The following is a 46,121-nucleotide window of genomic DNA, read 5'->3' on the forward strand; positions in this document are numbered from 1 at the left end:
CGCCGAAGCCGAAGGCGTGCACGCCGATCGGCAGGCCGGCCTCCTGCGCCGCCTCATAGATCGGCCAGTAGCGGCGCTGGCCGAGCGGCTCGACGTTGCGGCTGAGCAGCAGCACCTGGACGAAATTCGTGTCGCCTGCGCGCTTGCGGATTTCCGCTGCCGCCGACACGCCCTCCTCATTGGCGACGACCACCGAGCCCTTCAGCCGCGAGTCCTTGCTGGTCCATTTCTCGATCTGCCAGTCGTTGATCGCCGAGCAGATCGCGCCGGCGAGGTCCTGGTTGCGGATGCCCTGCCCGGTGTTGAGCGGATTGAGCACGCCGAGCGCGACATTGTTGGGATCGAGATGCTGCTTCTGCATGAAGGACAGCGACGAGCCCTGCGGCCCGCCTTCCGGCGGATAGGCGTCGCGGCGCGAGGCGTTCGGCTGCGCCTTCGGATAGGGCGGGCCTTCCATCATGCCCTGATAAGCATGAACGCCGAAGGTCTCGAGATGGCTGTGCCAGCGCTTGGCCAGATAAGGATGCAGCTCGTCCTTGGTCGCGCGTGCCGGATGGATGTCGCAATCGGCGATCGCGGTCTTGATGCCCGTCGACGCGGCCGCCTCGGGGCGTTCCCGAACCTGGATGTTCATGGCGTCATCTCCTTCACCTTCAACCGTCCATAGGTCGCGTGCGGATTGTCGATCATGATCTTGCGGACCAGGTCCGGCGACAACCCCTTCGGCAAGACCTCGTCACCATCGAACTGCCAATGCGGATAGTCAGTCGAGAATAGGATCAATTCGTCCGACTGCATATGGTCGAACAGCCGGTTCAGGGTGTCGCCTTCCGGCGGCGCGTCGACCGGCTGCAGCGAGAAGCGGATGTTGCTTCGCACAATCTCCAGCGGCGCACGATCGACCCACGGCGTTTCCATGCGCACGCCGCGCCAGAACTTGTGCAGCCGCCACAGGAACGGCGGCAGCCAGGTGAAACCACTCTCCAGCATCACCATCGTTAAGGCTGGATGGCGCGCGAACACGCCCTGGACGATCAGGCTGGTGAGCTGGGTCTGGAACGCTTGCGCCTGCGCGACGTAATCCTCGATGTGATAGGAGCCCCAGCCGACCGAGGTCGGCGGGTTGTGGTAGGCGCTGCCGGCATGGATGCCGATCGGCAGGCCGTGCCGTTCGGCCGCGGCGTAAATCGGCCAGTAGTGACGCTTGCCGAGCGGCATGTCGCCCATCACAAGCATCAGCACCTGCACGAAGCGCTTGTCCTGCGCACAGCGCTCGATCTCGGCCACCGCCTTGTCGATGCTCTGCATCGGAATCACGATCGATCCGCGCAGCCGATCATCCTTGTCGAGCCACTCCTTGACCAGCCAGTCGTTCAGCGCGCGGCAGAAGGCATCGGCCATGTCTTCGGAGAACACCAACTGCACGCCGTAGAGCGGGTTGCAGATACCGTAGGCGGTGCCGAACTTGTCGAGCGCCTGACTTTGCATGTCCCCAAGGCTCGAGCCCGGCTTGCCTTGCGCGGGGCGCCAGTCCGGCCGCGACGAGATCGGCGAATTGGTGGGATAGGATTGCGAGATCAGATCCGTCATGCCGCGCGTCGTCACCTGGTCGCGCCAGTAGTCGTTCATGTACGGCAGCAGGCTGGTGAGGTGAGGCACGGCGGGATGCAGATCGCAATCCACGCCGCCCGCGATCGGCAACGTCATGGTGTTTCCTCCGCGCACGCTCTCACAACAACTGTCGGGGCGCCGCTTGGTTGTTGTCCGACATTCAATCAGTCCATGCTGCGATCCGCAACTCGGCAGAGGCCGGTGTGGTGTGCTAGGAAGGCAGAACGCCCTACAGGATTTTCATGGCAAGCAACGAGAAAGAGCGCCGATGAACGCACTCATATCCATCGCTGAGCAGGTCGCCGCGAAACTGATCGCCAACAAGCAGACGATTGCGGTCGCGGAGTCCTCCACCGGCGGACTGATCTCCGCGTCACTGCTCGCGGTGCCCGGCGCATCGGCCTATTTCCTCGGCGGCGGCGTGATCTACACCCGCGACGCGCGGCGTGCGCTGATGGACATTTCCGACGACGCGATGCGGGGTCTCCGCTCGTCGTCAGAACCCTATGCTCAGTTGCTGGCGCGCCAGATCCGCGAACGCCTCGCGACCGATTGGGGATTGTCGGAAACCGGCGCCGCCGGCCCGACCGGCAACCGCTACGGCGATGCCGCCGGCCACAGCTGCATGGCGGTCTCAGGCCCGCAGCAGCAGGTCATCACGCTGGAAACCGCCAGCGGCGACCGGCAGGCCAACATGCAGGCGTTCGCAAAGGCGGCGCTGGAGCTACTGCTGAGGAATCTGTCGCGCTAGTTCAACGGCGTCGTCTCGGCGAAGGCCGGGACCCATAACCACAAGTGTTGGCGGTGAGCTGCGCTATGGCCACACCCTGCATCATAACTCATTCCTGGGGTAATGGGTCCCGGCCTTCGCCGGGACGACGCGGGGGAGAGATTCGCGGACTATCAATCAGCGGAGCAACGCTGCGCGAAGAATCTCACTTCTCGCGGAACGAGCGCATGAACTGGTCGCTCATCGGCTTCATCAGATACGACAGCATGGTGCGGTCGCCGGTCTGGACGAAGGCTTCCACCGGCATGCCTGGGATGATCTTCACCTCGCTGCCGAGGCGCGCGACCTCTTCCGGGGGCATCGAGACGCGGATGGTGTAGTAGCTCTGCCCGGTGCGCTGATCGGTGTTGACGTCGGCGGAGACGCGCGTGACGACGCCGTTCAGCTCGGGCGTGGTACGCTGGTTGAAGGCGGAGAGCCGCAGCACGGTCTTCTGTCCGACCTGCAGCTTGTCGATGTCCTGCGGGTTGACCTTGGCCTCGACCGACAGATCGTCGGCCTTCGGCACGATCATCATGATGGCGTCGCCGGCGGTGATCACACCGCCGACCGTGTGCACGGTCGACTGCAGCACGACGCCGTCCTGCGGCGCGCGGATGTCGATGCGGCGAAGCTGGTCTTCGGCGGTCACCTTGCGTTCGACAAACTCGCCGATCTTGTCGTTGGTCTCACGCAGGTCCTTCGAGACCTCGGAGACCATGTCCTTGTCGACCTGGATGATCTGCAACTCGGTCTCGGTGATCTTGCCCTTGGCCTGGGCGCGCGAGGCGATGTATTGCGCGCGCTCGCCGGAGAGCCGCGCCGCGTCGCGCTCCAGCGTGGTCAGGCGGGTGAGCTGCACCAGATGCTGCTCATAGAGCTGGCGGACGCCGACCAGCTCCTGCTGCACCAGTGCGATCTCCTTGTCCTTGGCGGCTTCCTGCGCCTGCAGGCCGGAGATCTCCTCGTTGAGCTGGGTGACGCGTTCGCGCAGCTGCGCCTTCTGGCCGCTGCGGCCGTTGACGCGGACTTCGAACAGCTTGGATTCGCTCGCCATGATGTCGCGCACGTCGGGATCCTTGGCCTGCTCGGTGAGCTGCGGCGGGAAGGCGATCTTGTCGTTGCCCCGCTGCTCGGCTTCGAGCCGGGCTGCGCGCGCGTAGAGGCCATTCAGCGTCTTGACCACGATCGCAAGGCTCGCCTTCACGACCGTCTCGTCGAGGCGCACGACGACATCACCCGCCTTGACCACGTCGCCGTCACGCACCCGGACCTCGCCAACCACGCCGCCGGTCGGATGCTGCACCTTCTTGACGTTGGACTCGACCACCACCGAGCCCGGCGCGATCAGCGCGCCCGAGATCGGCACCGTGGTCGCCCAGCCACCGACGCCGCCGCCCAGAACCAGAACCACGACGAGGCCGACGATCAGATGCTTGCGGATCGAGAGACGTGCGTTGCGCGGCTGATCGGTCATGCGATCGCTCATGACTTGGCTCCCCCCGCATCGGCGACGATCTTGATCGGCGTCGGCACCGGCGGCGCGACGCGCTGCAGCACCTGGGCGAGCACGGTCTCCTTCGGCCCAAAGGTCTGCATGCGGCCGTCCTTCAGCACCAGCAGCTGGTCGACGCCCTCGATGCCGACCGGCCGGTGCGCGACCACGATGACGATGGCGCCGCGTTCGCGGGCACCACGCACCGCGCGGGTCAGAGCCTCGTCGCCTTCACTATCGAGGTTGGAGTTCGGCTCATCCAGCACGATCAGAAACGGATCGCCGTAGAGCGCGCGCGCCAGCGCGACGCGCTGCGCCTGGCCAGCGGAGAGCGCGGTGCCCTGCTCGCCGACCTGGGTGTCGTAGCCCTCGCGCATCTTGATGATCATCTCGTGCACGCCGGCTTCCTTGGCCGCGGCGATGATGCCGTCGGACTTGGCGTCGGGATCGAACCGGCAGATGTTCTGCGCCACCGTGCCGGCGAACAATTCGACGTCCTGCGGCAAATAGCCGACATGGCGCCCGAGCTCGTCCGACGACCACTGGTCGAGCGCTGCGCCGTCGAGCCGTACCTTGCCGCGCGCCGGCACCCAGACGCCGACCAGCGCCCGGATCAGCGACGACTTGCCGGAACCGCTCGGGCCGATCACGCCGACGCCGCTGCCGGCTTCGGCCGCGAAGGTGATGTCCTGCACGATGGCGCGCTGATCGCCGGGCGCAACCATGGTCACCGCCTCGACCGAAAGCCTCTTCTCCGGCGCCTGCAGCAGCGTCTGCTCGGGGCGCGCCGGAATCTGTTGCAGCAGGCGGTTGAGCCGCTGCCAGCTCTGCCGCGCGGCGACAAAGCCCTTCCAATGCGCGATCGCGAGATCGACCGGCGCCAGCGCCCGCGCGCTCAGGATCGAGCCGGCGATGATGATGCCGCCGGTGGCCTCCTGGTGGATCACGAGATAGGCACCGACCGCGAGCACCGCGGACTGCAGCATCATGCGCAGCACCTTGGCGACCGCACCGAGCCCACCGGTGACGTCGCTCGCGTGCTGGTTGCCGGAGAGATATTCCTCGTTGGCCTCGTTCCAGCGCTTGTTCATCCGCCCGGCCATGCCCATCGCCACGAGCACCTCGGCGTTGCGGCGGCTCGAGGCGGCGAGATCGTTGCGCCGCGCCGCGAGCGACATCGCTTCCTTGGCGGGCGAGCGCGACATGTATTCGGTAATCAGCGTCAACGTCACCAGAATGACGGCGCCGACCAGCGCGGTGACGCCGAGCAGCCAATGGAACGCGAAGCAGATCGCCATGTAGAACGGCAGCCAAGGCAAATCGAAGAACGCGCCGGGACCCATGCTGCCGAGGAAGGAGCGCACGTTGTCGAGATCGCGCAGCGGCTGCAGGCCCTCGCTGCGATTGCCGGCCATCAGCGGCAGCCGCACGATGGTGTCGAACACCCGCGCATTGAGCGCCTCGTCGAGCGAGGTGCCGACGCGACCGAGGATCCGTCCGCGCAAGAGATCGAGCACGCCCTGGGCGATGTAGAGCACCGCGGCGATGACCACGAGGCCGACCAGGGTCGGAACGCTACGGCTCGGCAGCACGCGGTCGTAGACCTGCAGCATGAACATCGAACCTGTCAGATATAACAGGTTGATCATGCAACTGATGAGACCGACGCCGATGAAGGCACTGCGACATGCGCGCAGCGCCTCAGCCAGTTCGGAACGCCGGACAGCGGGCGCGGCTGCCATGAAAACTGTTCTCTGCAAACAAAGCGTTACGTGATGACCACCTTGTATAGGCGTTTGCGGCCATCGTCCATTTCAAGTCGCGTCGACCAGAGCATGGTTCGCGGGCTATTTTTGTGATCCCACAGACAGTTGACGGAATAATTAGGGTTAACCGGCCGCGGAACCCGGCGCGGTAACAGGTGCGGTAACAGGTGCAGTTCTTGGAAAGGGCACGAGAATGACCGACATCGAGACCCTGCCGATCTCGCCGTTCACATCGAGCAATACCCCGCTGCCGACGCCAAGGCCGGCTTCCGGGCGCCAGCGCGCCTCGGGGCGAACACCGATCCACGCGCCCCGCGGTGGCCTGAACAGTTGCACCGCCAGATTCGGATTGGGGTCGGCCACCACGTTCTGGACCGGGCGCGCGATGCCGTGGGTCCAGTCGGCGGGACCGAGCACCCGCGCCAGCGGGCCGGCATCGGTCGTCACCTCATGATGCATGCGAAACCAGGCAACCTCGCCGCCGACACGGGCTTCCATCGCATCCATGAACCAGCTGCGGCCATGGCCATGGACGGCGTGCAGGTTGCGCAACGGAAAGGCCGTGGGATCGACCGGGTCGGCTGCACTTCCGTCAAGGCCCGGCACCTCGACGGCACGTTCGCGGGACAGCGTCACGCGCACCGTCGCGGTGGGCTGCGCTTCGCCGACCGGCCAGAGCGTGTTGTCGACGACGCTGACCCGGCCGCCCTCGGTCACGACGGTGACTTGCGTGCGCAATTCGGCCATCGGGGTCGGCCGCAGGAACCAGGCTGAAGCTGAGATCGCGGTGCCCCAGTTGCGCGCGCCGGCCATCGCCTCGACCTCGGCGGTCAACAGGCTTGCGACCGCCCCGCCCTGAAGGCCTGCGAACGGCCCCGCCGCAGCGCGGCGGGCTTCCAGTGGTGGGGCGTGGCGAGCGGTTCGAAGATGGCCAAGGTGCGTTCCCTGAGGTGAGCAGGATTGAGCGATCTGGCAATCTGAGCGAAGAATAGCAGCCATGACAAAAGGCCGTTCATCACTTCAGGTGAACAAAATTCACCCATTGGACGCTCCGGATCCGCGCCTGATCCCGCCGCTCGCGGCGCTGCTCGCCTTCGAGCGCGCGGCCACACAGTTGAGCTTCCGCGGCGCCGCGCGCGACCTGTCGCTGAGCCCGTCGGCGATCAGCCACCAGATCCGCGGGCTGGAGCAGCAGTTCGGCACCAAACTGTTCGTCCGCGGCGCGCGCTCGGTGCGGCTGACCCTGGACGGCGAGCGCTATCTCGCAAAGGTGTCGGCCGCGCTGGCGACGCTGCAGGAGGCTAGCCGCGACATGCTGCGGCAACGCCGCGAGAGCAGCGGCGAACTCTGGATCAGCTCATTGCCGTTCTTCACCAGCGCCGTGCTGCTGCCGGCGCTGCCGGAGTTCAAGCGGCGCCATCCGCAGCTGACGCTGCGGATCGAGGCCACCCATCGATATGCCGACTTCATCGGCTCGCGCGTCGACGTCGCGATCCGCTACGGGCGGGAGCATGCCGCCGGGCTGAAGGTCGAGCCGCTGGTCCGGGTCAGCGGGCAGCCGGTCTGCGCGCCGGCGCTGGTCAAGGCCGGACTGCGGCGGCCGGAGGACCTGTCGCGCGAGGTGCTGATCCATGTCACGACGCAGCCGCGGGCCTGGCCGGCCTGGTTGCAGGAGGCCGGGCTGCCGAATCTTGCGCCGCGCGGGCATCTGTGGCTCGACAGCGTGCCGGCGATGCTGGAGGCCGCCGAACACGGGCTCGGCGTCGCGATCGCGATCGCTCCCCTGATCAAGGCGCGGCCGGGCTTCGGCAAGAAACTGGTGGCGCCGTTCGCGTTCGAGGCCGCGCCCAGCGAGACGATCTACCTGATCTCCCGCACCGAACAGGCGCGCGACCGGCGCATTGCCGCAGTGCGGCGCTGGATTGCCGACGCGGTCGCCCGCGTCTCCTAAACCGTGGCGGCCGCGGGTTCTGCGAGCACGCAGCGCGCCAAATGGCCGGGCGCGACCTGCACGCCGGGCGGCAAGCCTTCGCTGCAGCGCGGCTCGGCGAACCTGCAGCGTGGCGCGAACGAGCAAGCGGCCGGTGCCTGATCGAGCGAGGGCGGCGTGCCCGGGATGGTTTCGAGCCGCTGGCCGCGCATCGCGCCGTGGATGGTCGAGGCCAGCAGACCCTTCGCATAGGGATGGACCGGCGTGCGCACGATGTCGCGCAGGGCGCCCTGCTCGACGATCTGGCCGGCATACATCACCGCGACGCGGTCGCAGATCTCGATCGCGACGCCAATGTCGTGGGTGACGAAGATGACCGACATGCCGAATTCGCGCTGCAGCTCGCGCAGCAGCAGCAGGATCTGGATCTGCACGGTGGCATCGAGCGCCGTGGTCGGTTCGTCCGCGAGCAGGATTTTGGGCTTGCAGGCCAGCGCCAGTGCGATCATCGCGCGTTGGCGCATGCCGCCCGACATCTCGTGCGGATAGGATTCCAGCCGCCGCCTGGCGGAAGGGATCCGCACGACTTCGAGCATTTCGAGCGCACGCGCGGTGGCATCGCGCTCGCTCTTGCCCTCGTGGCGCATCACCGTCTCCGCGATTTGGCGGCCGATGGTGTAGACCGGATCGAGCGCCAGCGCCGGCTCCTGGAAGATCATCGAGACGGTCTGGCCGCGGAATGCGGACAGCGCCTCGTCGTCCATCGCCAGCACATCCCGACCCAGCACTGTCACGCTGCCGGAGATCTGCGTGCGCTTCTTCGGCAACAGCCGCATCAACGCGCGCAAGGTCACGCTCTTGCCCGAGCCGGACTCGCCGAGCAACCCCAACACCTCGCCCTCGCCGAGCGACAGGCTGAGATCGTTCACGGCATGCACCGTGCGATCGCCGGTGAAGCGGATGTTGAGGTTGTTGATCTCGACAAGATTGGTCATGCGAGCTTGGGCACCCTGGCGTGGAAATCGGTCGCGCGCTGGAACGCTGCGCCGATCCGCAGCAATGCGGCTTCCTCGAACGAGCGGCCGATCAGCTGCATGCCGACCGGCAGGCCCGCTCTGGTGAAGCCCGACGGAATCGAGAGCGACGGCACGCCGAGATAATTGACCGGACGGGTGAACCGCGTCAGCCGCTGGATCACCGCCTCCGCGCCCGGACCGTTGCCGACGTCGCTTTCGGCGATCGTCGGCGCCGGCACCGGGGCCGACGGCGCAATAACCGCATCGACGCCGCTGATCGCCGAATTGTGTGCGGCGAGCGCAGGGCCGCGCCAGCGCATCGCCTCGAGATAGCTGACGGCAGGAATGGTGAGCCCGTTCTGCAGCCGCATCAGGACCTGCGCGCCGTAATCCTGCGGCCGCTCGATCATCCAGCGCTTGTGGAAGGCGGCGGCCTCGGCCGCGAGCACCAGCTGCGACGCCGCGCTGAGCTGGCGCTGATCGGGCAGCTCGACCTTGACGATCTCGGCGCCCTCCTTCTTCAGGGTGGCAACCGTCTCGTCGAGGATGCGCGCCACTTCAGGATCGAGGTCGTCGACATAGAACGCCGTCGGCACGCCGATCTTGACGCCCTTCAGCGACTGTCTGGTCGCGGCCAAATAGTCGGGCACCGGCTGCGTCGACGCGGTGAGATCCTCGGGATCGGCGCCGGCCATCAGGCCGAGCAGCAGCGCGCAGTCCTCCGCGGTCTGCGCCAGCGGACCGACGGTATCGAGCGACTGCGACAGCGGCATCGCGCCGGCGCGGCTGACGCGGCCGACCGTCGTCTTCAGCCCGGTGACGCCGCAGAAATGCGCGGGCATGCGCACCGAGCCGCCGGTGTCGGAACCGAGCGCGGCAAAGGTGAGCCGCGCGGCGACCGCCGAGCCCGAGCCCGACGACGAGCCGCCGGTGATGTGCTCGGTATTCCAGGGATTGCGCACCGCGCCGTAATGCACGTTGTGGCCGGTCGGCCCATAGGCGAACTCGACCATCTGCAGCGAGCCGAGCCGGACCTGTCCGGCATCCTTCAATCGCTGCAGCGCCGTCGCGGTCGTCTTCGGCACGAAGTCGCGGCGGATCAGCGCGCCGCAGGTCACGACCTTGCCGGCGTCATAATACATGTCCTTGTGCGCCAGCGGCACGCCGTGCAGCGGGCCACGCGCGTTGCCCTTGGCGAGCGCCGCATCGGCCTCGGTGGCCGCAGCAAGCGCCTGTTCGGATTCAACAGCCATATAGGCGTTGAGGCGCGGCTGCCACTCTGCAATGCGATGCAGCACGGCGCGCGTCACCTCATGCGAGGAGACCTTCTTGTCGGCAATCGCCTTGGCGACTGCGGTCAGGGTCATGAGGGCCGGCTCGGTGCTCATTTCGACACCTTTGTGATCTGCGCCAGCAGGAAGCTCGCGGGTTCGAGATCGAAGGGCAGCGTGCCGGAGATCGGTGCAAAACCGTCGAAGGCGGGCCCGATCGAATTGGCGATGCGGGTGGCGGTCTCGTCGTCAGCGGGCACGTCGGCGACGTGCGCGATCACCTTGACGTCTTTGGGAGTGGGTCTGGTCATGCCGCGTTTTCTCCTTTTGCTTTTGCCGGCGCGCGGCTGTGCCCTGAGCCAGGAATGGCCATGTAGCACGCCGCTTGATGGCCCATTGTATCGAGAACGCTGAGTTTTGGCGTGTCGTTTGCGCAGAGCGGCTCCGCAAACGGACAACGGGTGTGAAACCGGCAGCCCGATGGCGGATCGATCGGATTGGGCGGATCGCCCGAGATCGGCGGCACCTCGGTACGCATGTCGGGATCGGATGACGGCATCGCCGCCAGCAGCGCGCGGGTGTAGGGATGCGCCGGCGCGTCCCAGACCGCATCGACCGGGCCGAGCTCGACGACCTCGCCGAGATACATCACCAGCACGCGGTCGGAGATGTAGCGGACGACGTTGAGATCGTGACTGATGAACAGATAGGTCAGGCCGAATTCGCGCTTGAGGTCGGCGAGCAGGTTGAGCACCTGCGCCTCGACCGATTTGTCGAGCGCGGACACCGCCTCATCAAGGATCACGAGCCGCGGCGACAGCGCGAGCGCACGGGCGATATTGACGCGCTGGCGCTGGCCGCCGGACACCTCGTGCGGATAGCGGTTGGCGAAGATCTCCGGCCGCAAACCGACCTTGCCGAGCAGCTCGCGCGCCAGCGCCCGCGCCGCGCCGTCGGCCATGCCGTGCACCTTGGGCCCGAACGCGATCGATTCCTCAATGGTGAGGCGCGGATTGAGCGAGGCGTAGCTGTCCTGGAACACCATCTGCATGCCGCGGCGCAGATCGCGCAGCGACAGCGACGGGCCGACCTGCAAACCGTCATAGACGATGTCGCCGGCATCGCGGGTCATCAGGTGCATCAACAGCCGCGCGGTGGTCGACTTGCCGCAGCCGGACTCGCCGACAATGCCGACGGTCTCGCCCTTCATGACCGCGAAGGTGACATCGTCGACGGCGCGCACGGTCTTGCGCGGGCTGAACAGCCCGCCGCGCACCGGGAAGTGTTTTGTCAGCCCCTTGACCTGCAACAGCGGCTGCGCGGCGCCGCCGATGTCGGCGACCGGCTCCAGCATGTCGGCAGAGAGATTGTCGCTCATGCCTTAGTTCCTGATGTCCATGGCGCTGCGCATGCCGTCGCTCAGCAGATTGAAGCAGATCGAGACCGCGAAGATCATCGCGCCGGGCAGCGCCGCGACCCATGGATTGACATAGATCGCGGTGCGCAGCGTGTTCAGCATCAAGCCCCATTCCGGCTCCGGCGGCTTGGTGCCGAGCCCGAGGAAGGAGAGACCGGCGGCGAGGATCATCGACACCGAGATCAGGCCGGTGGCGTAGACGAAGATCGGGCCGAGCACGTTGCCGAGCATGTGCACTCGCATGATGGTGAACGGACCGGCGCCGGACGCGCGCGCCGCCTCGACGAAATCCATGTTGCGCACGCCGGTGGTGACGCTTTCGGCGACGCGGGTGATCTGCGGCACGAACACGATGGTCAGCGACACGATTGAATTGGTGATGCCGGCACCGAGCGCGCCGGAGATCGCGATCGCCAGCAGCACCGAGGGAAAGGCGTAGAACACGTCGACGGTACGCATGATCGCGGTGTTGAGCTTGCCGCCGACGTAACCGGCGACGAGGCCGAGCGAGGTGCCGATCACGAAGGCGAGGATCACCGGCAGGATGCCGATCACCAGCGAGAGCCGTCCGCCATAGATCAGCCGCGCCAGCATGTCGCGGCCGAGCTCGTCGGTGCCGAGCGGATAGCCCGGCGTACCGATATGGCGGAGGCGGCGGATCATCGAGCCCTGATAGGGATCGGCGAGATGCAGCCATGGCGCCAGCAGCGCGGAGGCAAAGATCAGCACCAGGATGATGGCGCAGGCCATGCTGACCTTGTCGCGCCTGATGCGGCGCCCAACGGTCGCCCAGTAGCCGCGCGCCTTGGTCGCGGGTGCCGCCTGCAATGCGGTATCGCTCATCGCACTCATGGTTAGCTCCGCTTGATGCGCGGATCGATCGCGGCCTGCGCGATGTCGACCAGGAGATTGAGCAGCACGAAGAACAGCGCCAGCACCAGGATCGTGCCCTGCAGCAGCGGCAGATCGCGCTGGAAGATCGCCGAATTCAAGAGCAGGCCCGAGCCGGGCCAGGAGAACACCGTCTCGATCAGGATCGAGCCGCCGAGCATGTAACCGAGCTGAAGTCCCATCACCGCGAGCGCGGTCGGCGCGGCGTTCTTGATGACATGGCGAAAGACCCCGGTCTCGCGCAGGCCCTTGGCGCGCAGTGCCTCGACGAAATCCTGGCTCAGGATATCGCCGGTCAATGCGCGCACGGTGCGGGTGACGATGCCCATCGGGATCACCGAGGTGGTGATGGCGGGCAGCACCAGATAGCGCAGATGCTCCCAGTCCCACGCCCAGGCGCCGGAGCCGCCGGGCCCGGCACCAACCGCGGGCAGCCAGTTGAGCTGCACCGAGAAGATGATGACCAGCACCATGCCGAGCCAGTAATGCGGCAGCGAGACGCCGGCGATGGCAAAGGAGGTCGCGACCTTGTCGACCCAGGTGTCGCGGAAATAGCCGGCGATCAGGCCGAACAGCAGGCCGAGCGTGAAGCCGATCATCGCCGCCGCGATCGCCAGCATCACGGTATTGCCGACCGCGCGCATCACCTCGGTCAGGACAGGACGCCCCGTCGCGATCGAATTGCCGAGATCGCCATGGATCGCGCGCCACAGCCACAGGCCGAATTGCACGGGCAGCGGCCGATCGAAGCCGTAGGCGGCGCGCAATTGTGCGGCGAGCTCCTGCGAGGCATCGGCCGGCAGCACCGCAACCAGGGGATCGCCGGGCGTGATGTGCACCAGCAGGAAGCACACCAGCGCAACGCTGAGCACGATCGGAATGACGTAGACGATCCGTCTGGACGTATAGGCGAACACGTTGCGCTCTTTCTTCCTTCTCCCCTTGTGGGAGAAGGTGGCGCGCGGAGCGCGCCGGATGAGGGGTTCTATCCGCGGACAACGTCATTGCAGATCGGGGAGGAGCGTCCGCGGAGACAGCCCCTCACCCGGCTTCGCTTCGCGAAGCCACCCTCTCCCACAAGGGGAGAGGGTGCACCGATTGCGCGTCTAGTGCCTCACGGCACAATCGAGACCGGCGAGAAGTCGACGAACCAGCTCTTCGGCTGCACAAAGCCCTTGATCTTCGGGCTCATCGCGCGCGGTGCGACGTCGTGCGCGACGTAGAGGAACGCCGCATCATCGACCGAAGCGGCATGCAGCTCGGCGAGCGCCGCGTCGCGGGCGGCCGGGTCGAAGGTCTGGCGGGCCTTCTTCACCAGTTCGTCGAACTTCGGGTTGTTGTTGAAGCCCCAATTGTTCGAGACCGGCGGCGCCATGCCCGATTGCAGGAAGCGCACCAGCGCGAAGAACGGATCCATCGCCGCATAGGTGACGTTGGTCGCATTCGATCCGTTGGCGGACGGATCCTTGGCGCCGCGCCGCCAGTTGGTGAACAGCGTATTCCATTCGATGACGTCGAGCTGCACATCGAAGTAGCACTCGGCCAAGGCCTGCTGCAGATATTCGTTCATCGGCAGCGGCAGCATCTGGCCCGAGCCCGATGCCGAGGTCTGGATCTTGACCGTCAGCTTCTTGTTCGGCCCAAAACCCGCCTCCTGCATCAGCTTCTGCGCAGCCGGCTTGTCGTATTTGATCTGGAAGGTCGGATTGCCGCGCCACGGATGGCCGGGCTCGAACGTGCCGGTCGCGGGCACCATCAGGCCCGCGAGCAGGCCGTCACGCAGCCCTTCGCGATCGATGCAGAGATTGGCGGCCTTGCGGACCCGGATGTCGTTCCACGGCGAGCCCTCGACGCGGGAGAACTGCCAGGGCCAGACATGCGGCTCCTCGTTGGAATAGAGGGAGAAGCCACGCTGCTTGATCTCGGGCAATGCGTCCGGCGCCGGCGCCTCGATCCAGTTGACCTGCCCCGACAGCAGCGCCGCGGTGCGGGCATTGGCCTCCGGCATCGGCAGCAGCACCATCTTGTCCGTCTTCGGCACGCGGGCCTTGTCCCAGTAGTTGTCGTTCTTCACCAGTTCGAGCCGCTCACGCGGAGTGAAGCTCGACATCTTCCAGGGGCCGGTGCCCGAAGCGTCCTTGGCGAACGCGGCCCATGCGACCTGCGACTTCGCCTTGGCGTCGGCGCCTTCGGCCTTGTCGTAGAATTGCTGCCACTTGGTCGGGCTCGCCATGAACAGATTGGTGAGATTGATCGGCAGGAAGCTGTCCGGCTCCTTGGTGGTCAACTCCACCGTCATGTCGTCGATCTTGCGCGCGGAAACCAGCGTCGGCATCCGCGAGGCGGTGACGCCGACCTGGCTCGCATCATATTGCGGCGCGTCCTGCTTCAGGACCTTGTCGACATTCCAGACCACCGCATCGGCATTGAACGGCGAACCATCGTGAAAGGCGACGCCGGGACGCAGCTTGAACACCCACTTGGTCTTGTCGGAATCGTCGACCTTCCATTCGGTGGCGAGGCCCGGAATCATGGCGCTCGCCTTGTCCGACGACGACAGGTCCCACATCGTCAGCGCGTCATACATCGTGAGCCCGGTGAAGCGATTGCCCTCAAACCCCTGGTCCGGCTGCCCGAGGGTGCGCGGAATATCGGCAGCCGTCATGCCAATACGCAGCACGGTCTCGGCACGGGCGATCGCCGGCACACCGGCAGCAATCGCGAGCGCCAGCATGATCGCTGTCGCATTGGTCTTCCCGTTACGCATCTGAGCAGCCCCTTCGAGTCTGGTGACGTTTTGGTGATTATTTCTTAGGCAAGCGTATGCAATGCCCGTGCCAAGGGGAATAGTTCTTCAGCAAATAACCGCTGGGCGCTGATTTCTTCCCACCTTAGACTAAGACGGGGCAATAGTGCCTATTCTGGCATCACGCTTGCAGGATTTGGTTCCGACTTCCCACCAATGGAGCCTTTAATATGCGTGCGCGCAATTCGATCCTGATGGCAGCAATGGCGCTTGCCCTGACCGCGGGCTGGCCTGCCCTGTCTGCGCGGGCGGAGTCCATTGTGCGCTACGGCATTTCGATGGCCGACATTCCGCTGACGACCGGCCAGCCCGATCGCGGCGCCGGCGCCTATCAGTTCACGGCCTACACGATCTACGATCCGCTGGTTGCCTGGGAGATGGATGTTGCCGACCGACCGGGCAAGCTGGTGCCGGGACTCGCGACCGAATGGAAGGTCGACGACACCGACAAGACCAAGTGGCGCTTTACGCTGCGCAAGGGCGTCAAATTCCACGACGGCAGCGACTTCAACGCCGACGCCGTGATCTGGAATCTCGACAAGGTGCTGAACGACAAGGCACCGCAATTCGACAAGCGGCAGAGCGCGCAGGTCAAGACCCGCCTGCCCTCGGTCGCGAGCTACGCCAAGATCGACGACTCGACCATCGAGATCACGACCAAGACGGTCGACTCCTTCTTCCCCTACCAGATGCTCTGGTTCCTGGTCTCGAGCCCCGCGCAATATGAGAAGCTCGGCAGAGACTGGGACAAGTTCGCCAGCCAGCCCTCCGGAACCGGCCCGTTCAAGCTGACGAAACTCGTGCCGCGCGAACTCGCCGAGCTGACCAAGAACCCGGACTATTGGGACAAGAAGCGGCTTGCGAAGGTCGACAAGATGATCCTGATCCCGATGCCGGAGGCATTGACGCGCACCAACGCGTTGCTGGCCGGCCAGGTCGACCTGATCGAAACGCCGGCGCCCGACGCCGTGCCGCAGCTCAAGGCCGCCGGCATGAAGATCGTCGACAACGTGACGCCGCATGTCTGGAATTATCATCTGAGCGTGCTGCCCGGCTCGCCCTGGACCGACATCCGCCTGCGCAAGGCGCTCAACCTCGCGATCGACCGCGACGCGGTCGTTGCCCTGATGAACGGGCTGGCAAAGCCCGCCAAGGGCCAGGTCGACCCGTCGAGCCCGTGGTTCGGCAAGCCGACCTTCGAACTGAAATACGACCTCGCGGCCGCGAAGAAGCTGGTGGAGGAAGCCGGCTATTCCAAGGACAAGCCGCTGAAGACGACCTTCATCATCGCCCAGGGCGGCACCGGGCAGATGCTGTCGCTGCCGATGAACGAGTTCCTGCAGCAGAGCTTCAAGGAGATCGGCATCGATGTCGACTTCAAGGTGGTCGAGCTCGAGACGCTCTATACCCACTGGCGCAAAGGCGCGGCCGACGAGATGAACGCCGGCATCACGGCCAACAACATCGCCTATGTGACGTCGGACCCGCTGTACGCCATCGTGCGGTTCTTCCATTCCGGCCAGGTCGCTCCGGTCGGCGTCAACTGGGGCGGCTACAAGAACCCGAAGGTCGACGCGCTGATCGACGAGGCCAAGCAGACCTTCGATCCTGCCAAGCAGGACGCGCTGCTGGCGCAGGCGCACGCGCTGATCGTCGACGATGCCGCGCTGGTGTGGGTGGTGCACGACACCAATCCGCACGCGCTGTCGCCGAAGGTGAAGACATTCGTGCAGGCGCAGCACTGGTTTCAGGATCTGACGCAGATCGGACTTGAATGATTCTCTTTACCGTCGTCCCGGCGAAGGCCGGGACCCATAACCACGAATGGGTGTTGTTGGAAAGCCGTTTGGCCGCGTGCCCGTTACGCCGGCCGCGGCGTATGGGCCCCGGGTCGCGCTTCGCTTGCCCGGGACGACAGTGAATCTGGCGCCTATTTCGTCGTCAACGCAAATGCGCCGTCCCAATCCTGCGGCGGCGGCTCCTTCTGGAAGGCGCGGATGCGCGCCTCATAGAGGCGATACAAGTATTGCAGCGTCTGCGCCTCGTCGGTCTTGCGGCCGCGCTCGATCGCGGCCAGCGCGCCGTCCCAATCGCGGCCGCGGTAGCAGGCGAGCATCTCGATGGTCAGGTTGCGCAGCCGCTGGAAGCGGCCCGATTGCGCAACGTCCTCGCGGCCGGCGATCGCATAGATCACCTCGGGCTCCTTCTTGCCCTTGACCATGATGAAGTCGAGCTCGAGGATCGCGAACTTCTCCTTCACCTCGAGCGCGGTCTTCGATCCCACGATGATCGGGAAGCCGTACTCCTTGGACTGCCCCTCCAGGCGCGCGGCCAGATTGACGCTGTCGCCCAACACCGAATAATTGAACTTGAGATCGGAACCCATGTTACCGACCACGCAGCTGCCGGTGTTGAGGCCGACGCCGATGTTGAGCGGCACATAGACGTGGCCGCCCTCCTGCGCCTCCTGCTCGCGTTCCTGGTTAAGTTCGTCGACACGCTCCAGCATGTCGAGCGCGGCGTCGCAGGCATTGAGGTGGTGCTGCTTGTCGTCGAGCGGCGCGTTCCAGAACGCCATGATGGCGTCGCCCATGTATTTGTCGATATAGCCCTTGCGGGCGAGAATCGCGTTGGTGAGCGGCGTGAGAAAGCGATTCATCAGCTGCGTGAGGCCCTGCGGATCGCGCTTGTAGGTCTCCGAGATCGCGGTGAAGCCGCGCATGTCCGAGAACATGATGGTCATCTCGCGCTCCTCGCCGCCGAGCACGAGCCGTTCCGGCGCATTAGCGAGCTGCTCGACCAGCGCGGGCGACATGTACTGCACGAACTGCGACCTGATCTGCCGGCGCTGGTGCAGCTCGCGCACGAAGGCGGAGAAGACCAGCGTGAGGTAGATCGCCGTGGTCGACATCAGCGGATAGGTGAAATCGATCAGGAGCCGGTGCTGGGAGTAGAAATACCAGGACGTGCCGATCAGCACCGAGGCGAACATCCCGCCGACAACGACCAGCGTCACCGGGCCGAATTTCGGCGCAAAGGCGATCACCAGGAGGCCCATGATCAGCGCGGCGAAGAATTCAATGCCGATGCCGTAGTTGGGCTGCGAAACGACGTCGCCGGTCAGCGCGCTCTCCAGCACCTGGGCGTGAATCTCGACACCGGGCATCGCGGGCGTGACCGGCGTCGTCTTGATGTCGTTCAGCCCGATCGAGGAGGTGCCGATCAGGATGAGCTTGCCGGCGATCTTTTCCGGCGCGACACGCCCCTCCAGCACGTCGATGGCCGGGACATAAATCGAGGGATCACGGCGCGCGTAGCGGATCCAGAGCTGGCCGTTGAGATCGGTCGGGATCGTGAAGCCCTTGACGCCGAGGCTCTTGATGCCGGCCTGGTCGGTCTTGATAAGGATGGTGCCCGCGCCGCTCGCCACCCGCAGCATCTCGAAGGTGAGCGACGGCATGGTGACGCCCTGGGCGACCATCATCATCGGCACGCGGCGCACGATGCCGTCGCGTTCCGGCCTGATCGTGAACAGGCCGCGGCCGGCGGCGGCCTCCTCGAGCACCGGCACGTTGCGCAGCAGGCCGACGAACTCGAACATGAAGCGCTGCGGCGCCTCGCCGAGCATCGCCAGTCCGGTGACCGGGAGCTTCTCGTTGAGGTCGGCGCGCACATTGGGACCGCCGGACTCACCGAGCACGACGCGCGAGTTCCTGATGGCCTCGGCGAGGATGCTGTCATTGCTCGGAAGCTGCCTGAGCCTGGCGCGCATCTCCTCGTCGAGATTGCCGAACGTATCGGCTGCGATGTCAGGGTTGAGACGGTCCGGCTCGGCGAACACCGCGTCGAATGCGATCACGACGGCGCCGAGCCTGGTGAGATTGGTGACGATCTCGGCGATCCGCGTCCGCGGCCAAGGCCACTGCCCGAGCCGGGGATCGGCGAGGCTCTTCTCGTCGATGTCGACGATGGTGACGGGACGCGCGGTCTTCTTGCGGGGCTCGATCAACTGGAAGGTATCGAAGGTCCTGACCCGCAGCTCCTGCACCGGAGCCGGGTCCATCACCCGCAGCGCCGCGATACCGATCAAAAGCACCACGCAGACCAGCCGCGCATAACCGAAGCGCCGTCCGAACCACCGTCGTATCGCCTTCAGCCGTCTCATGCCCTCTGGATATCACGCGCGGAGCATTGTTCCAATCGAACAAGCACCCGCGGTGCACAAACGGCCAGGCCAGGCGCGCCGCCAATGGCGGCACAGCCGCGCCTCCGTCAGGTCACGTGAAGCAGGAAGTCGTTGTGGCTGAGCTGCGCGGGCGTGACGTTGCGAAGCGTGATGGTGTCGGCGCTGTCGACCGTGATCAGGGTATCCGCGGCGTTGGTCGGCGATTGCGTGACGTGCTCGCTGATCCAGGTATCGGGATCGATACCGCCGGTCGACAGGATCGCCGAAAGGTCGATCTGGTCGAGGCCGGGCGTGAAGTTCACGATCGTGTCGTGGTTGAAATTGTGGTCAAACACGAACTTGTCCTGAAAGCCAGATCCGAAAAACACGTCCTTGTCGCTGGTGCCGGTCAGCGTCACCGGCTGGGGCGGGTCCTGCTGGACGTTGAAGATCAGATTGACCGTGTCGGTCGCGCCATGGCCGTCGGTCACGGCGAGCGCGATCTTGTCGGTCGCCGGCGGCGTCTGGCCGGGGTTGTAGATGAGGCCCGGCGTCCCGAGCGCGGTGTTGATACCGGAGAGGAGCCCCTCCTGCGATGGAGGCGTGACGCTGCTGCCCGAACCGGCCGTCGACGTAGCCGCCACGGTGAAGATCTCGTCCGATGTCGCATCGGCGTCGGTCACCGTCAGGCCGGTGATCGTCTCGGTCCCGTCGCGATTTTCGGTGATGCTGACGTTGTCGGCGTGGATCACAGGCGCGTCGTTGGCGCCGACGACGTCGATCGTCAGCGTCGCCGTCCCGACAGCGTTATGCGCATCGATCGTCTCGACGGTGAACGTGTCGGTATAGTTGCCCTTGGCCAGCGCGTTGATCGCGGCGGCGTCCGGAACATAGCTGTAGGTGCCGTCCGCATTGACCGTGAGCGAGCCGTAGAGGCCTGCGATCGGCGAGTTGACCGCAACGTGGTCCGAGTTGAGCGCGGCATAGGTCAGCGTCGCGGTCTCGCCGTGATCGACATCGTGGCCGTGGAGTGCGCCGGTGAGCGCGCTGAAAGTGTCATCGGCGGCGGTATCGGTCAGCGTGCCGGCGTTGACGTCGGCGAGCGTCGGCGCGTCGTTGGCGCCGTTGATCGTGATCGTCACCGGTTCGGTGATGACGCCGCCATGATGGTCGTCGACCTGGATCGTGTAGGTCAGCGTCAGCGTCTCGCCGGCGGCGAGATAGTCGAAATTCTGGTCCGCGGCCGAGAAGGTCCAGGTGGACGACCCCGTTGTGCCGCCGGTCGTATCGGTCAGCGTGCCCAGCGACAGCCAGTTCAGGATGGTGGACTCGTCCTCGGGGAGGCCCGTGGTCGACCCGGCTTCGGCCACGCCAATGATCGTCACGCCGTGGGTGTCGCTGAGGTCCGCGTCGGTGAACGTCACGGTGCCCGTCGCGCCGTCCGGCTTCAATGAATCCGTGGTGTCGGGCAGTTCGGAGATGGTCGCCGCCTGCGCCCCCGAGGTGACGGCTGGCGTATCGTTGCTGCCGGTGACCGTGATCGTCACCGGCTGGCTGATGACCCCGCCATGATGGTCGTTGATCTCGACCGTATAGGTCAGCGTCAGTGTCTCACCATCAGCGAGATAGTCGAAATTCCGATCGGCGGCCGAGAAGGTCCAGGACTGGGATCCGGTGACCCCGCCGGTCGAGTCGGTCAGCGTCCCCAGCGAGAGCCAGTTCAGGACGGTGGAATCGTCATCGGGGAGACCCGTGGTGGTCCCGGATTCCGCGACGCCGGTGATGAATACGGTGTGGATGTCGCTGAGATCGACATCCACGAACGTCACCGCGCCCGTTGCGCCGTCCGGCTTGGATGAACCCGTCTCGTCGGGCTGCTCGGGAATCGCGGCGGTCCCTGGCGCCGACGCAAACGTCGGCGTGTCGTTGGTGCCGGTGACCGTGATCGTCACGGGCTGGGTGACGACGCCGCCATGGTGATCGTCGACCTGGATCAGGTAGGTCAGCGTCAACTTCTCGCCGGCGGCGAGATAGTCGAAACTCCTGTCGGCCGCCGAGAAGCTCCAATGGCTCGATCCGGTCACGCCGCCGGTCGAATCCGCCAGTGTACCGAGCGACAGCCAGCTCAGCATCGTCGCCTGACTGGGAAGGCCCGCGGTGACGCCCGTTCCGGTGACGCCGGCCACGGTGACAGTGTGGGTGTCGCTGAGATCGACGTCGGTAAAGGTCACCGTCCCGGACGCGGTATCGGATATCACCGAGCCGGTCGTCCCGACATGTTCGGTGATCGCTGCCGCCTGGGTCGGCGACGTGATCACCGGCGTGTCGTCGGTGCCGACGATCGTGATCGTGACCGGGAGCGTGACGACGCCGCCCTGATGGTCGTCGATCTGGACCGTGTAGGTCAGCGTTAGCGTCTCGCCTGCGGCGAGATAGTCGAAACTCCTGTCAGCGGCCGAGAACGTCCAGGCGCGCGATCCCGTCACGCCATCGGTCGAATCGGTCAGCGCGCCCAGCGACAGCCAGCTCAGCACGGTGGCATGGTTGGCAAGTCCGGTGGTGACGCCGGCCTCGGTGACGCCGGTGATGGTGACCGAATGCGTATCGGTCAGATCCGTATCGGTGAACGTCAACGTGCCGTGCACCGTATCCGGCACGGCGGAGTTCGTCGTCGCGGCAAGCTCGGTGATCGAGCCGAGCTGCGCCGAGGACGTCACCACCGGCGTGTCGTTGGTGCCGGTGATCGTGACGGTGAATGTCCTGAACGCGGTCTCGTTGCTCGGAGCGTAATTGTTATCCACGCGCGCGGTATAGGTCAGCGTCAGCGTTTCGCCGGCGGCCAGGAAGTCGAAGGCGCCATCGTCAATGTTGTAGGTCCAGGTCGCCGAACCGATATTGTTGTTCAGCGGATCGTGCACGAGCTGCAGCGGGATCTCGACAGCATGGATGGCCGCAAGCTGCGCCGCCGTCAGCGACGAGGTGACGTCGTTGCCCTCTGCGTCCCGATAGCTGGACGAGGTAAAGCTGACGATCGCGCTCGGCTTGTCGCCGAGATTGACGTCCACCCATGCGATCCGGCCCGTCGCCGTGTCGAGCAGTCCGCTATGGGTCTGCCCGGCCTGCTCGGTGAATTCCGCATTCTGTGTCACGACCGCCGGCGCCCCGGGGGCGTGGTCGGTCTTGCTGGAGGGGGCCTCTAGTCCGGCATGGCCGGTCAAGGCCAGCAGAAAGCTTATCGGCAAGGTCACGTCGCCGCCGGCAAGCTTGAGGGTGGTCGTGACCGGAACGACGCTGTCGGTGAAGTTCGTCGTGAGCTTGGTATTGGGATTGTTGTTGTCGGTGAACTTCAGCGCGAACACGTCCGAGATCAGCCGCTGCGCGTCGGCGGACAGCTGCGCCGACGAGACGAAGCTGACGCTGCCCTGGCCGTTGACGATGGTCTGGGTGCCGGCCTGATCGACGGTTGCGATCGGATTGAGCGTCGTCTTGTCGAACAGGATGTAGGAGCCGGTGGTCCCGTCAGGCTCGACCAGCACCTGGAATTTGGCCGGCGGCACGCCACCCGAGCCCTGCACGTCGAAATCGATCTCGACCAGCACCGCGGTGCCGCGGATGCCCATGGTCGCGACCGGCGTATCGACCTTCATGTCGCCGTGCTTGGCGGTCGCGCCGGCAACGAACGAGATCGTGCCCGAGACGAGGCTCATCAGCGACGAATTGCTCGACCCGTTCGGGTCGTAGATCATCTCGTTCAGCACCATCTTGGCATTCGGTCCGAGACCGAACACTGTGCCGTCGATGAAGGTGATGCCCAGCGTCGAGTCGCTGCCGGACTGCACCACGTCACCCTTGTTGACGTTGTCGCCCTGGTTCAGGACGACCGCGACGCCGTTACGGACGGCGGTGGCGCTGCCCGTCAGCTTGGTGACATGGCCGATGACCTTGGCCGGTTCGGCCGCGCCGCCGGCCTGGGCATACTGGGTGTAGCCGGTGAGCGCGTTGACGAGGTCGCCGGTGAGATGTGCGCCATCGGGTGACGCCAGCGCCGCGCGCTTCTCGCCCTTGAAGTAGTCGTGGAGGACGAGTTCCCGATCATCCTTCGCGATGACGAGGTCGAGCCCCGTCCGCTTGAAGTCGCCGGTGAACAGCAATTGCCCGTCGTCGACGGTGATCGCGCCGCGCGGCGCGTGCGTGGAAACGCTGTCGACGTGGACCGACCCACGGGCATAAGCATCCGCGTTCGGCAAAAGGCCGTCGAATTTCTCGACAAAGTTCACTGCGGATCACCGCACCACGAAGGTTAATGACTCAAGAATATCCGAATGATTTTGCCTGCATATCATCGGATAAAGCTCGACGAAACTGTCCTGTGCTTGCGCAAGGTGCTTCGATCGCGCCGTTTGAGCGGGTGTGACTTGGCTCACTCTTGTATGAGTCGTGTAGTTCTGATTTGTGCGACGGTACCGTAAGGTGGGATTGCAGCCAAGATACGTATTTGACCACGTATTCGTGGTATTGACCGGCATTTCTGTACTTGCCTCTATTTCCCCGCAGCCCCGAGAGGGCATTTGACTCCAAATTCCCGGCCAAAGCTGTGAGTTAGCTTACAAATCACAGCAGTCCCGCGCGCGGACCGGCCGGTTAACCAGGAGGCAAGCATGAGACGGAAGACGGTGGATAAAGGTTCGCCGGTTCGTTTCACAAACCGGTAAAGTTTTCGGGACCCGGCCCACGCGCCCTTCAGCCTCTCGTCCGGTTTCCCCACATCTTAAATCGATTCGAACGGATCGCTTGCCATGCTGGACGGCATGAAACGATCCGGTCGCGTGCGCGGTGCAGCATCCACCCGCCGAAGAGCGGACAGGGGGTGTCACATGGGATTCTCGGTTCGCTCATTTGCGCTGCGCGCCGTCATGCTCGGCGTCGGCCTCGCGCTGGCCGCGCCGGCCGCCGAGCTCAACGCCGCCTCGCTGCTTTCGCCCGGCCCGGCAACGCTGTTCAGACAATCGACCGAGCCGTTTGGCCTCGCGACCAGCCTGCTGGCCGACGGCGGCCTGCATGACAAATGGCGCGGCGTGCAGCGCCAGCTCGCCGACGAGCTGGTGCAGCTCGCCATCTGTGAAGGCGACCGCACCGGTTGTGCATCGCCGGAGGCGCTGCGTTTCCTCGCGATCGTCGATGCCGGACGGGCGCGCGACGGCCGCGCCCGGCTCGGTGCGATCAACCGCGCGATCAACCTCGCGATCCGCCCGGGCAACGATCTTGCGACCTATGGCGAGCCCGACGTCTGGGCGACGCCGCTCGCCACCTTTGCCCGCGGCAGCGGCGATTGCGAGGACTATGCGATCGCGAAATTCGTGGCGCTACGCATCGCCGGCGTCGCGCCGGAAGATCTGCGGATCGTCGTCATGCATGACCTCATCGGCGGCGAGGACCATGCCGTGGTCGCGGCGCGGCTCGACGGCCGCTGGCTGACGCTCGACAACCGCCGCATGGCGATGATCGAGGACGCCGACATCAGGAGTTTTCGGCCGACCTTCGTGATCGACCAGCATGGCGTCAGCCGATATGTCGATGCGCCGCTCGTCGCCGAAGCCGCATGGCGGCCGGCTGCGCGGGGGAATTGACGCATCCGGTTCAGGAGCGCTGACCGGCCGCGACGGATCGCGTTGCGGTCTCGACGTCATTCCGGGGCACGCGTGAGCGTGAACCCGGAATCTCGAGGTTCCGGGTCTGGTGCTGGCGCACCATCCCGGAACGACGGTGAGTTTCGCCCGCTCAGAACATCAAATTGTCCTTCACCAGCACCCAGCGGCCGCCCTTGACCTGCTGGACTTGCGTGATGGTGTTGGCGAGATGATCGGTCTTGGTGAACTTGGTCGGCGGCGAGCTGAAGATGTCGAGGAACTTGTCGCCTGACTCCAGCGCGTCCAGCATCTTCTGGCCGGTGAGATCCTTGCCGGCCTTCTGCGCGTAGAAGGCGAAGGTCATCACCGCGTTATAGCCGATGATCGCCTGGGTGTTGGCGTCGGAGTTGAACATCTTCTTGTAGTTGAGCAGCCAGTCCTTCACCTTGCCCTTGGCCGTGTCCTCATAGGGAATCTCGAAGCCTGACGCCGCGTAGAGTCCCTCGACGGCCTCCTTGCCGAGCGCCGGCACTTCGAGCACGTTGGTCGGGGTGGCACCGAGGAAGGTCACGTCCCAGCCGAGCTTCTTCGCCTCGTTCATCGCGCCGATGGTCTCGCGGATCACGGTGCCGAGCACGACGAGGTCGCAGCCGTCGGACTTCATCTTGGCGACCTGCGCCGAGAAGTCGGAAGCGCCGCGCTTGTAGCTCGTCACCGAGGCCGGCTGCACCTTCATCGCACCGAGCTGCTGCGTGAAGCCGTCGAGCACGTTTTTGCCGTACTCGTCATCCTGATGCATGATGCAGGGCTTCTTGAAGTTCTTCCAGTCCATCATGTATTTGAGCGCGGCGCGCGTGCTCTCGACATAGGGCAAGAGGTTGTTGAACTTCAGCCGCTCCTGCGGCTTGGCGGGATCGAACTTGAAGGTGAATTCGGCAGCGGTCAGCGGGAACAGCTGCAGCACGCCGGCATCGAACAGGATGTCTTGCGCGGCGAGCACGGTCGGCGAGCCCATCGGGCCGATCATCGCGAACACCTTGTCGCGCTCGACCATCTTCTGCGAGGCCAACACGGCCTTCTTCGGGTCGTAGCCGTTGTCCTCGAGGATCATCTTGATCTTGCGGCCGTTGATGCCGCCGCTGGCATTGATCTCCTCCACCGCCATCTTCATGCCGTTGGACACCGGAACGCCCCAGACCTTGATCGGGCCGGACAGGTCCTGATGCGTTCCGATCACGATCTCGGTCGGCGAGATGCCTTCATTGGTGACCTTGGTCTGGGCTGCGGCCGGCAGACAGGTCAGCGCCAGCGCGCTCACCGCAAGGCCCAGCGCCTTCAGCGATTTCGACATTGCAGTCTCCTCCTTCAGTGGCCCATGTTGAGCGAAGGGTCGGGCCTGCTCGCTCCTTCGCCAAGTCCGTCGTCGCATCTATTCTTGAGCATGATCTATTCGGAAAACCGCTTCACACTTTTCCGGACCATGCTCTATGCCACCGCCCGCGCGCCATACATGGCGTCGATCTCGGCCGCGTAGCGCTTGTTCACAAAACTGCGCTTCAGCTTCATGGTCGGCGTCAGCTCCTCATCCTCGGGCGTCAGCTGGCGTTCGATCAGGTAGAATTTCTTGACGGTCTCGACGCGGGCGAATTTCACGTTGACCGCCTCGATCTCGCGCTGGATCAGATCCTGGATCTCGCGGGCGCGGCACAGGCTCGCGTAATTGGTGAAGGGGATGTCCTGGTCCTGGGCGTATTTCTCGACATTCTCCTGATCGATCATAATCAGGCAGGTAAGATACGGCCGCTTGTCGCCGATCACGACGGCGTCCGAGACGTAGGGCGAGAATTTGAGCTGGTTCTCGATCTCGGACGGCGTGATGTTCTTGCCGCCGGAGGTGATGATGATGTCCTTCATCCGGTCGGTGATCTTCACATAGCCTTCGTTGTCGATGGCGCCGACATCGCCGGTGTGCAGCCAGCCTTTTGCGTCGATCGTCTCGGCGGTCTTCTCCGGCTGGTTGAGATAGCCCATGAACAGGAAGTCGCCCTTGATCAGGATCTCGCCCTTCGGGCAGATCATCACCTCGCCCCAGGGCGCGGCCTTACCGACCGAGCCGAGCTTGATCCGCTCCGCCGGCATCATGGTCGCGACGCCGCAATTCTCGGTCTGACCGTAGACCTCGCGCATGTCGATGCCGAGTGCGAGATACCAGCGGATCAGGTCCGGCGAGATCGGCGCCGCGCCGGTCAGCGCGATCCGGCAGCGGTCGAGCCCGAGCATGCGGCGGATGTTGCGGAACACCAGCCAATAGGCCGCGCGGTTGGCGAGCCGCAGCGACAGCGGCGGCGTCTCACCCTCAAGCCGGCACTCGGTCATCCGGTTGCCGATCGCAAGCGCGCGGGCGTACATCCAGTTCTGGAACGGGGTCGCATCCTTCAGCGCGATGGTGATGCCGGAATAGAACTTCTCCCAGATCCGGGGCACCGCGAGGAACGCAGTCGGCTGCACCTCGCGCAGATTGTCCGGCACCGTCTCCGGGCTCTCGGCAAAATTCATCACCGAGCCGAGCGCGAGCGAGAGGTAATAGCCGCCGACCCGCTCGGCGACGTGGCAGAGCGGCAGGAACACCAGCCGCTCCTCGTTGTCGGTCGAGGGGTAGAGATCGTTGGCATGGCGCATCTGGTGCGTCACGCTGCGGTTGGAATGCATCGCGCCCTTGGGCGGACCTGTGGTGCCCGAGGTGTAGACCAGGATCGCGAGATCGGAGGCGGTGCGGCTGCCGGTCATCTCGTCCCACAAGGCGTCATTGCCCTGCGCATGATTGCGGCCGAGCGCCGTGAACTCGGCAAGCGACAGCACCATCGGATCTGAGAAGCCGCTCAGGCCCTCCATGTCGAAGACCACGACCTTTTCCAGCGTCGGACAGCTCGACCGGCAGGTCAGCACCTTGTCGAGCTGTTCCTCGTCCTCGACGAACATGACCCGCGTGCGGGAATCGTTGAGGAGATATTCGACCTGCGCCGCCGAATCGGTCGGGTAGACGCCGGACGAGACGCCGCCGGCGCACAGGATGCCCATGTCGGCATAGACCCATTCCGGCACCGCGTTGGCGATGATCGAGGCGACGTCGCCGGGGCGGAAGCCGGTCGCATGCAGGCCAAAGGCGATATCCCTGGAGATCTGCAGCCACTCGCGCCAGCTGGTCGGCTGCCAGATGCCGAACTTCTTCTCGCGGATCGCGGGCTTGTCACCACGCGTCTGTACCGCGAGCAGAAAGCTCCTCGCGATCGTGTCGGCAACCGTCAGCACCGCTGGTCCTGCCATGCGCGCTCCCTCCTCTGCCGCCTGCCTCACGTGCCGGGCCTTCGTGCCGGTCTTGTTCGCGAAACAGGCCTGAAATCTAGCTCCAACTCGTTCCCAACGCCAAACCTTCCTCAGCGCCAGCTTTCTTCAACGCCGACCTTCAACGCCACGTCTTCTTTTTCTTCCAGCGCCGCTCACCCCGCGCGCCGGCTTCCTTGGCGCCGAGATAGAACTCCTGGATATCCGGCGAATTCATCAGCCGCTCGCAGGTGTCGTTCATGACGACACGCCCGATCTCCAGCACGTAGCCGTAATGCGCGGTCTCCAGCGCGATCTTGGCATTCTGCTCGACCAGCAGGATCGACATGCCCTGCTCCTCATTGACGCGGCGGATGATGGTGAAGATCTCCTTTACCAGGATCGGCGACAGCCCAAGCGACGGCTCATCGAGCAGCAGCAGCGTCGGCCGGTTCATCAGCGCCCGCCCGATCGCGAGCATCTGCTGCTCGCCGCCCGAAAGCTGCCCGGCCGGCTGGCCGAGTCGCTCCCTCAGCCGTGGAAAATAGCCGTAGACGCGCTCGAGGTCCTGCGCCACACCGTCGCGGTCCTTGCGCAGATAGGCGCCCATCATCAGGTTTTCGCGCACCGACAGGAACGGAAACACCTCCCGCCCCTCCGGCACATGGCTGAGGCCGAGCCGCACGATCCGATCGGCCTCCATGCGCTGGATCGGCTTGCCCAGGAATTCGATCGAGCCCTTCTGCGGATCGAGGATGCCGGAGATCGTCTTCAAAACGGTGGTCTTGCCGGCGCCGTTGGCGCCGAGCAGCGTCACGATCTGACCGCGCGGCACCTCGAGGCTGATGCCGCGGATCGCCATGATCGGCCCGTAATAGCTCTCGATATTGGAGAGTTTGAGGATGATGTCTGATGTGCTCATGGCATCATCCTCATGCGCCGAGATAGGCTGCGACGACGTCGGGATGATGCTGCACCTCCGACGGCGAGCCCATCGCCAGCACGCGGCCGTAGTTCAGCGCAATCACGCGGTCGGAGACCCGGTTGACCAGCGTCATGTCGTGCTCGACCATCAAGACCGTGATGCCGAGCTCGCTCTTCATGTCGCGAATCCAGAACGACATGTCGTCGGTTTCCTCGACATTGAGGCCCGACGACGGCTCGTCGAGCAGGATCAGCTTCGGCTCCGAGCACAGCGCTCGCGCCAGTTCGATCACCTTGCGTACGCCGTAAGGCAGGCCCGATATCAGCTTGTCGCGATAGGGCTCGAGATCGAGGAATTCGATCACCTGCTCGACCCGCCGGCGATGTGCCTTCTCGCCGGCGCGGACGCTCGGCAGGAACAGCAGCTCCTGCCAGAGCTGGGTGGTGGAGTGGCGATGGCGTCCGACCAGGAGATTGCTCAGCACGGTGGCATTCTCGAACAGCTCGATGTTCTGGAAGGTACGGGCGATGCCGAGCCTCGCGATATCGTAGGCCGGCTCCTGGGTGATGTCCTGATCCTCGAAGAAGATCCTGCCCGAGGTCGGCGGATAGATCCGCGAGATCAGGTTGAAGATCGAGCTTTTGCCGGCGCCATTGGGCCCGATGATCGACAGGATCTCGCCCTTCTCGACCGCGAAGCTGACGGCATCGACCGCCTTGAGGCCGCCGAAATGCAGCGACAGGTTCTCGGCGCGGAAATAGCTCATCTGTTCCGCTCCGATTTCACGTAGATCTTCTGCCGCTTGAAGGTCGCGCGCTTGTAGAGCGGGAACAGCTGGAAGAAGAGCTTGATCTTGAGCCAGCGGCCATAGAGCCCGAGCGGCTCGAACAGCACGAACACCACGATGATGACGCCGTAGATCGCGCCCTTCAGCCCGTTGGCGGAGGCAAAGGCTGCGACCGCGTCCTGGATATGTCCGGCGCGCTCCGTGCCGGCGCCGAGGGTTGCGGCAATGCCTGCGATCACGCCGGGCATATCGTCCTTCAGATAGGTCAGGAACGGATCGATCATGACCAGGAAGATCGCGCCCAGCACCGCGCCATGCAGGCTGAAGGTGCCGCCGATCAGGATCACGATGATGAACTCGATCGAGAGCTGCAGCGTGAACATCTCGGGCGAGATGAAGGAGAGCTTGTGGGCGAACAGCACGCCGGCGAAGCCGGTGATCGCCGCCGAGATCGCGAACGACTTCACTTTGTAGAGCGCGACATTGATTCCCATGCTGCGCGCCGCGGTCTCGCTGTCGCGGATCGCGACAAAGGCGCGGCCGGTCGGCGAGCGCAGCAGATTGAGCGTGCCGACGATGGTCAGCACCAGCACCGCGAGGCAGAGATAATAGAAAGTCGGGCCGTCGCGCAACATCGTGGTGCCGAACAACTGTATGGCCTTGACCCGCATGCCCTCATTGCCATGGGTCACGCTTTCCCAGCGCGCCAGGATTTCCTCGACGATGAAGGCAAACGAGATCGTCGCGATCACCAGATAGATGCCCTGCAGCCGCAGCGCCGGAAATCCGACCAGCGCGCCGACCACGCCGGTCAACAGCCCCGCCGCGAGGAAGTAGACCGGAAACGGCACGTTGAATTGCTGCAGATAGGCCGCGGTGTAGGCGCCGATCGCCAGAAACGCGGCGTGGCCGAGCGAGGCCTGTCCGGTGAAGCCGGTCAGGATCAAGAGCCCGACGCCGACGGTTGCATAGATGCAGACGAAGACGAGCTGGCTCATCAGGTAGCTTGAGAGCACGTAAGGCGCGATCAGCAGCACCGCCAGCAACAGGCCGTAGGAATAGACATAGCCCGAATGTGGGAACAGCCTGATGTCGTCTTCATAATTGGTCTTGAAGAGAAACCGCATCCTCGCTCCTCAAACCTTCTTGCGGACGTGAAGGCCGAACAGGCCTTCGGGCTTGAGCAGCAGCACCGCGAGCAGCACGATGTAGGGCGCGACGTCCTTCCATCCCTGCGGCAGATAGAAGCCGGCCATGCTCTCGATCACGCCGATCAGGACGCCGCCGACCACAGCACCGGGGATCGAGCCGAAGCCACCGAGCACGGCGGCCGGAAACGCCTTCAACCCCAGCACCAGGCCGACATTGGAATGGATGAAGGTGATCGGCGCCAGCAGCACCCCGGCGCAGGTCGCCACCGCCGCCGAGATCGCCCAGACGATCGACACCACGCGCTTGACCGGAATGCCCATGTAATAGGCAGCCAGCATGTTCTCGGAGCTGGCGCGCATCGCGGTGCCGAGCGTGGTGCGGTTGAAGAACAGAGAGAGCAACGCGCACAGGATGATGGTCGCCGCGATCACCGACAGCTTGTCATAGGCGAGCACCAGGCTGCCGATCCTCAAGACGCCCTGGCTGAACGGGGTTTCGATCTTGAAGTCGTCGGTGCCCCAGATCATGCCGGTGATCGAGCGCAGGAAATAACCGAGCCCGATCGTCGCCATGATGATGGAGAATTGCGGATAGCCGAGGATCGGTCGCACCACGACCCGCTCGGCCAGCATGCCGAACAGCGCCATGCAGATCACCGCACCGGCGAATCCGACCCAGTAATTCAGCCCGAGCATGCCGATGAAGGTGAAGGCGAAAAAGCCGCCCAGCATCATCAAATCGCCTTGCGCGAAATTGACGACCTCGGTTGCCTTGTAGACCAGCACGAAGCCGAGCGCGATCAGGCCGTAAACGCAGCCGAGCGCGATGCCGCTGACGAGCTGCTGAACAAAGTCCAGCATCCTTCCCTCCCCGATGCCCGGCGATTCTTTCCGATCGCTCGTTGCATCCCGCCTTCGCGCCCTTGTGTCGGAAGCGCTGAAAGCTGCCTATGTCCGCCCCGATTGAGCCAAAAGGCCCGATCCCTGTCAACAAACCCTTGATCCGTAAGCATCATCACATTTGCGGATAAATGCCGCAGCACGGACTAATACGGATATCAGCTTCGATTTGTCCTGCGCGATTCACCGCACCGAAACGGTTTTTGTCCAAGCTCACGCAACCGAAGAGCGCAATCCCGGATCGCCACCACGCCATGACATCCGAACTGTCGGCACTCGCCGTGCGAGGGTTAACCAAGCGTTTTGACCGCCCGGCGGTCGACGCGCTCGATCTCACCATCCGTGTCGGCGAATTCTACGCGCTGCTCGGGCCGAACGGCGCCGGCAAGACCACGACCTTGCGCATGGTGGCGGGCCTGCTGCGGCCCGATGCCGGCTCGGTGTCGATCCTGGGCATCGATGCGCTGGCCGATCCGGTCGCCGCCAAGCAGATCATGGCCTGGGTGTCCGACGAGCCGATGATCTATGACAAGCTGACGCCGCTGGAATATCTCGAATTCGTCGCCGGCCTCTGGGGCATCGACCCCCGCACGTCGGAGCGGTCGGCGCACGATCTCCTGATATCGCTTGGGCTCGAGCCGCATCTCAACCAACGCTGCGAAGGCTTCTCCAAGGGCATGCGCCAGAAGGTGGCGCTCGCCGGCGCGCTGGTGCACGATCCCCGCCTGATCATTCTCGATGAACCGCTGACCGGCCTCGACGCGCTGTCGGCGCGTCACGTCAAGGGCCTGCTGCAGGAGCGCGTCCGCGCCGGCTGCACCGTGATCATGACGACCCATATTCTCGAAGTCGCCGAACGGATGGCCGACCGCATCGGCGTGATCGCGGCCGGCCGGCTGATCGCCGAGGGCACGCTGGCCGAGCTGCGGGAGCAGAACGGCCGCAACGACACGACCCTCGAGGACATGTTCATCGCGCTGGTCGACACCGAGGCGGCAGCCGCGTGAGCTCGACCGCCCATCTCACCTGGTTCGTCCGCCACGAATTCCGCCTAGCCTGGCGCGAATGGCTGGCGATGATGACCGGCGGCCGGCGCCGGCGCAACCGTGCCGTGATCGGGTTGTTGTTGTTCGCGGCGATCCTGCATCTGCCGGCCTATGCCGTGGTCGCCCGCTATGTCGACCTGCGGTTTCCGCTCGACCCGTCGTCGCTGATCGTGCTGACCGCGACGATCTTCCTGTCCTGGGCATTGATGCTGTCGCAGGCGATCGAGTCGGTGACGCGGGTGTTCTATGCCCGCGCCGATCTCGATTTGATCATGTCGTCGCCGGCAAAGCTGACCAACATCTTCTCGATCCGGATCGCCGCGATCGCGCTGACGGTGAGCAGCATGGCGCTCTTGCTGTCGACGCCATTCGTCGACGTGCTGGTCTATCTCGGCGGCCCGCGCTGGCTCGCCGGCTTCGGCGTCGTCCTTGCGATCGGGCTGTCGGCGGCGGCTGCCGCGATCGCCGTCACCGCTTTCCTGTTTCGCCTGATCGGGCCGAGCCGGACCCGGCTGGTGGCGCAGATCGTCTCCGCCGTCATCGGCGCCGGTTTCGTCATCGCCCTGCAGGTGGTCGCGGTGCTGTCCTACGGCACGCTGTCGCGCTTTGCGTTCCTGACCTCGGATACCGCGGCTCGAATTGCCCCCGCCCCCGACAGCCTGCTGTGGTGGCCGGCGCGGGCATCGCTCGGCGATCTCGACATCATGCTGCTGCTGCTCGCCGCTGCGCTGGTGATGCTCGGCGTCGTGATGGCGGTGTTCGCACCACGGTTTGCCGACACCGTCGCGAGCGTCGCCGCCAATCCAGCTGCGGTGACGCGGGGGCGCGCCCGCGCATTCCGCCCCGGCTCGCGGCAGCAGGCGCTGCGGCGCAAGGAGTTTCTGCTGCTGCGCCGCGATCCGTGGCTGCTGTCGCAGACCCTGATGCAAATGCTCTATCTGGTGCCGCCGGCGTTGATGCTGTGGCGCAGCTTCTCCGGCACCTCGACCGCGATCGTGCTGATCACGCCCGTCATCGTGATGGCCGCAGGCCAGCTCGCCGGTGGGCTCGCCTGGCTGACCATCTCGGGCGAGGACGCGCCCGATCTGGTGGCGACCGCGCCGCTGCCGCCGTCACGCGTGACCCGCGCCAAGGTCGAGGTCGTGCTGATCGCGATCGCCGTCATCTTCGCGCCGCTGGTGGCCGCACTGGCATTTGCCTCGCCGCAGCAGGCCGCGGTCACGGCGATCGCGATCGTCATCGCGACCGCATCCGCCGCCGCGGTGCAACTCTGGTTCCGCGTCCAGGCCAACCGCAGCCAGTTCCGCCGGCGCCAGACCTCCTCCCGCATCGCCACCTTCGCGGAAGCCTTCTCCTCGATCGGCTGGGCGGCAACCGCGGCGCTGGTCCTGACGATCCCGTCGGCCGCGCTCGTCAGCGGCATTCTGACGCTGTTGACGCTCGTCATCGCCTGGAAGATCAGCCCGCGGCGCGCGTGAGAACCACGCTAGATTCTTGTTTGACGCGTTTCTTCACGCGAACCGGTATCCACTTCGCTCGAAAACGCTCTAGCCTTTCACCAGCTCCATCACCGCCGCGGCGAACGCCTCCGGGGCTTCCTGCGGCAGATTGTGTCCGGCGCCCGGGATCACGCGATGGGCCCGGCGGGCGGTGTATTTTGCCGCGCTGGCGCTGCCGTCGCGCGCAGGCGTCACGCCGTCGTCGGCACCGTCGAGCGAGATCGTGGGGGCGGTGATCACCGGCAAGGCGGCCAGCCGCCGCTGCACCTCCGCATATTGCGGATCCCCGTCGGCAAGGCCGAAGCGATGCCGATAGCTGTGGATCACAACGTCGACATAATCGGGATTGTCAAATGCGAGCGCGCTACGCTCGAAGCAGGCCTCATCGAACGCCCAGCTCGGCGACCATTGCGACCACAATAGCTTCGCGATGCCGCGCCGGTTGGCGGCAAGCCCGGCGCGCCCGCGCTCGAGTTGGAAGTAATACTGATACCAGAGCGCCGCCTCGTGATCCGGCCGCGCCGGCACCATCGCATGTGCGATGTCCTGGGTCATGTAGCCATTGGTGCAGACGAGCCCGATGCAGCGCTCCGGCCAGAGCGCCGCACCGACCGAGGCGGCACGGCCGCCCCAATCGTAGCCGGCGAACACCGCGCGCTTGATGCCGAGCGCATCCATCAGCGCCATCATGTCGGCCCCGACCGCCGCCTGCTCGCCCGAGCGCGGCGTCGCCTTGTCGCGGAAGACCGTGGGTCCGTAGCCGCGCAGATAGGGCACGATGACGCGGCAGCCCTGCGCCGCCAGGTCAGGCGCGACGTCGACATAGGAGTGAATGTCGTAGGGAAAGCCGTGCATCAGCATCACCGCCGGGCCGTCGGCGGGGCCGGCCTCGTAATAGGCGATGTTGAGCGCGCCTGCATCGACATGGCGCAAGGGCTCGAGCCGCTTGGTCGATGATGCGCGCGGCGAAGGGGCAGTGTCAGTCACGCATAACTCCCTGATCGCTGTGATCTGCTCGGCATGGTAGCGCGTCCTGCCGGATTAATCCCCCGGATCGTGTTGCACTCAGCGCCATGGAGCGATGCGCCGGTCTCATCATGACGGCACGCCAATTGCGCGATAGTCTCGCGGCCGCGGATGCCGCCGCAGACGGAACAGGTCATGCTGAGATTGCTCGCCGCACTCGTCGTGCTCGGAACGTTGACCAGCCACGCCTTCGCGCAGGACGCCCAGCGCAGCGAATGCCTGGCGATGGCGAGTGCGCCGCCGCGCGCCATTCCGGTGAACTACCGGCGCGTCGCGGCCAAGGCCGATGAGGTCGCGATTACCTATGCAGGCCATTCGACGTATTACATCGACACGCCGGGCGGTATCCGGATCGCGACCGACTACAACGGCGTCTATCAGACCGGGCGGCTGCCCGATGTCGTGACGATGAACCGGGCCCACGCGACGCATTACACGCTGTTCCCCGACCCCAGGATTCCCCACGTGCTGCACGGCTGGGGCGAGAAAGGCGGGGCCGCGCATTATGCGATGCGGATCGGCGACGTCTATATCCGCAACGTCACCACCGACATCCGCCGCTACTGGGGCGAGGGCTCCGGCGGCGAGATGATCAAGGACGGCAATTCGATCTTCATCTTCGAGGTTGCCGGCCTCTGCATCGGCCATCTCGGCCATTTGCATCACAAGCTCGACGACAGCCATTTTGCCGCGATCGGCCGACTCGACATTGTGATGGTGCCGATCGACGGCACCTATACGATGTCGCTCGACGGCGTCTCCGAGATCACCAAGCGGCTGCGTGCCGCCGTCGTGCTGCCGATGCACCGCTTCGCGACCCCGCTCGACGAGTTCATGCGCCTGATCGGCCAGCAATTCGAGATCGACCGCCGCGGCGGCGAGCGCACGTTGCGGATTTCGCGCGACACCCTGCCGGCGACGCCGACGGTGATCATCCTCGACGGGGTGTGAAGTCTCTTACAAGAAGAAGCAAAACCAAACGGGAGTGAAGAATCGATGGCCACCAGCACCAGCACTCTGCCCGCCTCCGCCAGCGGGCTCTATGCCAACCCGCGCCAAGACTGGCTCGCCCAATATACCGAGGAGATCATCGATCCTGGCAGGCCGATCGTCGATCCGCATCACCATCTCTGGGATCGTGGGGGCTTGCGCTATCTGGTCGAGGAGATGCGCGACGACATCGCCTCCGGCCACAACATCGTTGCCACCGTCTATGTCGATTGCCGGTCGATGTATCGCGCCGACGGCCCGGAGGCGTTCCGCCCGGTCGGCGAGGTCGAGTTCGCCAACGGCGTCGCGGCGATGGCGGCGAGCGGCGGCTACGGCAAGGCCGCGATCTGCGCCGGCATCGTCAGCCACGTTAATCTTCTGATCGGCGACCAGGCCAAGGCGGTGCTGGAGGCGGAGATCGCCGCCGGCAACGGCCGGTTCCGCGGCATCCGCCACTCCTCGGCCTGGGACGAGGACCCCAACGTCGCCCACATGTATGCGAACCGGCCGAAGGGAATTCTGCTCGATTCCACCTTCCGCAAGGGCTTTGCCTGCCTGGCACCGCTCGGCCTCAGCTTCGACGCCTGGCTGTTCCACCCGCAGATCGACGAGCTCACCGACCTCGCCAGCGCCTTTCCCGACACAAGGATCGTGCTCGACCATTGCGGCGGCCCGGTCGGCACCGGCCGGTTCGCCGGCAAGCGCGCCGAGACCTTTCCGGTCTGGAAGGCGTCGATCCAGGAGATCGCCAAATGCCCGAATGTCGTGGTCAAGCTCGGGGGGCTTGCAATGCGCCTGCTCGGCTACGACTTCCACCTCCGCCCCCGGCCGCCGTCGTCGGAGGAACTCGCCGCCGCCTGGCGGCCCTATGTGGAAACCTGCATCGAGGCCTTCGGCCCAAGCCGTTGCATGTTCGAGAGCAACTTCCCACCTGATAAGGGGCAGTGCAGTTACCAGGTGATCTTTAACACCTTTAAACGGCTTGCTTCACAATATAGCGAAGCCGAGAAGACCGCGTTGTTCTCGAAGACGGCAAAGGATGTCTATCGGCTCGATATCGGGTAAGCTCTCGACTCATGGATGACGGCATCACCATCCGACCGCTTCGCGAGGCTGATGCGGAAGCGGTGGTCGCACTTTACGCAAAGGCAGCTGCGGTGGAACCGCGGCTGGGACCTGTCACGCTGCCGCAATGGGACCAGTTCCTGAAGCTGCCGCAGAATCGTGGCGGGCGCGACTTTCGTATTGCCGAGCGGAATGGCCGGCTCGTCGGCCTCGCCGAATCCTCGTTGCGCGACCAGGGCGCGCATCATTCCCGGTTCCTCAAGATCGTCGTGGCGCCCGAGATGCGCCGCCGCCGGATCGGCCTCGCGCTGATCGACGACATCCTTGCGATCGACGCCGATCCCGATCTCACCGTGCAGACGCTGGTGAGCAGCGATTGGCCGGCAGGAATGGCCTTCGTGACCGCCTTCGGCTTTGTTCATGTCGAGTCCGAGATCGGGATGAAGTGCGTCGAGCCGTTGCAACCGGCCCGTACGCTTGCGGCCGCCCGCGCCACCATCGAGCAGGTGACCGACGTCACCGCTTGCGCGGCCGAGGTCGCACGCATCCACAATGCCGCCTATGCCTCGGACGCCGCATTCCGCCTGTATTCACCGGAGGAGATGGCGCAGGTGCTGACCGAGAGCGGGGTCTGGATCGCGTCGGAGGATGGGCAGGTGTCGGGATTCTGCCTGACCGAGCCGGAGCGGAACTCGATGTGGATCGAATCGGTCGCCGTCGACCCGGCGCGGCAGGGACGCGGGCTCGGCCAGCTCTTGGTCTATCGCGTGCTGAGCGCACACGACGTCTCGGTTGAGCATCCCTGCTGGCTCAACGTCTCGAGCCGCAACGCGCCCGCGCTGAAGATCTACCGCCGGCTCGGCTTCCGGCCGCAGCACGAGACCTGCCGCTTCAGCGCCCCGCGCCGCGAACTGATCGCCGCGCGCGAGCGCAAGCCTCGCTAGCCGCGCCCTACGCCCACTCGCCCTTCCGGAACACCGGCACACTGCGGCCGTCGGCATGGATGCCGTCGATGTCGGTGTCGGCCGAGCCGATCATCCAGTCGATGTGGATCAGGCTCTTGTTGCCGCCCTGCTCGGCGATTTGCTGCGGCGTCAGCCTGTCGCCACAAACGAAGCATTTCGAGTAGCACTGGCCGAGCGCGATGTGCGAGGCGGCATTCTCGTCGAACAGCGTGTTGAAGAACAGCAGCCCGCTCTTCGAGATCGGCGAGGAATGCGGCACCAGCGCGACCTCGCCGAGGCGGCGTGCGCCCTCGTCGGTGTCGAGCACCTTGTTCAAGACTTCTGCGCCGGGCGAGGCCTTGGCCTCGACGATGCGGCCCTCCTCGAACTTGACCGAAATATTGTCGATCAGCGTGCCTTGATAGGACAACGGCTTGGAGCTGACGACGTGGCCGCTGACGCGGCGGCAGTGCGGCGTGGTGAAGACCTCCTCGGTCGGGATGTTGGCATTGCAGACAATGCCGTTCTTGGCGGTCGAGGCGCCGCCTTCCCATTCATGGCCGTCGGCGAGCCCGATCGTGAGATCCATTCCCGGACCGGAATATTTCAGCGCGTGGAAGCGCTGGCCGTTGAGCCAGTCGGTGCGTTCGCGCAGTCTGGCATTGTGCTTGTCCCAGGCGGCGACGGCGCCATCCTGATCGACCCGGGACGCGGCGAAGATCGCATCCGCCAGCTTGGCGACCGCGACGTCCTCGGCATCATCGGGGAACATCTGCTTCGCCCAGGACGCACTCGGATAGGCGATGATGTTCCAGTTGGTGTCGAAATTGACGATCTTCTCCAGCGCCGGCTGGTAGGCGATCGAATTGGCCTTGCTGGCGCGCGCGACTTTCGCCGGGTCTTCGCCCGACAGCAGCATCGGATTGTCGCCGACGATCGCAAGCCGCGCGGTGTTGGCGCCGAACGCCTTCGCCATGCCCTCGTAAAGCCAGCCCGCGGCGCGATCGAAGCTCGCATCGTTGGCGTAGCGGTAGCGCGCCAGCGTGAGCTCTTCGTCGGAGAAGAACGGGGTCACGATACCGGCGCCGGCCTTGTAGGCATGCTCCACGACCCGCCGCACCAGCGGCATTGCCACTGAGGGTGCCGTCAGCAGCAGATCCTGCCCCGGCTGCAGCTGCAGGCCGACCTTGATCGCGACTTCGGCGAGCCGATCGAGTTTTACAGGATCGATCGAGGCGGAAAGGTTGCGTTGATGTGCGGTCATGAAGTGTCCGGCCGTGTCGTTTGAGGGTGTTGAGGATTCGTAGTCCAATTCGATCCGCATTCGCAAGGTTCCCGCCCGCCGCACCCGATCACGCGACGGCGAGCAATTGCCTCGAATTTTACCGCTTCACTGAATTAAGCACCCGGTCGACCATCTCGGGCGCGAGGCCGAGATAGTTTTTCGGTGCGGTGAGGCGGTCGATCGTCGCCCGATCGATCCGGCTTACGACGCGTTGATCCGCGGCGAGCGCCGCGGCCAGCGTCAGGCCCTTGTCGTTGGCGACACGGCAGGCGTCGTAAACCACATCATGCGCCTCCTGCCGCCCGATCGCGGGCGCCAGGCCCATCATTACGGCCTCCGCCACAATCAGCCCGCGGCTGATGTCGAGATTGTCGGCCATCCGCTTCTCGTCGACGATCAAGCCGCCAAGCGCGAATCTGGCCTGATGCAGCGCGCCGGCGGTCAGCACGAAGCTTTCCGGGATCGCCATCCACTCGGCGTGCCACGGGCCGGTGGCGCGCTCGAAATCCTGCACCATCGCATCCAGCATCAGGCCGGCATGCTGGCGCACGGCCTTGGCGGCGGCGAGCATCAGCTCCGACGAGATCGGGTTGCGCTTTTGCGGCATTGTCGAGGACGCGCCGCGTCCCTTCACGAAGGGCTCGTAGACCTCGCCGAACTCGGTCGAGGCCATGATCATGATGTCGAGCGCGATCTTGCCGAGCGTTCCCGTGACCAGCGCCAGGAAATTCACCGCTTCCGCCAGCCCGTCGCGCGCGACATGCCACGTGGAGACCGGAACGCCGAGGCCAAGCTCCTCGCACAGCGCCTTCTGCACGTCGAAGCCCTTGTCGCCCAGCGAGGCCAGCGTGCCGGCGGCGCCGGCGAACTGCCCGACCAGCACGCGCGGCTTCAGCTCCGCCAAGCGCGCGGCATGGCGATCGAAGGCCGCGAGCCAGATCGCGGTCTTATAGCCGAAGGTCACCGGCAGCGCCTGCTGCAGATGGGTGCGGCCGGCCATCGGCGTGTCGCGGTAGCGTTTCGAGAGATCGGCGAGGATGGTGCGCAATGCAGCAATGTCGGCCTCGACAATCCTGAGACCGTCGCGCAGCTGCAGCACCACGGCGGTGTCCATGATGTCCTGCGTGGTCGCGCCCCAATGAACATAGCGGCCGGCCTCGCCGCACTGCTTCACCATCTGATGCACCAGCGGCAGGATCGGGTAGCCGACGACATCGGTCTCCTGCTTCAGCAGGTCGAAGTCGAGTGCGGCGACATCGGTACGCTCGGCGATCTCCTCGGCAGCTTCCGCCGGGACCACGCCGCAGCGTGCTTCGGCCCTGGCCAGCGCGACCTCGACCTCGGCATAACGGGAGATCAGCCGCAGATCGGAAAACACCTCGCGCATCTCGCTTGTGCCGAAGGCATCGCGAAACAGCACGGAATCGAGCACGGTGGTCGAGGTGGGGAAGCCGGACATGGACAGATCCTTGGGCGCATCCTATTGCCGATCGCAGTCGGCAAAGTCCCTATCACGGCGCAGCCCTGCGCCCTACCCCTCGGCAGGCACCTCGCCGAACACCTCGGCTGCGATCTTGCTGGTCTCGATCGCAGCCGGAATGCCGCAATACATCGCGACCAGCAGCAGCACGTCCTGCACCTGCGCGGCGGTGCAGCCGTTGGCCAGCGCGCCCTTGGCATGAACGCGGAACTCGGCGGGCTTGCTGCTCGCCGCGGTGATGCCGAGCATCACGAGGCTACGGATCTGGTCGGACAGCCCGCTGCGCTCCCAGACGTCACCGTAGACATAAGCATTGATGATGTTTTGCAGCGGCGTGCCAAAATCACCGGCAGCCGCCATCCGCTTGGCGACATCGCCCTCGCCGAACATCTTCTGACGCCGCCGCAGCCCGCGCGCATGGAGATCGCTGATGTCGACCATCGTCTGGCTCCCTGTATGGGCTATTTATACGGATAATTATGGCGCACCTCAATATTGCGAAAGGCCTTCCGCTTGCATTTCTGACGTATTTATCCGTATAAATTTATCAAAGCAGGCGCGAAGGGGACCGGAATGAAGTTACGGCTGGGGCTGCTTGCCGTCCTGCTCTCGGCACTTCCGGTCCTGCCGGCTCTCGCGGCGGACGGCTTCCCACAACGACCGCTCAAGATCATCGTGCCCTTCCCGGCCGGCGCCGGCCCCGACAATGTCGCGCGGCTGGTCGGCCAGCATCTGCAGGACGCCTTCGGCCAGACCGTGCTGATCGAGAACCGCGCCGGCGCGCTCGGCAGCATCGGCGCCCAGGAAGTCGCCCGCAGCGCGCCCGATGGCTACACGCTGCTGATGGGTACCAACACGACCCATGCCAGCAACGTCGCGACGCTCAAGAGCCTGCCCTACGACCCGGTGAAGGATTTTGCGCCGGTCATCCGCACCACCACGACGGCGATGGTGCTGCTGGTCAACCCGAAGCTTGCGGCCAAGGACCTGCCGCAATTCCTCGCTTACGCCAAGGCCACTCCCAATCTGACCGCGGGTTACGGCTCCGGCGCGTCGCAGATCTCGATCGCGCAGCTGCAATCGCGCGGCGGCCTGTCGCTGATCGCCGCCTCCTATCGCGGCGTGCCGCAGGCGATGACCGACGTGATGGCGGGGGTGATCGACCTGACGTTCGGCGATTTCTCGGTCGCGATCCCGCAGATGCAGGGTGGCACCTTGCGTGGCATCGGCGTGACGTCGGCGACCCGCAACGAGCTCACCCCGGGCCTGCCCGCGCTGTCGGAAGCGATGCCCGGCTTCGAGGCCACGATCTGGTACGGGCTGTTCGCGCCGGCCGGCACGCCGGAGCCGGTGGTCAACAGGATCTACGCCGAATGCGCCAGGTACCTCGCAATGCCGGAGACGAAGAAGAAGCTCGCCGATGTTGGCGTGATCGTGGCGCCGCTGGCGCCCGCCGAGTTCGGCGCCTTCGTCAGGAGCGAGGTCGTGCGCTGGTCGGCGGAGGTCAAGGCGGCCGGCATCCAGCCGCAATAGACGAGAGCTCTGTCGCATCATGGCTCGCGAGACACCTGTTGGCATGATTGGCCTGGGGCTGATGGGATCGGCCCTCTCCGCGCGGCTGATCGACGCCGGCGTAGGCGTAATCGGCTTCGACATCGATGCCGCGAAGAACGACGGCTTGAGGGCCAGCGGCGCCGAGTTCGCCGCCTTCGCCGCCGATGTGGCGGCGCACTGCCGGACCATCGTCATCGCGGTGTACGACGCGGGCCAGGTCAAGGGACTGCTTCCGGACCTCGCCAACGCGGCGGTGCCGCCGCTGGTGATCTGCACCACCACCTGCGCGCCGGGCGAGATCGCTGTGATCGCCGAATTCGCCTCGCGCTCGCGCTTTGCCTTGATCGAGGCGCCGATCTCGGGCACCAGCGCCGAGGTCCGCGCCGGCACCGCCACCGCGCTGGTCGCCGGCGATGCCGATGTCATCGACGCCGCCGAGCCGACGCTCGACATCCTCTGCCCGCAGCGGATCAATGTCGGTGCGATCGGCAATGCGAGCCGCACCAAGCTCGCCATCAACCTGATCCTGCAGAACAACCGCGCCGCGCTGGCCGAGGGCATCGCCTTTGCCGAGAGCCTGGGCCTCGACGGCGCCACGTTCCTTGCGACGGCGCGGCAATCGGCGGCATATTCCAAGGCGATGGACAGCAAGGGACGGAAGATGCTGGCGCGCGATTTCTCGCCGCAATCGCATATCGCGCAGACCTTGAAGGATACCGAGCTGATCCTGCGGGAGGCCCGCCGGCACGGCCTGCCCTTGCCGCTGACCTCAGTGCAGGCCGAGCTGCTGCGCGCGGCGGTCGCGCTCCAAGGCCCCGAGAGCGACAGCGCCGCCGTGATCGAGGCGATCCGTGCCGGGCGCGGCCGGGATGAGGGGCATTCATGATCAATTGTGCGATCATGGGCCTCGGCCGCTGGGGCCGCGCGCTGGTCGAGGCCGCGCAGAACGAGCCGCGGCTCAGGATCACAAGCGCGGTCGAACCCGACAGCAAGGGCGCCGCGAGTTTCTGCGCGGCGCATGGCCTGTCCGCCGCGACGAGCCTGGAGGCCGTGCTCGCCGCGCCCGAGATCGACGCCGTGCTGCTGGCGACGCCGCATTCGCTGCACCGGAGCCAAGTGATCGCGGCCGCCGCGGCCGGCAAGCAGGTGTTTTGCGAGAAGCCGCTGGCGCTTCGGCGCAACGACGCCGCCGAGATGTTCGCGGCCTGCCGCAACGCCGGCGTGCTGCTCGCGGTCGGGCATAATCGCCGGTTCTGGCCCTCGATGCGGGCGCTGCGCGCGATCACAGCCTGTGGCGAGCTCGGCACGATCCTGCATGTCGAGGGCCACAACAGCAACGAGAACTCGCAGACCATCACCCAGGGCTGGCGGCTGTCGCCCGAGGAGTCGCCGGGCGGCGGGCTGACCGGCGCGGGACTGCATGTGCTCGACGGTTTCGTCAGCCTGCTCGGCCCCGTACGCCAGGTCTATGCCCGGTTGAGTGCGCGCGCCGTCGGGCCGCCGCCGCTCGACACTGCAACCTTGGCGATTGAATTTGTGAATGGCGTGAGCGCAACCCTTGCGACAATCCGCGCAACACCGTTCTATTGGCGCGTGCATGTGTTCGGAACGAAGGGATCTGCCGAAGTGCTCGACGAGGTGACGATGGTGCTGCGGAAATCCGGCGAGGTGCCCGCGACGACGCGCTATCCGGCGGTCGACACGCTCACCGCGGAACTCACAGCCTTTGCCGATGCGGTCGAGGGCAAGCAGCCGTTCCCGGTGCCGGAGGCAGATGTGCTGGCAACGCTCGCTGCATTCGAGGCGGCACTGCAGTCGATGCAGACAGGACATCCGGTCGCCTGCCATACGGCATACCAGTGACCCACCATGTCTGAACAACCGGACAGGGCGAGATCGTCCCGCTATCGCGACATCGCCACCGGACTGCAGAGGGACATCCGTCTCGGCACCTACGCGGTCGGCAATCTGCTGCCGACCGAGACCGAGCTGATGGCGAGCTTCAGCGCGAGCCGCCAGACCGTGCGCGAGGCGCTGCGCATCCTGATCGAACAGGGCCTGATCGTGCGCCGCGCCGGCCTCGGCTCGGTGGTGATCGCATCCGAGCCGCCGGTATTGTTCACCCACAGCGTCAAGTCGCTCGGCGAGTGGCTGCGCTACTCCAACGAAACCTACCGCGACGTCGTGGCTAGCAGCGACATCGTCGCCGACCGCAAGCTGGCCGGGCTCCTGAAATGCGAGCCCGGCAGGAGCTGGTTCTTGATCGAGGCGGTGCGCCGCTCGGACCAGTTCGCCGCGCCGCTCGGCTGGACCGAGATCTACGTGCTGCGCCGGTTCGCCGATGTCGTGACCCGCAGCGACCATGGCCGCACCCCGGTGCATGAGCAGATCGCCAAGATGTACGGCCAGGTCACCGAGCGCGCCCAGATGGAGATCTTCGTGCGGGGCATGCCGGCGCCGATTGCCAAGGCGCTCGGCGTCAAGACCGGCTCGCCGGCGCTCACCGTGGTACGCCGCTACTACGGCCTGCGCGAGGAACTGTTCGAGGTCACCATCACCACGCACCCCGAGGGGCGCTACACCTACACGATGGACATGCAGCGCTCGCTGCGACCGAAGCTTTAGGGGAAACGCCTTATCGCGCCCGCGCCAAATGCGTGCTGGCAGAGGTGTGCGCCATCTGCGGGGTGCCGCTCACGCCCCAGATCGCGACCGCGATCAACGCGGCCGCCCAGACATATGGCACAGCATTCAGCTTCTTCATTCCGAGATCATCCCCAACGTCCTGGGAGCACTGATCAGTCTCACGACCCTGGTCGTGAATCTCACGACCTCGATCATCAGCGTCTCACCAGGCATCCGTCCTCACAACGCTACTAAGGTTAGACCTTGTCGGTTTCAGGACGCCTTCGTGCCAATCCGGAAATGATTTCGTCGGAACCGGCCTCTCTCATCCCAATTGATGAGACCGCGGGCCCGACCGGCTTCGGCTCCATTCGAGACAAAGGCAAAGAGAATTTTCTGCCCAAATTTGATGGTGTGGAACGGCCCTTCGAACCGGCATCAAAAGTGCCTAACGTGGTCGCTTCGAGAGGCGCCACAAGGGAAGGACCGTTCCAATGGAGAAGATTATCACAGTAGGTTTGGATTTGGCTAAGTCGATCTTCCAAGTGCACGGGATCGGCAACGACGGGAGAGTATTGGTTCGCCGCATGTTGCGACGATCGCAGGTGCTGCCATTCTTTCGAGCGCTCTCCTCTTGCCTGGTCGGCATGGAGGCTTGTGCGAGTGCACATCATTGGGCGCGCGAAATCGCGGCCCTGGGGCATTCGGTCCGCATGATGCCACCGGCCTATGTGAAGCCTTATGTCAAACGAAATAAGA

The 46,121-nt window shown here is 65.2% G+C and carries 38 protein-coding genes and 1 pseudogene (1 of these 39 running past the window's edge); 14 read left to right on the forward strand and 25 right to left on the reverse strand.

The window, feature by feature from the left end:
• Positions 1-634: the 5' portion of an amidohydrolase family protein gene (locus K359_RS0102770; RefSeq protein ID WP_029077973.1), read on the reverse strand. It extends 464 nt beyond the left edge of the window; the window shows 634 of its 1,098 coding nt (coding positions 1-634); the start codon lies at positions 632-634; its stop codon lies off the left edge, out of view.
• Positions 631-1,707, reverse strand: coding sequence for an amidohydrolase family protein (locus tag K359_RS0102775; RefSeq protein WP_029077974.1), 1,077 nt, complete (start codon positions 1,705-1,707; stop codon positions 631-633). The genes K359_RS0102770 and K359_RS0102775 overlap by 4 nt, the downstream gene beginning before the upstream one ends.
• Positions 1,708-1,879: 172 nt before the next feature.
• Between K359_RS0102775 and K359_RS0102780 the strand changes: the two genes are divergently transcribed.
• The gene (locus K359_RS0102780; RefSeq protein ID WP_029077975.1) at positions 1,880-2,362 is read left to right on the forward strand and encodes a CinA family protein; all 483 of its coding nucleotides are present in this window, start codon (positions 1,880-1,882) and stop codon (positions 2,360-2,362) included.
• 184 nt (positions 2,363-2,546) lie between these two features.
• Here the strand turns inward: K359_RS0102780 and K359_RS0102785 are convergent, their stop codons facing one another.
• From K359_RS0102785 to K359_RS50925, 3 genes are all read right to left on the reverse strand, one after another.
• Positions 2,547-3,869, reverse strand: coding sequence for an HlyD family type I secretion periplasmic adaptor subunit (locus K359_RS0102785; RefSeq protein ID WP_051345947.1), 1,323 nt, complete (start codon positions 3,867-3,869; stop codon positions 2,547-2,549).
• The gene (locus tag K359_RS0102790; protein ID WP_029077977.1) at positions 3,866-5,617 is read right to left on the reverse strand and encodes a type I secretion system permease/ATPase; all 1,752 of its coding nucleotides are present in this window, start codon (positions 5,615-5,617) and stop codon (positions 3,866-3,868) included. The genes K359_RS0102785 and K359_RS0102790 overlap by 4 nt, the downstream gene beginning before the upstream one ends.
• A 147-nt stretch (positions 5,618-5,764) precedes the next feature.
• Entirely contained in the window at positions 5,765-6,475 is a 711-nt protein-coding gene (locus K359_RS50925) for an acyl-CoA thioesterase domain-containing protein (protein ID WP_245284493.1), read from the reverse strand.
• Positions 6,476-6,683: 208 nt separating this feature from the next.
• Here K359_RS50925 and K359_RS0102800 point away from each other — a divergent pair, with 208 nt between their 5' ends.
• Positions 6,684-7,592: a LysR substrate-binding domain-containing protein gene (locus K359_RS0102800; protein ID WP_029077978.1), complete on the forward strand. Its 909-nt coding sequence runs from the start codon at positions 6,684-6,686 to the stop codon at positions 7,590-7,592.
• On the opposite strand, the gene K359_RS0102805 is transcribed toward K359_RS0102800, so the two are convergent.
• The 7 genes from K359_RS0102805 to K359_RS0102835 form a co-directional block, all read right to left on the reverse strand.
• Complete coding sequence (locus tag K359_RS0102805) at positions 7,589-8,566, reverse strand: ABC transporter ATP-binding protein (protein ID WP_029077979.1); 978 nt, start codon at positions 8,564-8,566, stop codon at positions 7,589-7,591. The two genes, K359_RS0102800 and K359_RS0102805, sit on opposite strands and share 4 nt — an antisense overlap.
• Positions 8,563-9,975, reverse strand: a complete 1,413-nt coding sequence (locus K359_RS0102810) for an Asp-tRNA(Asn)/Glu-tRNA(Gln) amidotransferase GatCAB subunit A (RefSeq protein WP_029077980.1) — start codon at positions 9,973-9,975, stop codon at positions 8,563-8,565. The genes K359_RS0102805 and K359_RS0102810 overlap by 4 nt, the downstream gene beginning before the upstream one ends.
• Positions 9,972-10,169: a hypothetical protein gene (locus tag K359_RS0102815; RefSeq protein ID WP_029077981.1), complete on the reverse strand. Its 198-nt coding sequence runs from the start codon at positions 10,167-10,169 to the stop codon at positions 9,972-9,974. Before K359_RS0102815 ends, K359_RS0102810 begins: the two co-directional genes overlap by 4 nt.
• Positions 10,166-11,236, reverse strand: coding sequence for an ABC transporter ATP-binding protein (locus tag K359_RS0102820; RefSeq protein ID WP_029077982.1), 1,071 nt, complete (start codon positions 11,234-11,236; stop codon positions 10,166-10,168). The genes K359_RS0102815 and K359_RS0102820 overlap by 4 nt, the downstream gene beginning before the upstream one ends.
• A 3-nt stretch (positions 11,237-11,239) precedes the next feature.
• The gene (locus K359_RS0102825) at positions 11,240-12,127 is read right to left on the reverse strand and encodes an ABC transporter permease (protein WP_156928316.1); all 888 of its coding nucleotides are present in this window, start codon (positions 12,125-12,127) and stop codon (positions 11,240-11,242) included.
• 2 nt (positions 12,128-12,129) lie between these two features.
• Positions 12,130-13,083, reverse strand: coding sequence for an ABC transporter permease (locus K359_RS0102830; protein WP_029077984.1), 954 nt, complete (start codon positions 13,081-13,083; stop codon positions 12,130-12,132).
• A gap of 197 nt (positions 13,084-13,280) precedes the next feature.
• Positions 13,281-14,933 (reverse strand): ABC transporter substrate-binding protein, encoded by a 1,653-nt coding sequence (locus K359_RS0102835; RefSeq protein ID WP_029077985.1) that lies wholly within the window; start codon positions 14,931-14,933, stop codon positions 13,281-13,283.
• A gap of 209 nt (positions 14,934-15,142) precedes the next feature.
• On the opposite strand from K359_RS0102835, the gene K359_RS0102840 reads away from it, so the two are divergent.
• Positions 15,143-16,750 (forward strand): ABC transporter substrate-binding protein, encoded by a 1,608-nt coding sequence (locus K359_RS0102840; protein WP_029077986.1) that lies wholly within the window; start codon positions 15,143-15,145, stop codon positions 16,748-16,750.
• 152 nt (positions 16,751-16,902) lie between these two features.
• Here K359_RS0102840 and K359_RS0102845 read toward each other — a convergent pair whose 3' ends face one another.
• A complete protein-coding gene (locus tag K359_RS0102845; protein ID WP_029077987.1) occupies positions 16,903-19,137 on the reverse strand; it encodes a CHASE2 domain-containing protein in 2,235 nt (744 codons plus the stop codon).
• Positions 19,138-19,244: 107 nt separating this feature from the next.
• Positions 19,245-23,414, reverse strand: a complete 4,170-nt coding sequence (locus tag K359_RS0102850) for a VCBS domain-containing protein (RefSeq protein ID WP_029077988.1) — start codon at positions 23,412-23,414, stop codon at positions 19,245-19,247.
• A 597-nt stretch (positions 23,415-24,011) separates the two neighbouring features.
• On the opposite strand from K359_RS0102850, the gene K359_RS0102855 reads away from it, so the two are divergent.
• Entirely contained in the window at positions 24,012-24,764 is a 753-nt protein-coding gene (locus K359_RS0102855; protein ID WP_029077989.1) for a transglutaminase-like cysteine peptidase, read from the forward strand.
• 151 nt (positions 24,765-24,915) lie between these two features.
• Here K359_RS0102855 and K359_RS0102860 read toward each other — a convergent pair whose 3' ends face one another.
• The 6 genes from K359_RS0102860 to K359_RS0102885 all read right to left on the reverse strand — a co-directional run bounded on the left by K359_RS0102860 (position 24,916) and on the right by K359_RS0102885 (position 31,809).
• On the reverse strand, positions 24,916-26,115 hold the full coding sequence (locus K359_RS0102860; RefSeq protein WP_029077990.1) for an ABC transporter substrate-binding protein: 1,200 nt from the start codon (positions 26,113-26,115) through the stop codon (positions 24,916-24,918).
• Between the two features lie 134 nt (positions 26,116-26,249).
• On the reverse strand, positions 26,250-28,088 hold the full coding sequence (locus tag K359_RS0102865; protein WP_029077991.1) for a long-chain fatty acid--CoA ligase: 1,839 nt from the start codon (positions 28,086-28,088) through the stop codon (positions 26,250-26,252).
• A gap of 139 nt (positions 28,089-28,227) precedes the next feature.
• Entirely contained in the window at positions 28,228-29,007 is a 780-nt protein-coding gene (locus tag K359_RS0102870; protein ID WP_029077992.1) for an ABC transporter ATP-binding protein, read from the reverse strand.
• Positions 29,008-29,017: 10 nt separating this feature from the next.
• Positions 29,018-29,776 (reverse strand): ABC transporter ATP-binding protein, encoded by a 759-nt coding sequence (locus tag K359_RS0102875; RefSeq protein WP_029077993.1) that lies wholly within the window; start codon positions 29,774-29,776, stop codon positions 29,018-29,020.
• A complete protein-coding gene (locus tag K359_RS0102880) occupies positions 29,773-30,924 on the reverse strand; it encodes a branched-chain amino acid ABC transporter permease (protein ID WP_029077994.1) in 1,152 nt (383 codons plus the stop codon). Before K359_RS0102880 ends, K359_RS0102875 begins: the two co-directional genes overlap by 4 nt.
• 9 nt (positions 30,925-30,933) lie before the next feature.
• Positions 30,934-31,809 carry a branched-chain amino acid ABC transporter permease gene (locus K359_RS0102885; RefSeq protein WP_029077995.1) on the reverse strand — a complete coding sequence of 292 codons (876 nt, stop codon included), beginning with the start codon at positions 31,807-31,809 and terminating at the stop codon, positions 30,934-30,936.
• A gap of 293 nt (positions 31,810-32,102) precedes the next feature.
• Here K359_RS0102885 and K359_RS0102890 point away from each other — a divergent pair, with 293 nt between their 5' ends.
• Complete coding sequence (locus K359_RS0102890; protein WP_029077996.1) at positions 32,103-32,855, forward strand: ABC transporter ATP-binding protein; 753 nt, start codon at positions 32,103-32,105, stop codon at positions 32,853-32,855.
• Positions 32,852-34,372 carry a hypothetical protein gene (locus K359_RS0102895; RefSeq protein ID WP_029077997.1) on the forward strand — a complete coding sequence of 507 codons (1,521 nt, stop codon included), beginning with the start codon at positions 32,852-32,854 and terminating at the stop codon, positions 34,370-34,372. The genes K359_RS0102890 and K359_RS0102895 overlap by 4 nt, the downstream gene beginning before the upstream one ends.
• A gap of 69 nt (positions 34,373-34,441) precedes the next feature.
• On the opposite strand, the gene K359_RS0102900 is transcribed toward K359_RS0102895, so the two are convergent.
• The gene (locus K359_RS0102900; protein ID WP_029077998.1) at positions 34,442-35,380 is read right to left on the reverse strand and encodes an alpha/beta fold hydrolase; all 939 of its coding nucleotides are present in this window, start codon (positions 35,378-35,380) and stop codon (positions 34,442-34,444) included.
• A 174-nt stretch (positions 35,381-35,554) separates the two neighbouring features.
• Between K359_RS0102900 and K359_RS0102905 the strand changes: the two genes are divergently transcribed.
• Genes K359_RS0102905 through K359_RS57090 form a run of 3 tightly spaced genes read left to right on the forward strand, consistent with a single transcriptional unit; the run spans position 35,555 to position 38,418 of the window.
• Positions 35,555-36,370, forward strand: coding sequence for an MBL fold metallo-hydrolase (locus K359_RS0102905; RefSeq protein ID WP_029077999.1), 816 nt, complete (start codon positions 35,555-35,557; stop codon positions 36,368-36,370).
• A 45-nt stretch (positions 36,371-36,415) separates the two neighbouring features.
• Positions 36,416-37,474, forward strand: coding sequence for an amidohydrolase (locus K359_RS0102910; RefSeq protein ID WP_035975862.1), 1,059 nt, complete (start codon positions 36,416-36,418; stop codon positions 37,472-37,474).
• A gap of 11 nt (positions 37,475-37,485) precedes the next feature.
• Complete coding sequence (locus K359_RS57090) at positions 37,486-38,418, forward strand: GNAT family N-acetyltransferase (RefSeq protein ID WP_051345948.1); 933 nt, start codon at positions 37,486-37,488, stop codon at positions 38,416-38,418.
• Positions 38,419-38,425: 7 nt separating this feature from the next.
• On the opposite strand, the gene K359_RS0102920 is transcribed toward K359_RS57090, so the two are convergent.
• From K359_RS0102920 to K359_RS0102930, 3 genes are all read right to left on the reverse strand, one after another.
• Complete coding sequence (locus K359_RS0102920) at positions 38,426-39,682, reverse strand: aminopeptidase (protein ID WP_029078001.1); 1,257 nt, start codon at positions 39,680-39,682, stop codon at positions 38,426-38,428.
• A gap of 118 nt (positions 39,683-39,800) precedes the next feature.
• On the reverse strand, positions 39,801-41,162 hold the full coding sequence (gene pcaB, locus K359_RS0102925; RefSeq protein ID WP_029078002.1) for a 3-carboxy-cis,cis-muconate cycloisomerase: 1,362 nt from the start codon (positions 41,160-41,162) through the stop codon (positions 39,801-39,803).
• A 72-nt stretch (positions 41,163-41,234) separates the two neighbouring features.
• Positions 41,235-41,624, reverse strand: a complete 390-nt coding sequence (locus tag K359_RS0102930) for a carboxymuconolactone decarboxylase family protein (RefSeq protein ID WP_029078003.1) — start codon at positions 41,622-41,624, stop codon at positions 41,235-41,237.
• A gap of 132 nt (positions 41,625-41,756) precedes the next feature.
• Here K359_RS0102930 and K359_RS0102935 point away from each other — a divergent pair, with 132 nt between their 5' ends.
• Genes K359_RS0102935 through K359_RS0102950 form a run of 4 tightly spaced genes read left to right on the forward strand, consistent with a single transcriptional unit; the run spans position 41,757 to position 45,362 of the window.
• Positions 41,757-42,716, forward strand: a complete 960-nt coding sequence (locus K359_RS0102935; protein ID WP_029078004.1) for a tripartite tricarboxylate transporter substrate binding protein — start codon at positions 41,757-41,759, stop codon at positions 42,714-42,716.
• A gap of 19 nt (positions 42,717-42,735) precedes the next feature.
• Positions 42,736-43,623, forward strand: a complete 888-nt coding sequence (locus tag K359_RS0102940) for an NAD(P)-dependent oxidoreductase (RefSeq protein ID WP_029078005.1) — start codon at positions 42,736-42,738, stop codon at positions 43,621-43,623.
• On the forward strand, positions 43,620-44,600 hold the full coding sequence (locus tag K359_RS0102945; RefSeq protein WP_029078006.1) for a Gfo/Idh/MocA family protein: 981 nt from the start codon (positions 43,620-43,622) through the stop codon (positions 44,598-44,600). Before K359_RS0102940 ends, K359_RS0102945 begins: the two co-directional genes overlap by 4 nt.
• Positions 44,601-44,606: 6 nt before the next feature.
• Complete coding sequence (locus K359_RS0102950; protein WP_029078007.1) at positions 44,607-45,362, forward strand: GntR family transcriptional regulator; 756 nt, start codon at positions 44,607-44,609, stop codon at positions 45,360-45,362.
• Between the two features lie 10 nt (positions 45,363-45,372).
• Here the strand turns inward: K359_RS0102950 and K359_RS65750 are convergent, their stop codons facing one another.
• Positions 45,373-45,501, reverse strand: a complete 129-nt coding sequence (locus tag K359_RS65750) for a hypothetical protein (protein ID WP_256375138.1) — start codon at positions 45,499-45,501, stop codon at positions 45,373-45,375.
• Between the two features lie 355 nt (positions 45,502-45,856).
• On the opposite strand from K359_RS65750, the pseudogene K359_RS58565 reads away from it, so the two are divergent.
• A pseudogene (locus K359_RS58565) lies at positions 45,857-46,121 on the forward strand (IS110 family transposase); the annotation flags it as partial.

The sequence above is a fragment of the Bradyrhizobium sp. th-b2 genome (assembly GCF_000426785.1).
GTDB classification, from domain to species: Bacteria; Pseudomonadota; Alphaproteobacteria; order Rhizobiales; family Xanthobacteraceae; genus Bradyrhizobium; species Bradyrhizobium septentrionale.

What these genes read in the sequence shown, in the direction of transcription:
- K359_RS65750 (WP_256375138.1), bottom strand. Translation starts at nt 45,501, where the DNA reads ATGAAGAAGCTGAATGCTGTGCCATATGTCTGGGCGGCCGCGTTGATC.
- K359_RS0102945 (WP_029078006.1), top strand. Translation starts at nt 43,620, where the DNA reads ATGATCAATTGTGCGATCATGGGCCTCGGCCGCTGGGGCCGCGCGCTG.
- K359_RS0102875 (WP_029077993.1), bottom strand. Translation starts at nt 29,776, where the DNA reads ATGAGCTATTTCCGCGCCGAGAACCTGTCGCTGCATTTCGGCGGCCTC.
- K359_RS0102840 (WP_029077986.1), top strand. Translation starts at nt 15,143, where the DNA reads ATGCGTGCGCGCAATTCGATCCTGATGGCAGCAATGGCGCTTGCCCTG.
- K359_RS0102885 (WP_029077995.1), bottom strand. Translation starts at nt 31,809, where the DNA reads ATGCTGGACTTTGTTCAGCAGCTCGTCAGCGGCATCGCGCTCGGCTGC.
- K359_RS0102775 (WP_029077974.1), bottom strand. Translation starts at nt 1,707, where the DNA reads ATGACGTTGCCGATCGCGGGCGGCGTGGATTGCGATCTGCATCCCGCC.
- pcaB (WP_029078002.1), bottom strand. Translation starts at nt 41,162, where the DNA reads ATGTCCGGCTTCCCCACCTCGACCACCGTGCTCGATTCCGTGCTGTTT.
- K359_RS0102940 (WP_029078005.1), top strand. Translation starts at nt 42,736, where the DNA reads ATGGCTCGCGAGACACCTGTTGGCATGATTGGCCTGGGGCTGATGGGA.
- K359_RS0102805 (WP_029077979.1), bottom strand. Translation starts at nt 8,566, where the DNA reads ATGACCAATCTTGTCGAGATCAACAACCTCAACATCCGCTTCACCGGC.
- K359_RS0102815 (WP_029077981.1), bottom strand. Translation starts at nt 10,169, where the DNA reads ATGACCAGACCCACTCCCAAAGACGTCAAGGTGATCGCGCACGTCGCC.
- K359_RS0102905 (WP_029077999.1), top strand. Translation starts at nt 35,555, where the DNA reads ATGCTGAGATTGCTCGCCGCACTCGTCGTGCTCGGAACGTTGACCAGC.
- K359_RS0102930 (WP_029078003.1), bottom strand. Translation starts at nt 41,624, where the DNA reads ATGGTCGACATCAGCGATCTCCATGCGCGCGGGCTGCGGCGGCGTCAG.
- K359_RS0102870 (WP_029077992.1), bottom strand. Translation starts at nt 29,007, where the DNA reads ATGAGCACATCAGACATCATCCTCAAACTCTCCAATATCGAGAGCTAT.
- K359_RS57090 (WP_051345948.1), top strand. Translation starts at nt 37,486, where the DNA reads ATGGATGACGGCATCACCATCCGACCGCTTCGCGAGGCTGATGCGGAA.
- K359_RS0102790 (WP_029077977.1), bottom strand. Translation starts at nt 5,617, where the DNA reads ATGGCAGCCGCGCCCGCTGTCCGGCGTTCCGAACTGGCTGAGGCGCTG.
- K359_RS0102845 (WP_029077987.1), bottom strand. Translation starts at nt 19,137, where the DNA reads ATGAGACGGCTGAAGGCGATACGACGGTGGTTCGGACGGCGCTTCGGT.
- K359_RS0102820 (WP_029077982.1), bottom strand. Translation starts at nt 11,236, where the DNA reads ATGAGCGACAATCTCTCTGCCGACATGCTGGAGCCGGTCGCCGACATC.
- K359_RS0102825 (WP_156928316.1), bottom strand. Translation starts at nt 12,127, where the DNA reads ATGAGTGCGATGAGCGATACCGCATTGCAGGCGGCACCCGCGACCAAG.
- K359_RS0102935 (WP_029078004.1), top strand. Translation starts at nt 41,757, where the DNA reads ATGAAGTTACGGCTGGGGCTGCTTGCCGTCCTGCTCTCGGCACTTCCG.
- K359_RS0102890 (WP_029077996.1), top strand. Translation starts at nt 32,103, where the DNA reads ATGACATCCGAACTGTCGGCACTCGCCGTGCGAGGGTTAACCAAGCGT.
- K359_RS0102835 (WP_029077985.1), bottom strand. Translation starts at nt 14,933, where the DNA reads ATGCGTAACGGGAAGACCAATGCGACAGCGATCATGCTGGCGCTCGCG.
- K359_RS0102860 (WP_029077990.1), bottom strand. Translation starts at nt 26,115, where the DNA reads ATGTCGAAATCGCTGAAGGCGCTGGGCCTTGCGGTGAGCGCGCTGGCG.
- K359_RS0102785 (WP_051345947.1), bottom strand. Translation starts at nt 3,869, where the DNA reads ATGAGCGATCGCATGACCGATCAGCCGCGCAACGCACGTCTCTCGATC.
- K359_RS0102780 (WP_029077975.1), top strand. Translation starts at nt 1,880, where the DNA reads ATGAACGCACTCATATCCATCGCTGAGCAGGTCGCCGCGAAACTGATC.
- K359_RS0102910 (WP_035975862.1), top strand. Translation starts at nt 36,416, where the DNA reads ATGGCCACCAGCACCAGCACTCTGCCCGCCTCCGCCAGCGGGCTCTAT.
- K359_RS0102920 (WP_029078001.1), bottom strand. Translation starts at nt 39,682, where the DNA reads ATGACCGCACATCAACGCAACCTTTCCGCCTCGATCGATCCTGTAAAA.
- K359_RS0102855 (WP_029077989.1), top strand. Translation starts at nt 24,012, where the DNA reads ATGGGATTCTCGGTTCGCTCATTTGCGCTGCGCGCCGTCATGCTCGGC.
- K359_RS0102880 (WP_029077994.1), bottom strand. Translation starts at nt 30,924, where the DNA reads ATGCGGTTTCTCTTCAAGACCAATTATGAAGACGACATCAGGCTGTTC.
- K359_RS0102950 (WP_029078007.1), top strand. Translation starts at nt 44,607, where the DNA reads ATGTCTGAACAACCGGACAGGGCGAGATCGTCCCGCTATCGCGACATC.
- K359_RS0102865 (WP_029077991.1), bottom strand. Translation starts at nt 28,088, where the DNA reads ATGGCAGGACCAGCGGTGCTGACGGTTGCCGACACGATCGCGAGGAGC.
- K359_RS0102810 (WP_029077980.1), bottom strand. Translation starts at nt 9,975, where the DNA reads ATGAGCACCGAGCCGGCCCTCATGACCCTGACCGCAGTCGCCAAGGCG.